The organism is Solicola agrisoli (assembly GCF_049059935.1).
Taxonomy (GTDB): Bacteria; Actinomycetota; Actinomycetes; order Propionibacteriales; family Nocardioidaceae; genus JAURVT01.
The window spans coordinates 1-55,901 of sequence record NZ_JBMGQR010000011.1; the positions used below are offsets into that span (position 1 = coordinate 1).

The following is a 55,901-nucleotide window of genomic DNA, read 5'->3' on the forward strand; positions in this document are numbered from 1 at the left end:
CGTCGCCGCCGGTGCGCGCGCCGTAGAGGACGACTTGGTTGCCGGCACCGGACGCGTGGGCGAGGTGGAGGTCCTCGTGACGGAGCACGCCCACGCAGAGGGCGTTAACGAGCGGGTTGCCGAGGTAGGTCTCGTCGAAGACGACCTCGCCGCCGATGTTGGGCAGGCCGAGGCAGTTGCCGTAGCCGCCGACGCCGGCCACGATGCCGGGCAGCACGCGCGCGGTGTCGGGGGCGTCGAGCGGGCCGAATCGGAGCGGGTCCATGACCGCCACCGGACGGGCGCCCATCGCGAGGATGTCACGGACGATGCCGCCGACGCCGGTGGCCGCGCCCTGGTAGGGCTCGACGTAGCTCGGGTGGTTGTGCGACTCGACCTTGAACGTGACGGCCCAGCCCTGGCCGACGTCGATCACGCCGGCGTTCTCGCCGATGCCGGCGAGGGTCTTGCCCAGCGGCGTCTCCTGCGGCAGCTGCCCGAACTTCTTCAGGTGCACCTTGGAGGACTTGTAGGAGCAGTGCTCGCTCCACATCACCGAGTACATCGCGAGCTCGGCACCCGTGGGGCGGCGACCGAGGATCTGGCGGATCTCCTCGTACTCGTCGGCCTTGAGGCCGAGCTCGGCCCAGGGCAGCTCGCGGTCGGGGGTCTGCGTGGCGTGCTCGACGGTGTCGAGGACGCGGGTCTGTTCCGGCGCGGCGGTCACGGTGCCCAGCCTATCGGCGGGCGCCGACGTCCCCGCGCGCCGTCCCAGCGCCTCCCCCGACACCCGCCCGTCCGCGATCCGACGGGTTGGCGGGGTTCCTGGTCGTCAGAACCCCGCGAAGCCATCGGATCGCGGACGGTGGGGACGCCTCAGGCGGCCCGGCGTGCGGCCTCACCGAGGGTGCGACCGTGCTCGGCCGCCTCGGCCTCGGCCGCGGTGCGCAGCTCGGCGGCCATCTCGGTGAAGTCGTCGAGCGCGGGGTTGACGCCGACGAGGGTGAACTCGCGCGTGACGACCTTGACGTCGAGCTGCCACACGTCGGCCAGGATGCGGCGGATCCAGCCGGTGGCGTGGTCCCAGTCCTCGCGCGGGGTGCCGGCGGCGTAGTTGCCGCCGTGCACCAGCACCAGCACGGCGGGCTTGCCCGCGAGCGCCGGCTCGGCCCCCGGCCCCATGCGCGGGTCGGTGATGATCAGGTCGACCCACGCCTTGAGGTGCTGCGAGACGCCGAAGTTGTAGAGCGGGACGGCGAGCAGGAGCGCGTCGGCGTCCACCAGCTCGTCGGTCAGGCGGGCCGCGAGCGCGACGGCGTCGGACTGCGCGTCGGTGCGCTCGTCCTCGGACACGCCGGCGGCCGAGACCGCCTCGCCCCACGCGGTGGCCGGCAGCGGGGCCGTGCCGACGTGACGCCGCGTCACCGGGGCGTCGGGGTGGCCGGCGCGCCACTCGGCCTCGACGATGTCGGCGATCTCGCGGCTGGCCGAGCCCTCGGTACGGATGCTCGCGTCGAGCCTGAACAGTGACATGGGAACCTCGCTCGTGTGGTCGATGTTGCTAGGAAAAAGATAGCAGCATCTCGCGAACGAGCACCGGGTAGGATCGAGATGTGACCCAGCAGACCCCGCACGAGCCGCGTGTGTGCGACGCGGCCCTGTCGAGCGCGTTCCGGCTGCTCGGCAAGCGGTGGAACGGGATGATCCTGAGCATCCTCACCGGTGGCCCGGCCACGTTCAGCGAGCTGCGGCGCGCCGTGGGCGGCATCAGCGACTCGGTGCTGTCCGACCGCCTCAGCGAGCTCGGCGAGGCCGGTCTCGTCGACCGCACCGTCGACCCCGGCCCGCCGGTGAGCGTCGGCTACCGCGTGACGCCCGCTGGCGCCGCGCTGCTGCCCGTCCTCGAGCAGCTCGCGTCGTGGGCCGCCGACCACCTGCCCCGCCCCTCGGACGACGGCGCCTGCTGAGCGACGCCGCCTAGGCTGGGGACGTGGCCCGACACGTCGCCGAGTTCCTCGCCCGGCCCCTGGACGCCGAGACCGACCAGCGGATGCCGCCGTGGGTCGCCGAGGCGACGACCGTCGTGCTCGGCGTCGCCGCCGTCGCCTTCGTCGCGGGCTCGGACCTCGTGGCCGGCACCGGCCTGGCGCTCGTCCTGCTCGTCGTGCTGTTCCCGCTCGCGCTCGGCACGCGCACCGACGTCCAGCCGCGCACCCCGCGGTTCCTGGTGTGGACGACGAACGTCGCGGTGGCCCTGCTGGTCGTGGCGGCGGGGCTGGCGCTCGGACTCGTCGTGCTGCCGCTCGCGGCGACGCTGCCGCTGCTGCTCGTCACGGCGCTGCCGCTGCTCGTCAGGGGCCTGCGCGCGCTGGTGCGCCCGGTCCGACACCGCAGGCGCTAGCGCCGGTCTGCGTCCGGGTGGACGATGCTGCGATGACGCAGGACGCCTACACCACCCGTCCGCTCGCGCCGGACACGTGGGACGACTTCGCGCGGCTCGTCGAGGACAACAACGGCGTGTGGGGCGGGTGCTGGTGCATCGGCTTCCACCCCGAGGCCTTCGCCCGGCAGGACGCCCCCGGCGGCAACCGCGCCGCCAAGCGCGAGCACGTCGACGCCGGCACCTGCCACCAGGAGCTGGTCTACGACGGCGACGTCTGTGTTGGGTGGTGCCAGTACGGCCCGCCGACGGAGGTCGCGTCGATCAAGAACGCGAAGGCCTACGAGCGCGAGCTCGACCGGCTGCCCGACTGGCGCATCGGCTGCATCTTCACCGGCAAGGGCCACCGGACGCAGGGGGTGGCGAGCACGGCCGTGCGCGCCGCGGTCGACGCGATCAGTGCCGCGGGCGGCGGCGTCGTCGAGGCGTACCCCGAGCAGTCGCAGGGACGCCCGCCGCAGCGCGGCGCGTACTTCCACACCGGTCCCGAGGAGCTCTACGAGCGGCTCGGCTTCACCCGGGTGCGCCGGATCGCGAAGTGGCGCTGGGTCATGCGGCTCGACGTCCGACCCTGAGCCGGGACGACGACGGGCCGGCCGCGGCGCCCCCGTGCGCCCGGCCGACCCTGTCGGTGACCGAGCACCCCCGCGGCCCGGTCGTCAGGTCAGACGCCGCGCGCGGCGGTTCGGTTCACCCGTCCGCCCCACTTTTTCTCCCGACCTGTCGGTGCGTGGTGATGCCCCGGCATCATGAGGCACCGACAGCTCGTCAGGACCAGGCGCCGCGGGCGTACTGGTCCGGGTAGCCGGCGTCGTGCCGGTCGACGCCCAGCTCGTGCGCGGCGCGCTGCGGCCACGCGGGCTCGCGCAGCGCCACGCGCCCGAGGAAGACGGCGTCCGCCGAGCCGTCGGCCAGCACCTGCTCGGCCTGCTGCGGGTCGGTGATCTGACCGACGGCCGCGACGGCCACGCCGGACGACTCGCGCACCTCGCGCGCGAACGGCACCTGGTACCCCGGGCCGACGACGATGTCGGCCTCGGCCACCGCGCCGCCGGACGAGATGTCGGCGAGGTCGACCCCGACCTCGCCCAGTGCCTTGACCACGCGGGCGGTCTCCTCGACGGTCCAGCCGTCGTCGCGCCAGTCGGTCGCCGACAGCCGCACGAACAGCGGCTTGTGGTCGGGCCAGACGGCGCGGACGGCCTCGGCGGTCTCCAGCAGCAGGCGGGTCCGGTTCTCGAACGAGCCGCCGTAGGCGTCGGTGCGCCGGTTCGACAGCGGCGACAGGAACTGGTGGAACAGGTACCCGTGCGCGGCGTGCAGCTCGACGACGTCGAAGCCGGCCTCGTCGGCTCGGCGTGCTGAGTCGGCGAACGCCCGGACGACGCCGGCGATCTCGTCGAGGCCGAGCTCGGTCGGGGTGGTGTAGCCGGTGAAGGCGGTGGCCGACGGGCCGACGGTCTCCCAGCCGCCCTCGGACTCGGGCACCGAGTCCTCGCCGCGCCACGGCGCGTAGGTCGACGCCTTGCGCCCGGCGTGCGCGAGCTGGACGCCGATCGGCACGCCCTGACCGTGCGAGAAGTCGGTGATGCGTCGCCAGGCGGCCACCTGCTCGTCGTTCCAGATGCCGGCGTCCTCGGGGCTGATCCGGCCCTCGGGCACCACCGCGCTCGCCTCGGTGAGCAGCAGCCCGAACCCGCCGACCGCCCGCGCACCCAGGTTCACCAGGTGCCAGTCGTTCGGGACGCCGTCCCGCTCGGTGACGCTGTACTGGCACATCGGCGCCAGCCAGACCCGGTTCTGCAGGGTGAGGCCGCGGAGGGTGAGGGGCTGGAACAGCAGCGGGACGTCGGTCATGTCGGTGCCAACGGTCCCGTGGCGACCGGTGTTCCGCCTCCCCCGGTCAGGTGAGCCGGTTCACCGCCTCAGGCGGGCACGAGCGCCCGGTACTGCAGGTCGAGCGTCGTGCTGCCGAGCCGGACGTTGGCGAACGGCGTCACGACCACCCGCCAGGCGAAGGTCTCACCGGCCGCGAGGTCGACGTCCGCCCACCGGCCGTCGACCGTGTACGGCGTCGTCGAGTCCGTCCGCGGGATCGGGGTGTCGGCGAAGGTGCGGCCCCCGCCGGCGGCCGGCACGCGGTACCCGTAGGAGACGTTGCCCTCCTCGAACCGCGCCGACCTGAGGTCGAGGCGGACGCGGGCCCGCACCGTGCCGACGTGCGCCGGCACCGCCGCCTGGTAGCCCGCGACGTCGGTGGACGGATCGGTCCCGTGCCCGAGGAAGATCGTGCCGTCCGCGTCGCCGTCGGTGAGCAGCCGGCTGAGCGCGGGCTCGAAGTCGGCCCCGCGCACCACGACCGACGACGTGCGGTCGGCGAGCCGCTGCTGCTGCAGGCGCACCGAGCGCACCTTGGAGGTGACGGTGCGGCGGCCGTCCTTGTACGCCTTGAACGACACCCGGTAGCTGCCGGTGGGCAGCAGCGCGCCACCTGCCGTGCGACCGTCCCACGTCGGGCGGTGCAGGCCGGCGTCGACGGTGCCGAGGTAGATCTTGCGGACGGTGGTGCCGTTCGCGTCCGCGACGAACAGCTTGAGCCGCGCCTTCCTCGACAGGCGGACGCGCAGCACGGCGCGGTCGGTGACGCCGTCGGCGTAGGGGGTGAAGGTGGAGGTCGACACCCCCACCGACACCTTCACCGGCGCCGACGCCGCGGACGCGCTCGTCGGGACGGCGGCGAGCGCCCCGGCGCCCAGGGCGACGGCCAGCGTCGCGGTGGTGATCGTGCGTGCTCTGCTCATGGTGGGCCTCCGACCTCGCATGGTGCTCCTGTTCGTGGTGAGACGCCAGGGACCGCCGGAAAGTTCACCGGACCTAGAGTCTGGCCGTGGCCGTCGTCCTGTCCCTGGTCTCCGCGCTCGCGTACGGGGTGTCGGACTTCCTCGGCGGGATCTTCGCCCGACGGGCGTCCGCGTGGCAGGTCGCGGTGGTCGGGCAGTCGTCGTCGGCGGTCTGCGCGGCGCTCCTCGGCCTGGTGCTCACCGGGACGCCGGTGACGGCCGACTGGGGCTGGGGTGCGCTCGCCGGGCTCGGCGGCGGCGTGGGCGCGGCGTTCCTGTACCGCGGCTTCGCCGGTGGCCGGATGAGCGTCATCGCACCGGTGTCGGCCGTCGGGGCCGCCGTCGTCCCGGTCGTCGTGGGCCTCGCGACCGGCGAGCGGCCGAGCGCGTGGGCGTGGATCGGCATCGTCGCCGCCTTCCCCGCGATCGTGCTGGTGTCGCGGACGCCCGGCGCCCGCGACGCGTCCGGCTCGACGACCGCGAGCGTGCTCGACGGCGTCGTGGCCGGGGTGGGCTTCGGGCTGCTGTTCGTCTTCCTCGACCGCATCGGCGAGGACGCCGGGATCATGCCGCTCGCCGTCAGCCAGGTGACGTCGGTGCTGGCAGTGGTGGCCACCGCGACGCTGCTGCGCCAGGCGTGGGTGCCGCGCGGCCAGGCGTGGTGGGCGCTGACGATGGGTCCGCTCGGCGCGAGCGCCACCGGTGCGTTCCTCTACGCCACGCACTCGGGCCTGCTGTCGATCGTCTCGGTGATCACCGCGCTCTACCCCGCGACCACGGTGCTCCTCGCCGCGGTGCTCCTGCGCGAGCAGGTCCACCGCCTGCAGGGCGTCGGGCTCGTGCTCGCGACGGCCGCGGTGACGCTGGTCGCGCTCGGCTGACGCCGCTCAGCCGGCGGTGACGGCGCGGCTGCGGCGGCCGGGGATGCGTCCCACGAGCTCGCCGAGCGGGACGACGGCGCGGCCGAGCGCGTCGACCGACTCGCTGAGCTCGGGCGCGACCTCGCTCAGCTCGACGAGCCGCGGGTGGATCCGCTCGAGGGTGGTGCCGAGCGCCACCAGCTGGTCGAGGGTGCCGCCCTCGGCGACGAGCTTCTCGACGAAGCCGTCGTCGACCAGCAAGCGGTCGACCAGCCCCTCCTCCCGGAGCAACCGCTCGAGCGCGCCGTTCTGGCGGGTGAGCCGGTCGAGCGCACCGTCGTCGGCCAGCAGCCGGTCGAGCGGGCCTCCGGCCACGAGCAGCTGCTCCAGCGGACCGCCGACCGCGAGCAGGCGGTCGAGCGCGCCGTCGTCGTCGAGCAGCCGCGTGAGGGGGCCGTCCGCGGCGAGAACCCGGTCGAGGACGCCGCCGGGTGCCAGCGCGCGTCCGAGCGGACGGTCGTCGGCGGCGGCGCGCGCGAGGACGCCGAGGCGACGCAGGGCGCTGTCGGGGTCGTCGGCCATCTGGTCGAGCCGGTCGATCAGGCCGCCGGGACCGAGCAGCGCGGCGAGCTGCTCGCCGTACCCGCCGGGGCGGCGGAGGGGACCGTCCGGCGCGACCAGCGTGCCGAGCGCGAGCGTCACCCGGACGCCGGCGACGCCGACCTCGAGGGGCAGGGCCAGGATCCCGGGAAGCCTCATGGGGCGAGGGTAGGTGCTGGAGGTCACAGCGGCGACCGGACGAACCACCCACTCCGTCGGCGGGCGTCGGCCCGGCTCCCTACGGTGGACCCGTGACGCAACCATCTCCCGCCGGCAACGCCCCGGCCGACTTCGAGCCCGACCCGGCACGGTGGGCGGCGCTCGCCGTCTGCCTGGTCGCCGGCGCCATGACGCTGCTCGACGTCAGCATCGTCAACGTCGCCCTGCCGTCGCTGAGCCAGGGCCTCGGCGCCGGCGACAGCGCCGTGCAGTGGATCGTCGCGGGCTACGCGCTCGCGTTCGGCGTCGTGCTCGTGCCCGCGGGACGGCTCGGCGACGCCCGCAGCCGGCGCACCGTGTTCATCGTCGGCGTCGCGCTGTTCACGCTGTCGAGCGCGGCCGCCGGTGCCGCGCCCAGCCCCTTCTGGATCTGCGTCGCCCGGGTGCTGCAGGGCATCGGCGGCGGCTTCATCGCGCCCCAGGTCTCGGGCTTCATCCAGAACCTGTTCCGCGGCCCCGAGCGCGGCCGCGCGTTCGGGCTTTTCGGCGCGTCCATCGGCATCTCGACGGCCATCGGCCCGCTGCTCGGCGGCGTGCTCGTCAACCTCGGCGGCCCGGACTTCGGCTGGCGCCTGGTGTTCTACGTCAACGTCCCGGTGGGCATCGTCCTGATCGCGCTGGCGCTCAAGTACCTGCCGAGCGTCCCGGCCGGTCCCAAGCAGTCGCTCGACCCGGTCGGCGTCCTGCTGTTCGGCGGCGCGATGATCTTCATCCTGCTGCCGGTCGTCACCGGCGGCCGCGACACGCCCCTGGCCGAGCGCCCGTGGTGGCTGCTCGCCTTCACCGCCGTGCTGCTCGTCGCGTTCTGGTTCTGGGAGAAGCGCTGGTCCGGCAGCGGCAAGGAGACCCTGGTCGACCTGTCGCTGGCCAAGGTGCGCTCGTTCGTGCTCGGCCTGGGGCTCGGCACGTTCTACTTCGCCGGGTTCACCTCGATCTTCCTGGTGATCACCCTCTACCTGCAGAACGGACTCGGCTACAGCGCGCTCGAGGCGGGTGCGACGCAGCTGCCGTTCGCCGTCGGATCGGCGGTGTCGGCCTTCCTGGGCGGTCGGCTGGTCGAGCGGTTCGGACGCGGCCTCGTCGTCACGGGCCTGGTGCTCGTGCTCGTCGGACTGATCTCCATCGACCTGCTCGTCCCCCACCTCGACGGCGACGTCGGCCTCAAGCTCGCGCCCTCGTTCCTGGTGGCCGGCTTCGGCGGCGGCCTGGTCATCTCGCCCAACATCACGCTCGCGCTGGCCGACGTCGACCCGGTCCGCGCGGGAGCCGGCGGCGGCATGCTGCAGACCGCGCAGCGCGTGGGCTCGGCGATCGGCGTCGCGGTCGTCCTCGCGCAGTTCTTCGACCGGCTCGCCACCTCCAAGGGCGACTTCGCCGAGGCGCTGTCGCACAGCCTGCGCACCACCATCGCGCTCATCGTCGTCGCGCTCGCGCTGGGCGTCCTCGACCTCGTGCGCCGGCAGGCCAAGCCCGCCGACGACGCCCCGCACGGTGGCGCCCACGCGGCGGGCACCCACCTGCCCTAGGGCTGGAGCAGCGCGGCCAGCCCGACGACCGCGGTCGACAGGCCGAGCGCCATCGACACCGTCACGAGCACGACGTGGACGGTGAGGAACCGCGTCGCCGAGCCGGACGCGTCACGCGAGCGGGGGTCCTTGAGCACGCGGCGCAGGAACGGCGGCCACACCACCAGGCTCCAGGCACCCGCCACGAGCAGGAGGACGGCGACCGCGGCGGGCACGTCCACGTCAGCCGACGAGCGCGCGCAGCGCCGAGGTGAAGAAGCCGAGGCCGTCGGTGCCCGGGCCGCAGAGGTCCTCCACCGCGTGCTCGGGGTGGGGCATCAGGCCGACGACGTTGCCGGCGGCGTTGCGGATGCCCGCGATGTCGCGCAGCGAGCCGTTGGGGTTGCCGCCGAGGTAGCGGGCCACCACGTGGCCCTCGCCCTCGAGGGCGTCGAGCGTGGCCTCGTCGGCGACGAAGCCGCCCTCGCCGTTCTTGAGCGGGACGACGATCTCCTGGCCGGTCTCGTACGAGCCGGTCCAGGCGCTGGTGGAGTCCTCGATGCGCAGGCGCTGGTCGCGGCAGACGAACTTCTGGTGGTCGTTGCGCACGAGCGCACCGGGCAGCAGGTGGCTCTCGCAGAGGATCTGGAAGCCGTTGCAGATGCCGAGCACGGGCAGGCCGCGATGGGCCGCGTCGACGACCTCGCTCATCACCGGCGCGAAGCGGGCGATCGCGCCGCAGCGCAGGTAGTCGCCGTACGAGAAGCCGCCGGGCAGCACCACGGCGTCGACGTCCTGCAGGTCGTGGTCGCCGTGCCACAGGGCGACGGGGTCGCCGCCGGCGAGGCGGACGGCGCGCTGCGCGTCGACGTCGTCGAGGGAGCCGGGGAACGTGACGACGCCGATCCTCACTGCTCGACCCTCACGGCGTAGTCCTCGATCACCGGGTTCGACAGCAGCGTCTCGGCGATCTGGCGCACCTCGGCCAGACGCTCCTCGGTGACCTCGCCGTCCACCTCGAGCTCGAAGCGCTTGCCCTGGCGGACGTCGCTGATGCCGCCGAACCCGAGCCGCGGGAGGGCGCCGTGGACGGCCTTGCCCTGCGGGTCGAGGATCTCGGGCTTGAGCATGACGTCGACGACGACGCGGGCCACGGGTCGCTCCTGGGATCGGCGGGGAACGGGCACCGCTGAGTCTAGGACCCCGAATTCGGTTGCCCGCCGCTGGCCCGGCGGCCAGGGTGGCCCGCGTGGAGATGCACGTCGACCAGCTCACGGTGACGGCCGACGTCGTGCGGCGGCTCGTCGACGAGCAGCACCCGCGGTGGCGCCACCTGCCGGTGCGCGCGGTGGCGTCGCAGGGCACGGTGAACGCGATCTTCCGGCTCGGCGACGACCTCGCCGTCCGGCTCCCGCTGCAGGGGGACGACCCGGACGCGACGCGCGCGTGGCTGGAGTCCGAGCGCGACGCCATGGCCGAGCTCGCGGCGTCCACCACCGTGCCGACGCCCGTCCCGGTGGCGCTCGGCGAGCCGGGCGCGGGGTACCCGCTCCCCTGGGCGGTGCAGACCTGGCTGCCCGGGACGGACGCCACCGCCGACGACCCCGCGTCCTCGGTGGTGTTCGCGCGCGACATGGCGCGGCTCGTCCTCGACCTGCGGGCCGTCGACACCCGCGGCCGGCGGTTCGCCGGCGCCGGCCGGGGTGGGCACCTGCCCGACCACGACGCCTGGATGCAGGAGTGCCTGCGACGCAGCGCCCGCCTGCTCGACGTCCACCGGCTCGGACTGCTCTGGGACGAGCTGCGCGTCCTGCCGCGTGAGGACCCCGACGGCATGACGCACGGCGACCTGGTCCCGGGCAACGTCCTCGTCGCGGGCGGACGGCTGACCGGTGTGCTCGACGGCGGCGGCTTCGGACCGGCCGACCCGGCGCTCGACCTCGTCAGCGCGTGGCACCTGCTCGACGCCGCCCCGCGGGAGGAGCTGCGACGCGCGCTGGGCCCGTCGGACCTGGAGTGGGCGCGCGGACGGGCGTGGGCGTTCCAGCAGGCGATGGGCCTGGTCTGGTACTACGAGCGGTCCAACCCGGGGATGAGCCGGCTGGGCCGCCGGACGCTCCGTCGACTGCTCGAGCGGGAGTGAGGGCTCAGGCGGCGACGGGGGCGTGGCCGTCGGCGAGCAGCCCGCCGAGGACGTCGCGGGCGCGGGCGCACCGGCTCTTGACGGTGCCCGCCGCGCACCCGAGCACCCGTGCGGTCTCCTCGACGCTGTAGCCCTGGAGGTAGACCATGACGACGGCCCGCTGCTGGGCGTCGGGCAGCGCGGCCACGGCGGCGCGGACGTCGAGCACGGTCTCGCGCTCGCTCGTCGGACCGGGCACCAGCTCGAGGTCGAGGCCGCGGACGGCGGGCCGCACGCGCTGGCGGCGGATGGCGTCGATGCAGGCGTTGACCACGATGCGGTGCAACCAGGTGGTGACGGCGGAGTCGCCGCGGTAGCGGTGGGCCGACCCGAACGCCTTGACCATGGCGTCCTGCAGCGCGTCGGCGGCGTCCTCGCGGTCGCGCATGGTCCGGACGGCGACGGCCCAGAGGCGGTCCTGGTGGCGGCCGACGAGGTCGCCGAACGCGTGCGGGTCGCCCGCGACGTGACGGGCGAGCAGCTCGGCGTCGGTGGGGGTGCTGGCGGCCGTCGTGGCCGGGTGCGTGCTCATGCCCCCACCCTCGCGGCGGCCGCGTGGCCGTCGCATGGGTGCGCGTACTCAGATCGTGCGCCCGTGCCTACTCACCAGACACGAGTCGACGAACCACGGCACTCGGTCGCGGACCACGGCATCTCTGCCGTGGTCCGCGACCGTCCACCAGGAGAACCTGGTGAACGAGCGGCCGCCGTCAGACGAGTTCTCTTTTGAGGATCTTGCCGGTGGAGGTCATGGGGAGCTCGTCGCGGAACTCGATGACGCGGGGGTACTTGTAGCCCGCCATCTGCTCCCGGCCCCAGGCACGGAGCTCGTCCTCGGTGGTGGGGTCGCCGTCGGTCTTGATGACGAACGCCTTGATCTCCTCGCCGTGGGACTCGTCGGGGACGCCGACGACGGCGCACAGCGAGACCGCGGGGTGGCTCATCAGCACCTCCTCGATCTCGCGGGGGTACACGTTGAAGCCACCGCGGATGATCATGTCCTTGGAGCGGTCGACGATGTAGTACCAGCCGTCGTCGTCGCGTCGGGCGAGGTCGCCGGAGCGGAACCAGCCGTCCTGGATGACGGCCTCGGTGGCCTCGGGCCGGTTGTAGTAGCCCTTCATCACGTTGGGGCCCTTGATCGCGATCTCGCCGACGGTGTCGGCGCCCTCGACCTCGTTCCAGTCGGTGTCGATCAGCTTCATCTCCACGCCGGGGATCGGCAGGCCGATCGACCCGGGGCGCGGGTCGGCGCCGTCGGGCGAGAAGCTCGCGACGGGCGACGTCTCGGACAGGCCGTAGCCCTCGCGGATGGTGACGCCGAAGCGCTCGCCGAACTCGCGGTGGATCTCGACGGGCAGCGCGGAGCCGCCAGCGGAGCTGACCCGCAGGTTGGCCGCGATGGCCTTGACGTCGACGGTGTCGTCGAGCGCGCCGAGCAGGCCCCAGTACATGGTGGGGACGCCCGCGAAGTAGGTGATGCCCTCGGAGACCATCAGCCCGAGCGCCGCCTTGGCCTCGAAGCGCGGCAGCATCACGACGGTGCCGCCGAACGCGAACGCCCCGTTCTGCACGACGGTCTGGCCGAAGGAGTGGAACAGGGGCAGCACGCACAGGTAGGTGTCGGGACGGTCGGCGCGCGCACCGAACAGCTCGTCGCCCACGAGCGCGTTGGAGCGCATGTTGGAGTGGCTCAGCTCGGCGCCCTTGGGCTGGCCGGTGGTGCCGGAGGTGTAGAGGATCACCGCGGTGTCGTCGTCGGCGACCTGGACGGTGTCGAACGTCGGCGGCTGCTGGGCCACCGCGGACCCGAAGGTCTCTGCGCCCTCGATGGGCGACGGGGCGGACGGGTCGACGGTGACGACGAAGAACTCGCGGCAGGACTCGACCTGCGTGAAGCCGTCGTGCCCGGCCTGGCCGATCGGCAGGTCGGCGGTGCCCTCGAACGCGAAGTACGCGACCGCGTCGGAGTCCTCGAGGTGGTAGGCGACCTCGCGGGCCTTGAGCAGGACGTTCAGCGGGACGACCGTCGCGCCGGCCTTGAGGATGCCGAAGTAGATGATCGTGAAGTGCGGGATGTTCGCGCACGACAGCGCCACCTTGTCGCCCGGCTGCACGCCGCGGGAGACCAGCAGGTTGGCCACCTGGGACGAGGCGGCGTCGACCTGGGCGTAGGTCAGGCGGGTGCCGCCGAGCACGATCGCGGTGCGATCGGCGTAGGCGGCGGCTGAGTCCTCGAGCAGCGCGGACAGGTTGGGCACGAAGGGCCTCCGGGTTGTCGTCACAGTGACACGGACGTGAGCGGGCTCACGCCTGTCATATTACCGACGCGTAGGAGACCCCCGACCACGGCTTGGGTGGCGCGTGGGACAGCCGTTCACGCGATCGACACACTACTACCTCAAATTGAGTAGATCGTCATCGTCGAGGTGCTTTCGCGAGACCTCCCGGACGCGGCGCGTCCCTAGATTTCGGGGCGTCAACGGCTCCTTCTCGGGAGGGGAGCCCGGCCCGGCTCCTCGCAGCCCCACACCCGCAACGGACCACTCCCGTGACCCTCATGGACGACCGCACGACGGTCACCGTCACCGACCAGGCGCCGCCCCGCCGGCCCGCCCGCCGCCTGCGTCGCCGCTCCGAGCCGATCACCCCCCGCGGCTTCCGTCCCGACATCGAGGGCCTGCGCGCGATCGCCGTCCTCGCCGTGGTGGTCTACCACGCCGGGCTCGGCCTGCCCGGCGGCTACGTGGGCGTCGACGTCTTCTTCGTCATCTCCGGCTTCCTCATCACGCGGCAGCTCACGCGGTCGGTCGGCGAGCGCGGCTTCCGCGCCATCCCCACGTTCTACGCCCACCGCGTCCGTCGCCTCCTGCCCGCCGCCGTGGCCGTGGTGCTCGCGACGGTGGCCGCCGCCCGCGTCTGGGCGCCGCCGCTGCAGGTGCGCGGCATCGCGATGGACGGCCTGTTCACCACCTTCTACGGACTCAACTACCGGCTCGCCGTGCAGGGCACCGACTACCAGCACCTCGGCGTCGACGCCTCGCCGCTGCAGCACTTCTGGTCGCTCGCGGTGGAGGAGCAGTTCTACGTCGTGTGGCCGCTGACGATCGCGCTGGTCGTCGTCCTCGGACGTCGTCTCGCGCCGGGGCTGCTCGTCGCGGTGACGGTGGCCGCGGTCGCGGTGTCGTCGTGGTTCTCGGTGACGGTCACCCAGACGTCCGCGCCGTGGGCCTACTTCTCGCTGCACACCCGCGCGTGGGAGCTCGGGCTCGGCGAGCTGGTCGCCCTCACCGCCGGGCTCTGGGCGACGCTGCCCCGCCGCCTCGCCGGCCTGCTCGCCTGGGTCGGCCTCGCGGCGGTCGTCGCGAGCGCGGTGCTCTACACCGACGCGACCCCGTTCCCCGGGCACGCCGCCTGGCTGCCCGTCGGCGGCGCGGCGCTCGTCGTGGCCGCCGGCTGCGGCGGGCGGGTCGGCGCCGAGCGGGTGCTCGGCGAGCCGCTCATGCAGTGCCTCGGCCGGATCTCCTACTCCTGGTACCTGTGGCACTGGCCGATGCTCGTGCTCGCGCCCCACGTGGTCGGTCACGACCTGTCCGTGCTCGAGCGCGGCGTCGTCGTCTGGACCTCGCTGGTCGTCGCGCTGCTCTCGTTCTTCCTCGTCGAGGAGCCCGCCCGTCGGGCCGTGATGCCCGACGTCCGCTGGGCCGGGTTCGCCGTCGGGATGGCGGCGGCCGTCACCGCGGTCGTCGTGCTGGTGGTGGCGGTGCTGCCCGTCGCCCTCACCGGACGCGGCGCCGACTCCCGACTGACCGCCCTCGGCGGCTCCGACACCGGCACCTCGGCCCTGACGACGGCGCTCGCCGCCGGTCTCGACACCCGCGAGGCGCCCGCCAACCTCACCCCGCGTCCCGACGTCGCCGCGCAGAGCCTGCCGCCGACGTCGCGCAACGGCTGCCACGCCGGTTTCACGAGCACCGAGCGCCCGGCGTGCGAGTACGGCGACACGACGTCGGCGCGCACCGTGGTGCTGTTCGGCGACAGTCACGCCGAGCAGTGGCTGCCCGCACTCGACGTCCTCGGCCGCCAGAACGGCTTCAAGGTCGTCAGCTGGACCAAGTCCGCGTGCCCCGTCGCCGACCTCACCGTCCGCGACCCGGCCCTCAACCGCGACTACACCGAGTGCGACACCTGGCGCGCCGAGACCGTCGCCGCGATCGCCGCGATGCAGCCGCGACGCGTGGTCGTCAGCCAGTCCGAGAACGTGGCGTCGAGCAGCGTCAGCCCGAAGGCGTTCGCCGCGGCGACCGTCCGGACCCTCGACGCGCTGAGGGAGCGCTCCGGCGCCCGGGTGGAGTACGTGCAGGACATCCCGATCCCGGGCTCGGACCTGCCGGGCTGCGTCGCGGCAAACCTCGACGACGTCCGCGCGTGCTCCTTCGACCGCGACGACGCCTACGCCTACCCCGCCCGCCACGCGGCCCTGCTCGACGCGGTGCCCGCCGCGGTCGAGAGCGCCGCCGACCCGGCCGACTGGTTCTGCACCGACGACGCCTGCCCGGCCGTCGTGGGCAACGTCCTGGTCTTCCGCAACGACTCCCACATGACCGTGCCCTACAGCCGCTGGCTCGCCCCCCAGCTGCAGGGCCTCGTCCCGCCGAAGGAGGGCTGAGCCGTGTTCATCGCGATCCTGCAGCTGCGCCACACGATCCAGCAGGACGGGCACCTGTACCTGTTCTGCGCGTTCGTGCTGCTCACCTGGCTGGTCTGGCTGGCCAAGGTGGTGCTCTCCCGGGGCTACCGGCCTTGGACCGAGCCGCACGAGACGACCACGTCGGTCGTCATCCCGGTGGTGGACGAGCCGCTCGACCTGTTCCGCGAGGTGCTGCAGCGCATCGTCGACCAGGAGCCCACCGAGACCATCGTGGTCATCAACGGGCGACGCAACCCCGACCTCGAGAGCGTCTGCGAGGAGTTCGCCCCCGCGGTCCAGTGGACGTGGACGCCCGTCGCCGGCAAGCGCAACGCCGTGATGGTGGGCACCGAGGCGTCCGTCGGCGACGTGGTGGTGCTGGTCGACAGCGACACGGTCTGGACCGACGGGACGCTGCCCGAGCTGGTCAAGCCGTTCAAGGACCCCACCGTCGGCGGCGTCACCACACGTCAGCGGATCCTCGACCCGACCCGCACCTTCCTCACCCGCTGGGCCGACTGGCTCGAGAACACCCGCGTCCTCTATGCCATGCCCGCGCAGAGCCGTCTCGGCGCCGTCGGGTGCCTGCCCGGGCGCACGATCGCGTTCCGCCGGGCGGTGCTGGTCGACTCGATGCGCGACTTCATGGAGCAGAAGTTCCTCGGCGTCTTCATGGAGGTCTCCGACGACCGGACGCTCACCAACCTCGCGCTCAAGCGCGGCTACAAGACCGTCTACCAGTCGACGAGCCTGGTCTACACCGACGCCCCGACGCGGCTGGGCAAGATGATGAAGCAACAGCTGCGGTGGTCGCGCGGGAGCCAGTACAACACCCTGCGGATGCTGCCCTGGATGCTCGGGCACACGCCGGTGCTGGCGTTCTTCTTCGTCTCCGACATCGTCATGCCGTTCCTGCTGCTGGCGGTCGTGACGGCGTGGGTCATCCGCTACGTCACGCACACCGGCGAGAACCTCTACGCGGGCCTGCTCGACCTCGGGCCCACCGAGCACGCCATCCCGGCGATCGTCGTGCTGACGATCGTCATGTCGACCCTCTCGATGTCGCTGCGCCAGCTGCGGCACATCGAGGAGCGGCCCGTCGACCTGCTCCTCATGCCGCTGTACATCCTGTTCAGCTCGCTGTTCCTCATGCCGCTGCGCATGTACGGCTTCCTGCGCCTCGGCCACGTCGGCGGCTGGGGCACCCGCGCCGACGCCTACTCGGCCGACACCGAGACCGAGACGCCGCTCGAGCCGCACGGCCTCTCCGGCTCCACCCAGGTGGCCGCGCGCGTCGAGACGGCCACCCTGCGCTCCCCCGTCAACACCACGGGCGACCCCCGTGCCCTCGTCCCGTACCTCGTGGCCTCGGCCGCCGTCCTCCTCGGAGTCCTCTATGACGCCCAGCTCCTCCCCTGACCCGGTCGGCGGCCCCACCGGCCCCCGCTCGTGGAGCAGGAAGGTCAACGCGACCGCCCTGTCCGTGACCCTCGTCGCCGCCTGCGCGGCACTGTGGGTCTCGCCCGTCGGCGGCCAGGTGGCCGATACCGTGGCCGGCAGGATCCCCGCCGCGCTCGGCGGCACGATGGGCCAGGAGCCCGACGCCGCCAGGCCTGCCGCAGCCCGGCCCTCGCCCTCACCGTCGTCGACGCCGGCAGCCTCACGTCCCTCGACGGCCGGGCCGTCCAACCCCACCATCGACCGCGGCGACGGCGCGGGCACCGGCGCCGGGGGCGGGTCCGGCTCGGGCTCCGGGTCCGGCGGCGAGGCCGACGTCCAGCAGGTCGGCGACGGCGACGGCGGCTCGTCCGGCGGCGACGGCGGGTCGGACGGCGGGTCGGACGGCGGGTCGACCGGTGGCTCGGACGGCTCGGGCGGCGGCACGTCCAGCGGCGCCCGCGTCGAGGGCTGCTGGAGCTTCGAGTGGCAGCAGGACGCGCAGGCGTACTACGTCGGCGACCTGTCCGACCCGCTCGGCCTCGACAGCGGCAAGGGCGGGTACGACGGCGACGGCGTCGCGTGCACCGACCTGCCCGTCGACCCGCGGAGGCCGGCGTCGGAGCCCGCCGGCGCCTACGTCGAGCCCACGCCGACACCCGCGTCCAAGCGCGAGCTGGTCTCGCCCGCCCGGGACTACTACGGCTTCTCGCAGGACGGGCTGCCCGGCGACACCAAGATGTTCGACCGCCTCGACGCCCAGGTGGGCAAGGCACCGAGCAGCGTCGGCTGGTTCAGCGGCTTCAACCAGGACTACCGGGGCGACCTGGTGACCAAGGCCTGGCGACGCGACGCGCTGCCCGTCCTCACCTGGATGTCGGTGGCCCAGGTCTCCGACCCCACCGCCGAGAAGCCCTCGTACTCGCTCACGTCGATCATCGACGGCCGGCACGACGCGTACCTCTACCGGTACGCCGAGGCGGTGAAGAGGACCGGCCTGCCCGTCGCGATCCGCTTCGACCACGAGATGAACGGCAGCTGGTACGGCTGGTCGTCCGGACGCAAGGACTACAACAACACCCCCGAGAAGTACGTCGCCGCGTGGCGGCACCTGTGGCAGGTGTTCGAGCAGGTCGGCGCCAACGACGACGTGATCTGGCTGTGGTCGCCCAGCCGCGTCGACGACCTCAGGCCGTCGGCCACCAACGGCATCACCGACCTCGAGGCCAGCTACCCCGGCGACCAGTACGTCGACTGGGTGGGCGCGTCGGTCTACATGCGCCGCGCCTCGCTCGGCAGCAGCTACGAGGCGTCGTTCGGCCGGACCGTCGACCGGCTCAAGGCGCTCACCGACAAGCCGTTGTTCTTCGCCGAGATCGGCGCCACGCAGTCCGCGAGCGGCACCGACCTCACCGCGCTCAAGGCGGCCTGGACGACCACCGTCATCCGGCGGCTCGCGCGGGACGAGGACGTCGTGGGCTTCCTGTGGTTCAACAACGCCGCCGAGCACGTCGTCGACGGCCTGCCGACCACGCTCGACTGGACCATCGACTCCTCCCCCGAGGCGCTCGCGGCCTTCCGCGAGGCGGTGTCGACCGACGACTACGCCGCCGGCACCCGTCCCTGACCCCCGTCCGCTCCGCCACCCAGACCCTGCACCGACCCAGACCCTCCACCGCCCCACAGAAGGAACCACCATGAAGCTGTCCGTCATCGGCACCGGGTACCTCGGCGCCACCCACGCCGCCGCCATGGTCGAGCTCGGCCACGAGGTCGTCGGCCTGGACGTCGACCCCGCCAAGATCGCCTCGCTGGACGCGGGCGTCGTGCCGTTCCACGAGCCGGGGCTGCCCGAGCTGCTGCAGCGGTCGCTCGACAGCGGGCGCCTGCGGTTCACCACCGACTACGCCGAGGTCGGCGCCCGCGCCGACGTGCACTTCGTCTGCGTGGGCACCCCGCAGAAGCCGGGCGAGTACGCCGCCGACCTGTCCTACGTCGACGCCGCCGTGGCGGCCCTGGCCGCGCACCTGTCGCCCGGCGACCTCGTCGTCGGCAAGTCGACGGTGCCCGTCGGGACCGCCGCGCGCCTGGCCGAGGTGGTCGAGGCCGCGGGCGCCGACCTGTGCTGGAACCCCGAGTTCCTGCGCGAGGGTTTCGCCGTCGACGACACGCTGCACCCCGACCGCGTCGTCATCGGGTCGTCCACCGAGCGGGCCACCAAGACGCTGTGCGACGTCTACGCCACGATCCTCGACGCCGGCACCCCGCTGGTGGTCACCGACCTCGCGACGGCCGAGCTCGTCAAGGTGGCGGCGAACAGCTTCCTGGCCACCAAGATCTCGTTCATCAACGCGATGGCCGAGATCTGCGAGGTCGTCGGCGCCGACGTGACCCGGCTGTCGGAGGCGATCGGCCACGACGCGCGCATCGGTCACCGGTTCCTCGGCCCGGGCCTCGGCTTCGGTGGCGGCTGCCTGCCCAAGGACATCCGCGCGTTCATGGCGCGGGCCGGCGAGCTGGGCGTCGACCAGGCGCTCGGGTTCCTCAAGCAGGTCGACGACATCAACGTCCGTCGCCGGGCGCGCACCGTCGACCTCGCCCGCGAGATGTGCGAGGGCTCGCTCGCCGGGCGTCGCGTCGCGGTGCTGGGCGCGGCGTTCAAGCCCGACTCCGACGACATCCGCGACTCGCCGGCGCTCGACGTCGCGCTCGCGATCCAGCGTCAGGGCGCGGCGGTGTGGGTCTACGACCCGCACGCGATGGAGCGGGCCCGCGAGGCGTTCCCGACCCTCGCCTACGCGCCGAGCGCGCTCGCGGCCTGCGCCGACGCCGACGTCGTCCTGCACCTCACCGAGTGGAGCGAGTTCCGCGAGATGGACCCCGCCGCGGTGGGCGAGGTGGTGCGCTCGCGCAACGTCGTCGACGGCCGCAACGCCCTCGACCGCGAGGCCTGGACCCGCGAGGGCTGGACGCACCGTGCGCTCGGGCGTCCGTCCCTGTGAACCGTCAGACGAAGTCGCGACCGGTGAGGCGCTCGAAGGCCTCGACGTAGCGGCTGCGGGTGCGCTCGACGACGTCGCCCGGGAGCTCGGGGGGCGTGTCGCCGGAGTCGCGGTCCCAGCCGCTGGCGGGCGACGTGAGCCAGTCGCGGACGAACTGCTTGTCGAACGACTGCTGGGGGTGGCCGGGCTCCCACAGGTCGGCGGGCCAGAAGCGCGACGAGTCGGGCGTCAGGACCTCGTCGGCGAGGACGAGCGTGCCGTCCACGCGGCGGCCGACCTCGATCTTGGTGTCGGCCAGGATGATGCCGCGCTCGCGGGCGATCTCCTCGCCGCGGGCGTAGACGGCCAGCGTCAGGTCGCGCAGGGCGGTGGCGACGTCGGCACCGACGAGCTCGACGACCTGGTCGAACGAGATCGGCTCGTCGTGCTCGCCCGCCGGCGCCTTGGTGCTGGGCGTGAAGATCGGCTCGGGCAGGCGGCTGCCGTCCACGAGGCCGTCGGGGAGCGCGATGCCGCTGACGGCACCGGAGCGTCGGTACTCCTCGAGCCCGCCGCCGGTGAGGTATCCACGGGCCACGCACTCCACGGGCACCATGTCGAGGCGCTCGCAGACGACCGCGCGTCCGGCCACCTGCTCGGGCACGTCGGTGGACGCGACGTGGTGCGGCGCGAGATCGGTGAGCTGGTCGAACCACCACAGCGACAGCTGCGTGAGCACCCGCCCCTTGTCGGGGATGCCGGGCTGCAGCGCGTGGTCGTAGGCCGAGATGCGGTCGGAGGCGACCATGAGGATGCGGTCGTCGTCGAGCGACCACAGCTCGCGGACCTTGCCGGTGTGGATCAGGGTCGCGCCGGGCACGTCGTAGTCGGTCACGGGCACCAGCCTAGGAGGGCGCGACGATGCGCTGGAACAGGTGGTGGTCCTGCCAGCGACCGTCGATGCGCAGGTACTCCGGCGCGGTGCCGATCCAGCTGAAGTCGCTGCGGGCGAGCACCTTCTGCGACGGCCCGTTCTCCAGCAGCGTCGCGGCCTGCACCCGGTGCAGCCCCATGTCGTACGCGGCCTCGCAGGCGTGCGCGACGGCCCACGTCGCCAGGCCTTTGCGCAGGTGGTGCACGTCGACCCAGTACCCGAGGTTGCCGTTGTCGAACGCGCCGCGGACGACGTCGTTGAGGTTGACCCGCCCCACGACGTCGTCGCCGTGCACGAGCACCCACGACGCCGACCGTCCCGCCGCGTCGTTCTCGAGCGCGGTGCGGATCGTCGCCGCCTGGCGCTCGGGCGTCGCGAAGTCCTCGCCGCGTCGCGGCTCCCACCGCTCCAGGTGCCGCCGGCTGCGGGCGTACGACGCGGCCAGCGCCTCGGCGTGGTCCTCGCGCAGCGGCTCGATCGCGTACCCGGCCGGTCCCTTGGTGGTCATGGGACGAGCCTAGGGCCCGGCGCTCGGTCAGCAGCCGCCGCAGTTGTTGTAGAGGACGTCCCAGTGGTTGCCCTCCTTGGCGTACACGTTGCCCGAGCCCGACCGGTACTGCGCGGCGCCGTCGCTGCGGGTGCCGATGTAGGTGAAGGTGCCGGTGACGTAGCTGTTCAGGCAGGTGCTGAGCGAGAAGTCGAGCTTGTAGCCGTTGGCGTGGCTGTAGGTGCCGCCGGCGTGGCCCGTCTCGGTGCCGCCGGTGATGTTGAGGGCGCAGCCGCTGGCGTTGCGCAGCGTGACGGCGCCGTCCACGGTGGCCTGGCGCAGGCCCTCGAAGGCGGTGCAGGTGCTGTTGGCCGGGTTGGAGCAGCCGCCCGACGACGACCAGGTGATGCCGGCGGAGCGGAACGTCGACTCGGCGGCAGCCTGGGAGACCGCCGACGCGGGCGTCGCGAGCGCGATAAGCCCGCCGAGGGCGAGCACGAGGGCGGCGACGGCGCCGGCGGCGCGACGCGTCAGGGAGCGGGGTGCGGTGAGGTCCATGCCCCGGGAGTACCCGCGGCGTCCACGGGTCAAACCCGTTCGATGTTCACAGCGTCAGAGGATGTCGCCAGGCGAGTACGCGGCGGCCCGGGGGTGCGCGGCGAGGACGGGTGCGGCGCGGTCGACCACCTGCTGCACCTGCGAGACCGCGGCCCCGGTGAACGTCAGCGGCTCGGCCACGAGGGCGGCGAGGTCGGCGGACGTCAGGCCGAGGCGGTCGTCGGCGGCGAGACGGGCCAGCAGGTCGTTGTCGGCGGCGCCCTTCTCGCGCATCTCGAGCGCGACGTGCACCGCGTGCTCCTTGATCGCCTCGTGCGCCACCTCGCGTCCGACGCCGGCGCGCACCGCGGCCATCAGCACCTTGGTGGTGGCCAGGAACGGCAGGTACCGGTCGAGCTCGCGCTGGACGACGGCCGGGAACGCCCCGAAGTCGTCGAGCACCGTCAGGAACGTCTCGAACAGGCCGTCGGCGGCGTAGAACGCGTCGGGCAGCGCGACGCGTCGCACCACCGAGCACGACACGTCGCCCTCGTTCCACTGGTCGCCGGCCAGCTCGCCGACCATCGAGACGTAGCCGCGGACGATCACCGCGAGGCCGTTGACGCGCTCGCACGAGCGGGTGTTCATCTTGTGCGGCATCGCGCTGGAGCCGACCTGCCCGGGCTTGAACCCCTCGGTGACCAGCTCGTGGCCGGCCATCAGGCGGACGGTGGTGGCGAGGTTGGACGGGCCCGCCGTCAGCTGGGCGAGCGCGGTGACGGTGTCGTAGTCGAGCGAGCGCGGGTAGACCTGGCCGACGCTGGCGAGCACGCCGTCGAACCCGAGGTGCGCGGCGACGCGGCTCTCTAGCTCGGCGAGGCGGGACTCGTCGCCGTCGAGGAGGTCGAGCATGTCCTGAGCGGTGCCCATGGGGCCCTTGATGCCGCGCAGCGGGTAGCGCGCGAGGAGGTCCTCGAGTCGTCCGATGCCGAGCAGCAGCTCGTCGGCGACGGTGGCGAAGCGCTTGCCGAGGGTGGTGGCCTGCGCGGCGACGTTGTGGCTGCGGCCGGCCATGACGAGCGACTCGTGCTCGGCGGCGAGACGCGTCACGCGGGCCAGCGCGGCGACGGCGCGGTCGCGGACGATTCGCAGCGACGCGACCACCTGCAGCTGCTCGACGTTCTCGGTGAGGTCGCGCGACGTCATGCCCTTGTGGACGTGCTCGTGACCGGCCAGCGCGCTGAACTCCTCGATGCGCGCCTTGACGTCGTGCTTGGTGACGCGCTCGCGGGCGGCGATCGAGGCGAGGTCGACCTGGTCGACGACGGCCTCGTAGGCCTCGATCACGCCGTCGGGGGTCTCGACGCCGAGGTCGCGCTGGGCGCGCAGGACGGCGATCCACAGCTGCCGCTCGAGCACGATCTTGTGCTCGGGCGACCACACGGCCGCGAGGTCGGCCGAGGCGTAGCGGGAGGCGAGCACGTTGGGGGTCGTCGTCACGTGCCCCAGTGTCCCGCAGCCGCGCCCGCCCCTCCAAACCTGCCGACCTGTCGGTGCCTGGTGATGCCCCGACATCACCACGCACCGACAGGTCCACGGTCAGCCGGACGCGCGGCGCGAGCGGAAGGCGGCGACGTGGGTGCGGTTGGCGCAGGTGGTGCTGCAGAAGCGGCGCGAGCGGTTGCGCGAGAGGTCGACCAGGACTCCCCCGCACCCCTCGGCCTCGCAGCGGCGCAGCCGGTCGAGGTCGTCGGCGCGCACCAGGTCGGCCAGGCCCATCGCCGCCTCGGCGCCGATCCGGTCGGCCAGCGGCTGGTCGCCGGCCGCGACGTGCAGGTGCCAGTCCCACTCGTCGTGGCGGAACAGGTACGGACGCGCGTCGGTGCGCGCGAACAGGTCGTTGACGAGCGCCACCAGGTCGTCGCGGTGCGCGACGTCCCACGCGCCGGCGATCGCAGCGCGCATCTCGCGGACGCCCGCCACCTCGTCGGCCGAGCGCGCCCGCGTCCCCGAGATCGGGTGGGCGGCCAGGAACGCGTCGAGGTCGGCGACGGTGCGCAACGTCTCGCCGCCGTCCTGCGCGGTGTTCACCAGCGACGCCGTCATCTGCAGCATCTCCTGGGTGTCATGGGTGAAATCCACATTGACTCCTGACACGTCTCGCTCCTAGTGTCATCACCGTACCGTCCTCACACTCCTGACAGGAGAGGCTCGTGGCCTCCGAGCGTTCCTACGCCCTCGCCGCCCTCGGCGGGGCGTCGTTCATCGCCTTCTCCGGCCCGCTCGTGCGCCTCGCCGAGGCCACCCCGACGGCGTCCGCGCTGATGCGCGTCGGGCTGGCCCTCCCGGTGCTCTGGCTGATGGTCCGCCTGGAGGAGCGCCGTCCGCGCTCGCTCCCCGGCACCCGTCAGCGCTGGCTGATGCGGCTCGGCGGCGCGTTCCTCGCCGTTGACCTCGTGCTCTGGGTGCACGCGATCGAGGCGGTCGGCGCGGGCCTGGCCACGGTGCTCGCGAACCTGCAGGTGCTCTTCGTCGGCGTGCTCGGCTGGTGGCTGCTCGCCGAGAAGCCCGCCCGGACGCTCGTCCTCGCGCTGCCGGTGATGCTCGGCGGCGTCGTGCTCGTCAGCGGCGTGGTGGGCGACGGCGCCTACGGGTCCGACCCCGTCGCGGGCGTGGTCTTCGGCCTCGCGACGTCGCTGATGTACGCCGGCTACATCCTGCTCATGCGCCTCGCCACGCGCACCGCCGTGCCCACCGGGGCGGCCCGCGCGGCGCTCGTCCGCCCGCTCTACGAGGCGACGCTCGGCGCCACCGCCGCGGCGCTCGTGATGGCCGTGGCGCTGCCCGGGTTCGACGTCAACGGCGCGCAGGGGTTCGGCTGGACGCTCGTCATCGCGCTGTCGTCGCAGGTGGTGGGGTGGATGCTCATCTCGATGGGCATGCCGCACCTGCCCGCCGCCGTCACCAGCGCGCTGCTGCTCGTCCAGCCCGTGCTGTCGGTCGTGATCGCGCGGCTGCTGTTCGACGAGACGCCGTCGCCGTCGCAGCTCCTGGGCGTGCTGCTCGTCCTGGCCGGCGTCATGCTGACGACGCTCGGCACCCGGACGCGTCGCGCCGCCGCGGCCGATCCGGTGCCCGCCCCCGCCTGATCCCCCGAGTTGTCGGTGCCTCAGGGGGCCATGGCCCTGTGAGGCACCGACAGCTCCTCAGGAACCGGCGGCGGCCTGCGCGGCGATGTCGGTGCGGTGGTGCGAGCCGTCGAGGCCGATCAGCGCGACGCCGGCGTAGGCACGCTCGCGGGCCTGGGCGAGGTCGTCGCCCCGCGCCGTCACCGACAGCACCCGACCACCGGACGAGACCAGCCGGCCGTCGTCGAGGCTCGTGCCGGCGTGGATGACGTCGACGCCCTCGAGCGCGTCGGCCGCCTCGACGCCGGTGATCCCGTCGCCCTTGCGGGGCGACGCCGGGTAGTCCTTCGCCGCGACGACGACGGTGACCGCCGCGCCCCTGTGCCAGCGCGGCAGGCCCACCTGGTCGAGCGAACCGGTGGCGGCACCGTGCAGCAGCGTCGCGACCGAGCTGTCGACGAGCGCCATCAGCACCTGCGTCTCGGGATCGCCGAAGCGGGCGTTGAACTCGATGACGCGGGTGCCGCGCGACGTCAGCGCGAGGCCCGCGTAGAGCAGGCCCTGGAACGGCGTGCCGCGCCGCGCCATCTCGTCGACGGTGGGCTGCAGGACGCGACGGGTGGCGTCGGCGACGAGGTCGTCGGGCGCCCACGGCAGCGGCGTGTACGCACCCATGCCGCCGGTGTTGGGGCCCTCGTCGGCGTCGAGCGCGCGCTTGAAGTCCTGCGCCGGCTGCAGCGGCAGGACGGTGGTGCCGTCGGTGACCGCGAACAGCGACACCTCGGGCCCGTCCAGGTACTCCTCGACGACGACGCGTCCGCACGCGGCGGCGTGGGCCACCGCCTCGTCGCGGTCGGACGTGACGACGACGCCCTTGCCCGCGGCCAGGCCGTCGTCCTTGACGACGTACGGCGGGCCGAACGCGTCGAGGGCGGAGGCGACCTCGTCTGCGGTCTCGCACACGTGCGCCATCGCGGTGGGCACCTCGGCGGCAGCCATCACCTGCTTGGCGAACGCCTTGGAGCCCTCGAGCTCGGCGGCCTCCCGCGACGGACCGAAGCACGCGACGCCGCGGTCGCGCACGGCGTCGGCCACCCCCGCGACGAGCGGCGCCTCGGGGCCCACGACGACGAGGTCGACGCCGAGCGACACCGCGAGGTCGGCGACGGCCGCGCCGTCCATCGGGTCGACGTCGTGCAGCGTGGCGACCGCCGCGATGCCCGGGTTGCCCGGCGCGGCGTGCACCTCGGTGACGACCGGGTCGCGCGAGAGGGCGAGCGCGAGGGCGTGCTCACGTCCGCCGGTGCCGATGACGAGGGTCTTCATGCAGGTCCTAGAGGAGGTCGTGACGCACGATGGTCGCCGCGCGATCGGGGCCGACGCCGACGGCGGAGATGCGGGCGCCGGACATCGCCTCGACGGCCTCGACGTAGGCGCGGGCGTTGGCGGGGAGGTCCTCGAAGGTGCGGGCCTCGCTGATGTCCTCCCACCAGCCGGGGAGGTACTCGTAGATCGGCACCGCGTGGTGGAAGTCGCTCTGGTTGACCGGCATCTCGTCGTGGCGCACGCCGTCGACGTCGTACGCGACGCAGACGGGCACCTGCTCGAGGCCGGTGAGCACGTCGAGCTTGGTGAGCACGAGGTCGGTGACGCCGTTGACGCGCGAGGCGTACCGGGCGATCACCGCGTCGTACCAGCCGCAGCGGCGCGGGCGTCCGGTCGTGGTGCCGTACTCGGCGCCGACCTTGCGCAGGTGCTCGCCGGCGTCGTCGTTCAGCTCGGTGGGGAACGGGCCCTCGCCGACGCGCGTCGTGTAGGCCTTGACGATGCCGATGACGCGGTCGATGCGCATGGGCGGCACGCCCGAGCCGGTGCAGGCGCCGCCGGCGGTGGCCGACGACGACGTGACGAACGGGTAGGTGCCGTGGTCGACGTCGAGCAGCGTGGCCTGGCCGGCCTCCAGCAGCACGGTCTCGCCGCGGTCGAGCGCCTGGTTGAGCAGCAGCCCGGTGTCGGCCACCATCGGCGCGAGCCGCTCGGTGAACGAGGTGAGGTCGTCGACGATCTCGTCGACGTCGACCGCGCGCCGGTTGTAGATCTTGGTGAGCACCTGGTTCTTCTGCTCGAGGGCCCCCTCGACCTTCTGGCGCAGGATCTTGGTGTCGAACAGGTCCTGGACGCGGATGCCGACGCGATTCATCTTGTCGGCGTAGGTCGGTCCGATGCCGCGGCCGGTGGTGCCGATGCGGCGCGAGCCGAGGAAGCGCTCGGTGACCTTGTCGAGGCTGCGGTTGTAGTCGGCGATGACGTGGGCGTTGGCGCTGATGCGCAGCCGACTGACGTCGACGCCGCGTGCCGAGAGCGCGTCGAGCTCCTCGAACAGCACCGACAGGTCGACGACGACGCCGTTGCCGATCACGGGCGTGCAGCCGGGCGTCAGGATGCCGCTGGGCAGCAGGTGCAGGGCGTACTTCTGGTCGCCGACGACCACGGTGTGGCCGGCGTTGTTGCCGCCGTTGAACTTGACGACGTAGTCGACCCGGCTGCCGAGGACGTCGGTGGCCTTGCCCTTGCCCTCGTCACCCCACTGCGCGCCGACGATGACGACTGCGGGCATGGGTGGTCCCCCTCAGGACGGACGAGAAGCCCCGGACGGCGGTTGACGGGTGGGCCGGGGCTCTGACGCAGGGAGTCTAACGGTGCACGGCCGCCGGGACGCCAACGGAGACGTGCGTAGGGTGACGTGGGTGGACGACATCCTCCTGATCAGCAACGCCAAGGCCGGCACAGCGGCGGACGACGCCGTCGAGGCCGCCGTCGGCGTGCTGCGCGGCGAGCACTCCATCCAGGTGGTCGCCACCGAGTCGCTGGAGGACCTCGGCGACGTGCTGGCCAAGCGCGCCGCCGACGGCGGGCCCGGCACCGTCGTCGTGGTCGGCGGCGACGGCAGCCTGCACGCCGTCGTCCAGGTGCTACACGACCGCGACGAGACCCGCGACGTCGTCCTCGGCCTGGTGCCGCTCGGCACCGGCAACGACTTCGCGCGCACCGTCGGCGTCGTCCCCGACCCCGAGGCCGCGGCCCAGCAGCTGCTCGCCGCCGAGGAGCGCGACGTCGACCTGATCGTCGACGACGCGGGCGGCGTCGTCGTCAACGCCGTGCACCTCGGTCTCGGCGCCGAGGCTGGCGTCGCGGCCAAGCCCTGGAAGGCGCGGCTCGGCCCGCTCGGCTACGTGGTGGGCGCCTTCATCTCCGGCTTCACCAAGCCCGGCAAGGACGTCGCGGTGCGCGTCGACGGCGAGCCCGTCCGCGGCCGCGGCCGCACGCTGCAGGTGGCGCTCGGCAACGGACGCTACGTCGGTGGCGGTACCGCGCTCGTGCCCCACGCCGACCCGTCGGACGGCAAGATCGACGTCGAGGTGTCGTTCGCCGACCCCCTGATGCGGCGCCTGTCCTACGCGATCTCGCTTCGCTTCGGCGTCCAGGACAAGCGCGACGACGTCTCCCACGCCCGCGGCGCCGAGGTGCACGTGCGCGGCGAGGAGTTCCGCTGCAACGCCGACGGCGAGATCGGCGACCCCGTCACCGAGCGCACCTGGCACGTCGAGCCCGCCGCCCTGCGGATGCTCCTGCCTCCCCCGCCGTCCCTGTGACGGGGCGGTCGTTCACCAGGTTCTCCTGGTGAACGGTCGCGAACCACGGCGGACTCGCCATGGTTCGCGACCGTCCACCGTGGTTCGTCTGCGTCAGAGCAGCTCGTCGTGCGCCTCGCGCGACGACTCGAGGAGGAACTCGCGCGTGCGGTGGGCCTCCTCCTCGTCGCCGATGCGGGTGCTCGCGATCGACAGCGCGGCGAGCGCGCGGAGGAACCCGCGGTTGGGCTCGTGCGACCACGGGACGGGCCCGAAGCCCTTCCAGCCGTTGCGACGCAGGGCGTCCAGTCCGCGGTGGTAGCCGGTGCGCGCGAACGCGTACGCCTCGATGTCCTGGTCGCCGGCGGCCAGCGCCTTCTCGGCGAGGACGGCCCAGGCGTGGCTGGACGACGGGTGCGACGCCGCGACGGTGCGCGGGTCGGCGTCGGACGACTCGGACTCGGCGGGGTCGTCGGGCAGGCGGGTCTCGGGCGGCTCTCCCAGGAGGTTGGTCATGCGTCCATCCTGCCGTGCGCACGGTCGGCGCCGCCGCCCGCGGGGGTGGCGAGCGACAGCGCGAAGTCGCCGGGCTCGTCGGTCCACCAGTGGACGAGGTCGAGGCCGGCCGCCGCGAGCTCGCGCTCCACGCCGTCGCGCCGGAACTTCGACGACACCTCGGTGCGGACGTCCTCGCCGGCCTCGAACGGCACCTCGAGGTCGGCGCCCGGCACCCGCACCGCCTGCGCGACGGACGACCGCAGCCGCATCTCGATGCGCTCCTCGTCGGCGTCCCAGAGCGCGACGTGCTCGAACGAGTCGGGGTCGACGTCGGCGTCCAGCTCGGCCGCGAGCACCCGCAGGACGTTGCGGTTGAACGCCGCGGTGACCCCGGCAGCGTCGTCGTACGCCGCGACGAGGCGGTCGGCGTCCTTGACCAGGTCGGTGCCGAGCAGCAGGTGGTCGCCGGGCTGCAGCGCCGCGGCGATGCGGCTCAGGAACGCCGCGCGCGGACCGGGCTCGTAGTTGCCGATCGTGGAGCCGAGGAACGCCACCAGCCGTGAGCCGCCGGCTGGCGTCGGGATGGACTCGTCGAAGTCGGCCACCTGCGGCTCGACGGCCAGCCCCGGGTACTCGGCGACGAGCGCCGTGCGCGCCTGCTCGAGCACGACGGGGTCGACGTCGAGCGGCACGAACGTCTCGAGGGTGCCGTGGGCTCGCAGCGCGTCGAGGAGCAGCCGGGTCTTGTCGGATGTGCCGCTGCCGAGCTCGACCAGCGTCGTGGCCTCGGTGAGCTTGGCGATCGACGGCGCCTGCTCGTCGAGGATGGCCCGCTCGGCGCGCGTCGGGTAGTACTCGGGCAGCCGGGTGATCTGGTCGAACAGGTCGCTGCCGCGGCCGTCGTAGAAGTACTTGGGCGGCAGCGTGTACGGACGCGACCCGAGCCCGGCGCGGACGTCGGCGATCATCTGGGTGCGGCGGTCGGTCACGGGGTCTCCAGGGGGGTCGCGCACACGCCGTCGGCGGTGACGGTGAGCAGGTGCCGGTCGGGGACGGACGTCCAGCCGGGGGTGTCGTCGGGCTCGCTGGCGACGAGGACGCCGTCGGGCCGCTGCTGCCAGCTGAGCGTGTCGCCCCAGGTGGTGGCGAGCAGCCGGTCGCGCGACAGCAGCAGCAGGTTCATCCGCGCGTCGGGGTCGTCGGCCGCGATCGTCGCGAGCGTGCGGCCGACGTCGTCGACGCCGTCGCGCACCACCCGGGCGGCGAGCAGGGCGGCGTCGCACGCCGACTCGGCTTCGATGGACGGGCCGACGGCGTCGCGGTCGACCCGGCCGTTGTGCGACACCAGCCAGCCGTCGTGCAGGAAGGGCGCGGCGGCGGTGGCGTCGGCGGGCATGCCGACGCTGGCCGAGCGGACGGCGGCGACCACGCGTCCCGAGCTCAGGTGCGGGGCCATCGCGGCGAACGACACGTCGCCCCACAGCGGCTTGTCCGACCGCCACCGCGCGGGCTCACCGGGCTCGCCCGGGTGGAACCCGACGCCCCACCCGTCGGCGTTGACGGTGCCGTGCGCCTGGTGGCGCGGCGCGTACGACTGCGCGAGCAGACCGTGCGACGGCTCGAGGACGAGCGACGCGACCGTGCGCGGCGCACCGAACCACGCGAGGTGGCGGCACACCTCAGAGGTCCCAGGCGAGCCGGAGGCCGGTGAAGATCTGACGACGGTACGGGTGGTCCCAGTTGCGGAACGACGGACGGACGGTGGCCGTCGCCGCGGCCCACGAGCCGCCGCGGAGGATCTTGTAGTCGCCGCCGAAGAACGGCGCGGTGTAGTCGGCGTAGAGCATCGGGGTGAAGCCGGGCCAGGGCGTGAGGTCCGAGCTCGTCCACTCCCAGACGTCGCCGATCATCTGCTCGACGCCGTACGCCGACGCGCCGCCGGGGTAGGCGCCGACCTCGGCGGGACGCAGCGCGCCACCGCCGAGGTTGGCGGTGCTCTCGGACGGACGCTCCTCGCCCCACGGCCAGCGGCGTCGTCGCCCGAGGGCGGGGTCCCAGACGCAGGCCTTCTCCCACTCCAGCTCGGTGGGCAGGCGCGCACCGGCCCAGGCGGCGTAGGCCTCGGCCTCGAAGTGGGTGACGTGCTGGACGGGCTCGTCGGCAGGCAGGTCCTCGACGATCCCGAAGCGGGTGCGGGTGCCGTCGGCGTGCCACGACATGGGCCGCTCCAGCCCGGCCTCGATGCGGTGCTGCCAGCCGCGCGTGGTCCACCAGCGCGGCTGGTCGTAGCCGCCGTCGGCGACGAAGCCGGCCCACTCGGCGTTGGTGACGGGCACGCGCCCGATGCGGAAGCCGGGCACGTCGACCACGTGGGCGGGCCGCTCGTTGTCGAGCGAGCCGGGCTCGGCGGCGGCGTCGACTCCGATGACGACCTCGCCGCCGGGCACCGTGACGGCGTCGTGCGGCACCCGGCGTCCGGCGGGAAGCGGCGCGCGGGGCGTGAGCAGCGCGGCCCCGGTGCGCAGGTGCAGCGTGGCGAGCATCGTCTCGTCGTGCTGCTCCTCGTGCTGGGCGACCATCGCGAACGGGAACACGTCGTCGGCGCGCTCGAGCAGGTCGAGCACGCGTCCACGCACCTCGCGTCCGTACCGGCGGGCCTCGACCGGCGGCATCAGCGGCAGCGACGGGCGGTCGGCGCGCGCGTGCTGGAACGCGTCGTACAGCGACTCGACGTGCGGCGGGAGCAGGCCGGGGCGGTCGGCCACGCCCTCGCGCAGCAGCCACAGCTCCTCCTGCTGGGCGACGTGCGCGAGGTCCCACACGAGCGGGCTCATGATCGGGCTGTGCTGGGCGCGCAGCTCGGACTCGTCGAGGTCGGTGAGCCAGGACGTGCGGGCGCGGGCGGACTCGAGGTCGCGCGCCACCTGGTCGGCGTCGGGCAGGGTCATCGGGAGAGCTCCTCCAGGACGGGACCGGCGCCGCGGGTGCGCAGGTCGTCGGCGATCAGCGCGCCCACCGAGGTGCCGCGCGCGGCGAGGCGGCGCAGCTCGGTGAGGGCGGCGAGGTCGGGATCGGGCAGGTCGACGACGGCGAGGGCCGCGTCGAGGCAGGTGACGGCGGCCGCGGCGAGGTCGGGGTCGGCCAGGCCGCGGGTGGTGGCCTGCGTCCAGTGGGCGGCGACGGGCGCGATCGCGACGTCGACGACCGGGTGCACGCGCTCGTCGTCGAGCCACGCGACGACGGCCGCGACGACCGCGGGCCACCAGGGCTCGGGCAGCGCGTCGAGGCAGCGCAGCTCGAGGAACCCGCGCAGCCGCAGCGGCGGGAACACCGTCGTCAGGTGGCGACGCAGGTCGGCGACGGTGGGCGCCGGCCAGCCGCCGGGGCGATCCACCCACTGCGCGAAGCTGCGGGTGTCGTCGGCGCACCGCAGGGCGCCGGCATCGTCGGGCAGGTGCATGACGGGCGCGGCGAGGGCGCGCTCGGTCCAGGTGGCGACGGGGTCGTCGGTGTCGGCGAGCGGGCCCGAGACCAGCGGCGGCATGCCCGACCACGCGCGCTGGCGGGCCGACGCGACGCCGGTGTCGACGCCCGCGAGGTGGGCCGAGGTGCCCGTCAGCGCGGTGAGCAGGGGGCCGAGCCGGGACGCGCGACGGACGCGGCTCGCCCACTCGTGCGGACGGCCGGCCTCGACGTTGACCTGGAGCGCGGCCGTCGAGCACATCATCGTGCGGCCGTCGGCGGCGCCGGTGGCCTGGGCGTCGAACCAGCCCTCCATGCACGCGTAGCGCGGCGCGGGGTTGAGCCGGCGCGACGGACGCACGGGGTCGGCGCCGAGGAACACCCAGGCCAGACCCTCCTCGCGCAGGCGCGCGCGCACGAGCGCGACCTCGGCGCGCGTGGCGGCGATGGCCGTCGCAGCGTCGCGGTGGACCCCCGACGACACCTCCACCTGGCCGCCGGGCTCGACGGTCGTCCGTCCGCCGTGGGGCAGGTCGGCGAGCTCGTCGACAAGGGCCGCGATCACGCCGAAGTCGGGATGGACGTCGGGACGTCCGAGCGGGTGGACGTGGCCCTCCACCTCGATCCCGACCGGCCCGGGGGCGCGGTCGACGAGCGCGGCGTCCGCCACGAGCGTGCGCGCGGACGCGGCGTCGAGGACGCGGGCACCGTCGGCGGTGGAGAGCGTCGGCTGGCTGGCTGTGCTGGTGTGGTGCGTCGTCGTCACCGTGTCACCCCTCGCGGTCCGGACCGGATCTGCGAGCAGATCCGCGGGTCATCGGGGCCGGGTATCGCGCACTCGGCCTTCGATGTCCACTATGCGCCACCCCTCCGACAGATGCACGTCCCGGGCCGGGTCGAATACCACGGTCTCCTGGTAAACGGTCGCGAACCATGGCACGTTCGCCGTGGTTCGCGACCGAGTGCCATGGTTCGTCAGGAGGCCAGACGGCGGGTGCCGTACAGCCGGGCCGACCGCTCCAGGTCGGCGGCAAGACCCTGGGCAGTCAGCCTCCGGCGGTCAGGCGCGAGGTCGGCCCAGACCAGCCGCGTCATCCCCCAACCGAGGCTTCGCATCGCGTCCTCTCGTGCTTTCTCGGCCACGACCACGTCCGAAGGCGTCTGACCCTCTCGGAGCAGCCGCCCGTACTTGATCCGGCCGTCGAACTCGGCCAGGTGTCGGTGGGCCTCCCACCCCAGGTCGGACCGGCCGACGAACAACCCGTCCGGCCGCTCGAGGACGAGCTGGCACCGCGGTGCCGGGAGCAGGAACTCGTAGCAGAGGTAGCGGCTCCGGGTCTCCCCAGCGCTCTCAGCCAGTGGATCGGCGAGCCGGAGAGTGATGCCGGCAGTGCGCGCACCTCGATGGTGAGCTGCCATCTCGGCGACAACGTGAAGGCGTTCCTCCTCGGCCACGCCGAGGTGGAGCGCTGAGTCCACCATGACGAGCCCGGGCTCGACACGGACCGCGCACATCGCCTGCCACAAGCTGGTCTCGGAATCGACCAGCAGGACACCGTTGACCACCTCGAGGCCGCCGGGATCGATCACACCGACGTGGTGCCTCACCCCGGCCTCACGCCGTCCGCTACCGGAGTCGAGCCTCTGCACGTCGACGATCGAGAGGTCGACACCCCACACCTCGACACCTCGCTCCACGAGGGCGGAGACTCCGCACAGAGCGACTCGGCCGCCGTGCCGTGCGAGCACGGCGCGTCCCCTCACGCGGAACCGCTGGACGGAGCTCAGCGACGCCCAGACGGTGGGCAGCGCGTAGGCGCCCTGCCGGAACCGATGCAGCACGTCACGGTCGACGAGCTTGGTGATCCCGTAGCTGGTGAGACCCAGCCCCAGCAGATCACCGGTGGTGATGAAGCCACCGCGGGTGGTCGAGATCGTCGCGAGTTCGTCGTCCATGGGACGAGGTTCGGGCCGCGTCGTCGATGCGCGCCAGGGCGCTGATCCGATCAGTGGACGAACCACGTCGGAGACTCACCCTGTGGACACGAGGCGGGCTCGACAGACCACGGTGAACAGTCGCGAACCACGGCATTCTTGCCGTGGTTCGCGACCGATTACCAGGAGAACCTGGTAATCGACACCAGTGTCAGACGCGGGTGCCGGCGGAGCGGAGGTTGGCGCAGGCCTCGGCGACGCGGGCGGCCATGCCGGCCTCGGCGAGCTTGCCCCAGGCGCGGGGGTCGTACTGCTTCTTGTTGCCGACCTCGCCGTCGATCTTCAGGACGCCGTCGAAGTTGCGGAGCATGTGCTCGGCCACGGGGCGGGTGAAGGCGTACTGGGTGTCGGTGTCGATGTTCATCTTGACGACGCCGTAGTCGACGGCCGCCGAGATCTCCTCGGGCAGCGAGCCCGAGCCGCCGTGGAACACCAGGTCGAACGGCTCGTCCTTGCCGTACTTCTCCGCGACCGCCTTCTGTGCGGCCTGCAGCACCTCGGGACGCAGCTTGACGTTGCCCGGCTTGTAGACGCCGTGCACGTTGCCGAACGTCAGCGCGGTCAGGTAGCGGCCCTTCTCGCCGGTACCGAGCGCGGCGGCGGTGGCCAGCGCGTCCTCGGGGGTCGAGTAGAGCTGCTCGTTGATCTCGGCCTCGACGCCGTCCTCCTCGCCGCCGACGACGCCGATCTCGACCTCGAGGATGATGTGCGCGGCCGCGGCGCGGGCCAGCAGCTCCTGCGCGATCTCGAGGTTCTCCTCGAGCGGCACGGCCGAGCCGTCCCACATGTGCGACTGGAACCACGGCAGGCCGCCGCTCTTGACGCGCTCCTCGCTCGCCGCGAGCAGCGGGCGGACGAAGCCGTCGAGCTTGTCCTTGGGGCAGTGGTCGGTGTGCAGCGCGACGTTGATCGGGTAGGCCTTGGCGGCCTCCTCGGCGAACGCGGCGAACGCGAGCGAGCCCGCGGCCATGTTCTTGACGGTGGGGCCGGACCAGTACTCGGCGCCGCCGGTGGAGACCTGGACGATGCCGTCGCTCTCGGCCTCGGCGAAGCCGGCGAGGGCCGCGTGCAGGGTCTGCGAGGAGCTGACGTTGACGGCCGGGTACGCGTACGACTCGCGCTTGGCCTTGTCGAGCATCTCGGCGTAGACCTCGGGTGTGGCGACGGGCATGGTGTCTCCTTGCAGACGGGCGATCGGGGCGGCTCGGGCTCAGTATCCCAACTGACCGGCCAGAGCACGAGCGGCCACCTGCACCGGGTCCCAGGTGGGCGAGAACGGCGGCGCGTACGCGAGGTCGCTCAGCATCACGTCGTCGACGCTCAGCCCGGCCCACAGCGCGGTGGCGACGGTGTCGATCCGCAGCGCCGAACCCTCGCGTCCGACGATCTGCGCGCCCAGCACCCGACGCGTCGCGGCGTCGGCCACCATCTTGACGGTCATCGGCTCGGCGCCCGGGTAGTAGCCGGCCCGCGTGGTCGCCTCGATCGTCGCGCTGACGGCGTCGAGCCCGGCGTCCAGCGCCGCGCGCTCGGTGAGCCCGGTGATGCCGATCTCGAGGTCGCACACCTTGGTGACGGCCGTGCCGAGGACGCCAGGGAAGGACGCGAGGTCGCCCGAGGCGCCGACGTTGCGCCCGACCACCCACCCCTGCTTGTTGGCGTGGGTGCCGAGCGGGACGTGCACCGCCGCGCCGGTCAGCCGGTGCCGCGACTCGACGCAGTCGCCGGCGGCCCACACGTGACGGTCGACGTCCACGCGCTGGTGCTCGTCGACGACGTACCCGCCCAGGTCGCCGACGGGCAGGCCGGCGTCGGCGGCGAGCGTCGCGCGCGGCCTGACGCCGAGCCCGAGGACCACCAGGTCGGCGTCGAGCGTGCCGGCGGACGTCTCGACCGACCGGACGTGCCCCTGCGCGTCCACGCCGAAGCCCTCCACGGCGGTGCCCATGTGCGTGGTGATGCCGAGGCCGTCCATCGCGACGTGCACCTGCGCGCCGAGCTCGGGATCGAGCAGCGTCATCGGCGCCTCGGCCTGGTCGACGACGGTGACCTCGAGACCGCGCAGCAGGCACGCCTCGGCCATCTCGATGCCGATGTACCCGCTGCCGACGACGACCACGCGCCGCACGTCGGCCAGCGCGTCGACGAGGCGACACCCGTCGTCGAGCGACTGGACGCCGTGGATGCCAGCGGCGTCGATGCCGGGCAGCGGCGGGCGGACGGGCTCCGCACCTGTGGCGATCAGGAGGTCGTCGTACTCGAGCCGGTCGGTGCCGCCGTCGGCGTCGCGGACGTCGACCGAGCGCGAGTCGGGGTGGATCGCGACGGCCTCGACACCGGTGCGCACGTCGATGCCGCGCTCGCGGTGCTGCTCGGGGCTGCGCGCGACGAGCCCGTCGGGGCCGTCGACCTCGCCGGCCACCCAGTAGGGGATGCCGCAGGCCGAGTACGACGTCCAGGTGGTCCGCTCGACGACCACCACCTCGACGTCGTCGCCCAGCCGACGCTTGGTGCCCGACGCCGCGCTCATGCCGGCCGCGTCGCCCCCGATCACGAGCAGTCGCTTCGTCATGCCCACGACCCTAGGACGCGGGCGGCGGCCCCGCGTGCTGACGGACCCAGGCGTGCATGACGACGGCCGCGGCGGCGCCGGCGTTGATCGAGCGGGTGGAGCCGTACTGGGCGATGGCCAGCGTGGTGCCGCAGGCGGCGCGCATCTGCTCGCTCAGGCCCGGGCCCTCCTGGCCGAGCACCAGGACGCACGCCCGCGGCAGCGACGCGGTCTCGAGCGGCACCGACCCGGGCACGTTGTCGACGCCCAGCACCGGCAGCCCCTCCCCCGCCGCCCACGCGGCGAACGCGTCGACGTCCGGGTGGTGCTGCAGGTGCAGGTAGCGGTCGGTGACCATCGCCCCGCGACGGTTCCAGCGGCGACGTCCGACCAGGTGCACGGCCGCCACGTTGAAGGCGTTGGCGGTGCGCACGACCGAGCCGATGTTGGAGTCGTGCTGCCAGTTCTCGATCGCGACGTGCAGCCGGTGACGACGGGTGTCGAGGTCGGCGACGATCGCCTCGACGCTCCAGTAGCGGTAGGCGTCGACGACGTTGCGACGGTCGCCGTGCTCGAGCAGCTCGGGGTCGAGCCGCGCGTCGTCGGGCCACGGCCCCTCCCAGGGGCCGACGCCGACCTCGGGGGGCTCGGTCACGCCAGTCCGAGCTCGTCCTTGCCGACGGCCCAGCGGTACTCGTGGCCCGCCTCGGCGATCCGCTCGGCGGCGCCCGTGGCGCGGTCGACGACCACGGCGACGCCGACGACGATCGCGCCCGCCTCGACCAGCGCGTCGACGGCGGTGAGCACCGAGCCCCCGGTGGTGTTGGTGTCCTCGACGGCGAGCACCCGCCGCCCGGCGACGTCGGGGCCCTCGATCAGGCGCTGCATGCCGTGCTGCTTCTCGGCCTTGCGGACGACGAACGCGTCGAGCGCGCGACCCTGCGCGGCGGCCTGGTGCATCATCGCGCTGGCGACGGGGTCGGCGCCCAGCGTGAGGCCGCCCACGGCGTCGTACTCCAGGTCGTCGGTGAGCTCGAGCATGACGCGGCCGATGGCGGGCGCGGCCGCGGCGTCGAGCGTCACGCGGCGCATGTCGACGTAGTAGTCGGCCTCGCGGCCCGACGACAGCGTGACGCGCCCGTGCACGACGGCCTTGGTCTTGATCTGCTCGATGACGGTCGCGCGGTCGCTCATGCCCCGAACCCTAGAGGAGCCGGCGGACGGTCCGGCCAGGACCGAGCGTCAGGTCTGGGGCGGCTTGGGCTCGGCGGTCCTCAGGTCGCCGAACACCACCTGGCGGTCGTCGGTGTGGAACAGCTCGGAGCAGGTGACCAGCGTGATCATCCGGTCGACCGGGGTGGTGCCGGCCGGCTTGCCCGGCACGGGGTCGGTGACCCAGGTGTCGGTGAAGTCGACGGTGCGGTCGGTGCCGGCGTCGCGCAGCACGTAGGTGTAGACGTCGGTGCGCGTCTCGACCACGACGGTGTCGCCCTTGCGCAGCTTCAGGAAGTCGCGGAACGGCTCCCCGTGCGTGACGCGGTGGCCCGCGATCGCGAAGTTGCCGATGGCGCCGGGCTCGGCCGACCTCGGGAACCAGCCGATGCCGCGCGCGAGCGACTTCTGGTCGACGCCCTTGACCAGCGGCACCTCGTAGGTCTTGCCGAACCGCGGGATGCGCACGAGGGCGATCGCGTCGCCGCGCACCGGGTTCTTCTGCTCGGCCGACGCCCACTGCGCGTCCAGGCCCTCGCTCAGCGACGCCTGCGCCCGCTTGGAGACGATGTTGGTGCCGTAGTACTCCCAGCCCACGTACCCGAGCATCGAGACGCCGACGGCCATCAGCACGACACCGACCAGCGTCGCGGTGCCCCAGCGTCGGCGCTTGCCGGGGGCAGGTGGGGTCGTCGACTCCCGAGTCGTGGCGCTCACCTGCCCAGTGTCTCACCTCACAGCCACGGCTAGCCTCGGAGCCGTGAAGACCGACAGCGAACGCACCCGTGGCCTCGGCACCACCGTCTTCGCCGAGATGTCGGCCCTGGCCCTGCGCACCGGCGCGGTCAACCTCGGCCAGGGGTTCCCCGACACCGACGGTCCCGCGTCCGTCGTCGACGCCGCCGTGGCCGCGATGCGCGGCGGTCGCAACCAGTACGCCCCCGGCCCCGGCGTGCCCGAGCTGCGCCACGCGGTCGCCGCCCACCAGCGCCGCTTCTACGGCATCGACCTCGACCCCGACACCGAGGTCGCCGTGACGACGGGCGCCACCGAGGCCGTCGCCGCCGCGCTGCTGGGCCTGGTCGACCCGGGCGACGAGGTCGTCGTCCTCGAGCCGTACTACGACTCGTACGTCGCCGGCATCCAGATGGCCGGCGGCGTCCGGCGGCCGGTGACGCTGCACTGGCCCGACTTCCGCCTGGACGTCGACGCCCTGCGCGCCGCGGTCACCGACCGCACCCGCGTGCTCCTGCTCAACACCCCGCACAACCCGACCGGCACCGTCCTGACGCCCGACGAGCTCGCCGCGGTGGCGCGGGTCGCCGTCGAGCACGACCTCACCGTGGTCAGCGACGAGGTCTACGAGCACCTCACGTTCGACGGACGGGTGCACGTCCCGATCTGCACGCTGCCCGGGATGGCCGAGCGGACCCTGACGATCTCCAGCGGCGGCAAGACGTTCTCGTTCACCGGCTGGAAGGTCGGCTGGGCGAGCGGACCGGCGCCGCTGGTGCGCGCGATGCTCGCCGCCAAGCAGTTCCTCACGTTCACCTCGGGCGCGCCGCTGCAGCCCGCCATCGCCGAGGCGCTGGGATCGGACGACGCCTACTTCGCGGGCGTCCGCGACGAGCTGCAGCGACGCCGCGACCAGCTCTGCGAGGGGCTGGACGCGCTCGGGCTCGACGTCCACGTGCCCGACGGCACCTACTTCGCCACCACCGACATCCGCCCCCTCGGCTTCGACGACGGCCTCGAGTTCTGCCTGTCGCTGCCCGAGCGCGCCGGTGTGGTCGCGGTGCCCCACCAGGTGTTCTACGACCACGTCGACGTCGGCCGACCGCTCGTCCGGTGGGCGTTCTGCAAGCGCGAGGAGGTGCTCACCGAGGCCCTCGGCCGCCTCGAGGCCCTCCGTCGCGGCGGCCGCGCCTGATCGGTGCGCCGGACCTCCGCGTTCGGTCTGGCACGGAGGCGATCCGGGGGTACATTTGGAGCAAGGACGGCGGGACCCGAGACCCCCCGTCCGCAGCCGCCCCGCCGTTCACCCCCCGAGAGTGGCGGGGCGGCGTTCTTCTCCCCCGGTCACGTCCGACGGTGTCGCTACGGTGGTCGCGTCCCGTGACCGACCCGAGGAGACGCCGTGAAGCCCTGGTCCACCGAGCCCGCCGGACGTCTGGACGAGCGCGAGATCGACAGCGTCCTGCTGCGCGACAACCCCCTCGGCGACCCGTCCGTCCGCCCGCTGTGGGTGCAGGTGCCGCCGGGGTACGACGACTCCGACCGCCGCTACCCCACGATCTACCTGATCCAGGGGTACACCGGCCACGTCGCGATGTGGCACAACCGGCGCGCCTACCGGCCCACCACCCCCGAGGCCGTCGACGCGCTGCAGGCCGACCCCGACGTCCCCGACTTCCTCGCGGTCTACGTCGACGCGTGGACGCTCTACGGCGGCAGCCAGTTCGTCGACTCCTCCGGCACGGGCCGCTACCACTCCTACCTGTGCGACGAGGTCGTCCCGTGGGTCGACGACCGCTACCGCACGCTCGCCGACCGCGACCACCGCGCCATCACCGGCAAGAGCTCGGGCGGGTTCGGCGCGATGATCACGCCCATGCTGCGTCCCGACCTGTTCGGGGCGCTGGCGACCCACGCCGGCGACGCGCTCTACGAGTACCTGTACCTGCCGGAGTTCTCCCGGAGCGTCCGCGCCCTGCGCGACTACGACGGCGACATCTGGGCGTGGTGGCGCGACTTCAGCAGCCGGGTGGCCGGCACCAAGCCCGCCGACGACGTGCTGCTCATGGAGCTCGGCGTGGCGGCCTGCTTCTCCGCCGACGAGGACGGCACGGTGCGGCTGCCGTTCGACACCCGCACCGGCGTGCTCGACGAGGGGCTGTGGCAGCGCTGGCTGGAGTGGGACCCCGTCCGGATGCTGCAGCGGCCCGACCTCGCCGAGGCCATGCGCTCGCTGCGCGGCGCCTGGGTCGACGGCGGCACCAGCGACGAGTGGAACCTCGACCTCGGGGCGCAGGCGTTCGCCGACGGCCTGCTCGACGTCGGCCTCCCGGCCGACCGGCTCGCGTTCGAGCACTTCGAGGGCGGCCACGGAGGCATCGAGTACCGCTACCCCCTCGCGCTCTCCTGGCTGGCGCACCAGATGACGCCCTGAGCCTCCCGGGCGGGCCGTGAAACCGCGGTGAGTGCGCGGTGAAACCGGCGGACCGCAGAGTCCTCGGTGTCACCCCACCCACCGAGGAGGAACCATGAGCGACCACCCCGCCGTCCTGGCCGAGGGCCTGGTCAAGACCTTCGGCACCCACCGCGCCGTCGACGGCATCGACCTCGACGTCCGCCGCGGCGAGGTCTACGGCGTCCTCGGCCCCAACGGGGCCGGCAAGACCACCATGCTGTCGATGCTCGCCACGCTGCTGAGGATCGACGGCGGCCACGCCGAGGTCTTCGGCGTCGACGTCGCCTCGCGGGCCCACGAGGTCCGCCAGCTCGTCGGCGTCACCGGCCAGTACGCGTCCGTCGACGAGGGCCTCACCGCCCGGGAGAACCTCGTGCTGTTCGGCCGGCTGCTCGGCCTGCGCCGGCCCGAGGCCCGCAGCACCGCCGCCGACCTGCTGGAGACGTTCGGCCTCGAGGAGGCCGCCGACCGTCCGATCTCGCAGTTCTCCGGCGGCATGCGGCGCCGTCTCGACCTCGCCGCCAGCCTGATCCGGCGCCCGCCGCTGATCTTCCTGGACGAGCCCACCACCGGTCTCGACCCGCGCACCCGCGGGCAGATGTGGGACACCATCCGCACCCTGGTCGCGGGCGGCTCCACCGTGCTGCTCACCACGCAGTACCTCGACGAGGCCGACCAGCTCGCCGACCGCGTCGCGGTCATCGACGGCGGCCGCAAGGTCGCCGAGGGCACCCCCGACCAGCTCAAGTCGCAGGTCGGCGCGTCCAGCCTGCAGCTCCGCCTGGCCGACGACGCCCGGCTCGCCGACGCCGTCCGCGCCGTCGAGCGCGCCGTCGGCGAGGTGCCCACCGTCAGCCCCGAGCGCAGCGAGCTGAGCGTCGCGCTCGACGACGCCGACCGCGCCGCCGACGTCATCGTCGCCCTGCGCGACGCCGGCGTGGCCGTCGCGCAGCTGAGCGTCCGCAAGCCGAGCCTGGACGAGGTCTTCCTCGCCCTGACCGGCCAGCCCACCACCGACGGGGCCGACGCCCCGGCCCAGCACCTCCTGGAGACGGCCTCATGACCACCCTCGCCCCCGCCCCGCACCCCACCGCCACGCTCGACCCGAGCACCGTCCGCCCGCACCTGACGCCCGTCGAGGTGGTGAGCCAGACGCTCTCGATGGCGTGGCGCTCGACGATCAAGATGCGACGCAACCCCGAGCAGTTCTTCGACGTGACCATCCAGCCGCTGCTCTTCACGGCGATGTTCGCGTTCATCTTCGGCGGCGCGATCAGCGGCGACGTCGCCAGCTACCTGCCGATCATCATCCCCGGCATCCTGGCGCAGACCGCCCTGACCGCCTGCATGGCGACGGGCGTCCAGCTGCGCGAGGACATGGACAAGGGCGTGTTCGACCGGTTCCGGTCGCTGCCCATCGCCCGCATCTCCCCGCTCGCCGGCCCGACGGTGGCCGACCTGCTGCGCTACACCACGGCCGCCGTCCTCACCCTGACGATGGGCCTGCTGCTCGGGTACCGCCCCGGCGGCGGACCGGTCGGCGTGGTCGCCGGCATCCTGCTGGTCGTCGTCGCCGGCTGGTCGCTGGCCTGGGTCTTCACCTGGGTGGGCACCAAGGCGCGCTCGGCGCAGAGCGTCCAGGGCATCTCGATGATGATCATGTTCCCGCTGACGTTCCTGTCCAACGCGTTCGTGCCCGTAAACACGCTGCCGGGCTGGCTGGCCGCGTTCGTCAAGGTCAACCCGGTCTCGCACGTGGTCTCGGCGGTGCGCGACCTGATGAACGGCGGACAGGTGACCGGCCAGGTCGGGCTCGCGCTGCTGGGCTGCGCGGTCGTCGTCGCGGTGTTCGCGCCGCTGGCGGTGCGCAGCTACGCGACCAAGGTCTGACGGCTCAGAGCTCGGCCAGGACGTCGAGGACGTCCCGGCGGAGCTCGGGCGCGCGGCGCCCGGCGACGTCGGCGCGCAGGCGGTCGAGCAAGCCCGGCTCGGCCGCCTCGACCGGACCGGTGATCCGTGACCAGCTCATCGACGGCGACGAGCGGTTGGCGCCGAACACCTCGGCGTGGACGAGCAGCCGGGCCGCGGTGGCCGGTCCGGCGCCGCCGGGCTTGAGCTGCCAGACGGCCAGCGCGTACAGGACCAGCCCGACGATCGGGTAGTCGAGCCGTCCTGCGCGTCCCTCCACCAGCCGGGCCGCCTTGGGCACGAGGGCCGCGGCCAGCTCGCGGCCGACGGGGTCGTCGTCCAGCAGGGCGCGCGCCGACGCCGAGGACGCCTCGCCGAACACCGTCCACGGCTCGTAGCCGCGCTCGTCGGTGGCGCGCCGGCCGAGCGGACGCACGCCCCGCAGGCGGGTCATCGCCTCGTCGTACCGGCGCACCCCCTCCTCGACATCGCCCCGGGCGAGGGACAGCTCGGCCCGGCTCGCGGCCACCACGAGGGTGCTGCCGATGCCGCCCGCCACCGCGACGTCGTGCTCGAGCTCCGCGATCGCGGCCGCGGCGTCGTCCAGGCGCCCGCGGTGCAGGTCGACCAGCGCGAGCAGCGCCCGCACCTCCAGCTCGTCCTCGACGGCCCCGACCTCGCGCAGGGGCACCAGGGCGGCGCGCGCGTGACGCTCGGCCGCCTCGAGGTCGCCCACCTGCATCCAGATCGACGCGAGCTGGGCGCGCAGGCCCGCCGCCGCCGACGGCCCGTCCTCCTCGCGCCACAGCGTGAGTGCCAGCTCGAGCGACCGCGCCGCCGCCTGCGGGTCGCCCTCGTTCTCCTGGAAGTGGCCGGCCCAGCCGAGCGCCTGGAGCCGCACCAGCCGGTCGGGGTCGTCGACGAGGGCCGTCAGCGCGGCGAGGGTGTCGCGGTGCCCGGCCAGGGCGAGCACCACCCGCACCTGCGCCGAGACACGGTCGTCGGCCCCCACGGCACCGAGCTGCGCCAGCCGGTCGACCGACACCGAGCTCTCGGCGGCACCGAACAGCACGGCGTGGGTGGAGAGCGTGGCGAGCACCTCGCGCGTCGGGTCGAGCAGGTGGGGCGGCGGCTCCCAGTCGGCCAGCACGCCCTCGACCGCGGCGACCACGGAGATGACACGCTGGTGGTCGCCGACGATCGTCCAGTAGCGGCCGAGCGCCCCCACGAGCACCACGGCCGACGCGGCGTCGCCGGCGGCGAGCACCTGGCGGAGCACGTCGGCGAGGTTGGCGTCCTCCGGCCGCACCAGGCGGACGCCGTCGGCCTCGTGCGGACCGCGCAGCAGGCTCGACGCCCGCGTCGCGAGGTCGACCGCCCACCGGCGCTGGGCGTCCTCGGTCTCGGCGCTCTCGCCGGCGGCGGCGAGCTGCACGCGCCCGAACTCGCGGACCGTCTCGAGCATCCGGTAGCGCAGGCCGTCCGGGCCCTCCGCGACGTCGAGGAGGGACTGGTCGACGAGCTGCGCGACGGCGTCCAGCGGGTCGTCGACGGTGCCCGTGACCGCCTCGGCGCCGTCGAGGCCGAACCCGTCGTGGAAGACCGACAGCCGGCGCAGCGCACGCCGCTCGGGCTCGGCGAGGAGGTTCCAGGACCAGTCGATGACCGCGAGCAGCGTCTGGTGCCGGTCGGGTGCGCCGCGGTCGCCACCGCGGAGCAGGGCGAACCGGTCGCCGAGGCGTCGCAGCACCTCCTCGACCGACATCGCCCGCACGCGCGCGGCGGCCAGCTCGACGGCCAGCGGCAGTCCGTCCAGGTGCCCGACGAGCTCGGCGACGACCGCGTCGTCGAGCCGCACCGACGGACGCGCGGCGCGGGCGCGCTGCACGAACAGCGCCGCCGCGTCGTGGGGGGCGAGCGCACCGAGGGGGTAGACGCGCTCGGCGGCGATGCCGAGCGGCGCGCGGGTGGTGGTGAGGACGCGCAGGTCGCGGGTGGACGCCACGAGCGAGGCCACCAGGTCGGCCACCGCCTCCACGAGGTGCTCGCAGTTGTCGAGCACGAGCAGCGACGGCGCGGTGTCGAGCTGGTGGGCGATCCGGGTGCGGACGTCGGCGCGCTGCTCGGGCGTCAGCCGCGACCGTCCGCCGACGGACTCGCGGACGCCGAGCGCCGAGCCCACCTCGGCGACGACGTCGTCGGGCGAGGTGACGCCCACGAGCTCGACGACGTGCACCACCGGCTGCTCCGCGGTGCGCGCGAGCAGCTGCGCGAGGCGGGTCTTGCCCAGGCCGCCCGCGCCGACCACGGAGGTCACGCGCGAGCGGCGGACCAGCTCGCGGAGCGCGGCCACGTCGTCGTCGCGGCCCACGAGGTCGGTGGCGTCGTAGCGCAGGCCCGAGCGCACGGGGGCGTCCTGGGCGAGCAGCTCGCCGTACGTGCGCTGCAGCGCCGCGCCGGGACTGGCACCGAGCCGCTCGAGCAGCCGGGTGCGGTGCCCGTCGTAGCGCGCGAGCGCCGCGGCGTGACCGCGGACGACGGCCTCGCTGCGCAGCAGGCAGTCGAGCAGCTCCTCGTCGTCCGGACGCTGGGCGGCGGCCCGCTCGAGCACGGCGAGGGCGGCGGCGTGGTCGCCCGCACGGCTCGCGGCCATCGCGCCGACGAGCGACGCCTCGGCGCGCAGCGACTCCGACCGGCGACGCACCGACGCCAGCGCCCCGTCGGCGCCCGGTGCGCCGGGACCACCCAGCGCGAGGGCGGCGTCGGCGGCGCGCACGGCGTCGTCGTGACGCCCCGCGGCGTAGGCGGCACGCGCGTCGGCGACGAGGTCGGCCTGCGCGAGCGCGTCCACGTCCGCCCGGGCGACGCCGAGGCGGTAGCCGGTCGGGGTGCGCTCGACGACGTCGGCGGCGGTGGCGGCACGCACCCGCGACACGAGCACCTGCAGCGCCTTGGTGGGGTGCGCGGGTCGGTCGTCGGCCCACACCTCCTCGACCAGGCGCTCCACCGACGGGCCCCGCGGCTCCTCGGCGAGAGCGGCGAGCAGGGCCTGCGGACGTTCGCCGACGACCACCTCACCCTGCCAGCGCACCCCGTCGAGGAGCGTCAGGGCGGCGGGCACCCGGCCAGCATAGGAGCGGTCGCCGTCGGCGCAGGGAATCGGTGTCGGGGGGCGGTGGTTGTCACCAGGTGAAGGCACACCGACCGCACCGGAAGGACTCCCCGTGAGCACCACCACCCTGACCGCCGACCGCTTCATGGAGACCATCGAGGGCGACGGCATCGTGCTCGTGGACTTCTGGGCCGAGTGGTGCGGACCGTGCCGCCAGTTCGGCCCGGTGTTCGAGGCCGCCTCGGAGCAGCACGCCGACATCACCTTCGCCAAGGTCGACACCGAGGCCGAGCAGCAGCTCGCCGGCAGCCTCGGCATCTCCTCGATCCCCACGCTGATGGCGTTCCGCGACGGCGTCTGCCTGTTCAACGAGGCGGGCGCGCTGCCGGCCCCGTCGCTCGAGCAGCTGATCGGCGCCGTGCGCGAGGTCGACATGGTCGACGTCCACCGCCAGGTCGAGGCGCAGAAGGCCGCCGAGGGCGACGACGCCGCTCAGGCCTGACGCCGGTCCGCTCCTGCGGGCAGACTGGTCCCATGGACCCGGTGGCGGCACTGCGCGAGATCGGCTTCTGGATGGAGCGCGCCCGCGCCGACACCCACCGGGTCCAGGCCTACCGGCGCGCGGCCGACGTCGTCGAGGCGCTGGACGCCGACGAGCGGTCCGCGCTGGAGACGTCGCGGCAGTGGAAGGACCTGCCGGGCATCGGCCCGAGCACGGCCAAGGCGATCAGCCAGGCCGTCGCGGGCCGCGTGCCCGACAAGCTGGCGACCGTCCGCGACGAGGCCGAGCCCATCGGGCCCGAGGGCGCCGACCTGCGCGCGGCCCTCAAGGGCGACCTGCACACGCACTCGGACTGGTCCGACGGCGGCAGCCCGATCGCCGAGATGATGCGCACCGCCGCGTCCCTCGGCCACGAGTACTGCGCGCTCACCGACCACTCCCCCCGCCTGACCGTCGCCAACGGCCTGTCGCCGGAGCGGCTGCGCCGTCAGCTGGACGTGGTGGCCGGGCTGAACGCCGAGCTCGCGCCGTTCCGCGTGCTCACCGGCATCGAGGTCGACATCCTCGACGACGGCTCGCTCGACCAGGAGGCCGAGCTGCTCGAGCGGCTCGACGTCGTGGTGGCGAGCGTCCACTCCAAGCTCAAGGCCGACTCCGACACGATGACCCGCCGGATGGTGACCGCCGCGGCCAACCCGCACGTCGACGTCCTCGGGCACTGCACCGGGCGGCTCGTGGAGGGCGGACGCGGCACCCGTCCGGAGTCGGCGTTCGACGCCGAGATGGTGTTCGAGGCGTGCGCCCGCTTCGACACCGCCGTCGAGATCAACAGCCGTCCGGAGCGTCGCGACCCCCCGATGCGCCTGATCGAGCTGGCCCGCGACACCGGCTGCCTGTTCTCGATCGACACCGACGCCCACGCCCCCGGCCAGCTGGACTTCCTCGGCTACGGCTGCGCCCGCGCCACGCAGGCCGGCCTCGGCCCCGACCGCGTCGTCAACGCGTGGTCCGCCGACGACCTGCTCGCCTGGACCGCCGAGCACCGCACCGCCCTCTGACCCCGGGGCGAGTGCTCGTCGAGTTCCGCCTCAGCTACCTGTCGGGGTCGCCGACAGGTAACTGAGCCGGAAGTCAACGCCGGACGGCGGGGACTCAGAGGCCGAGGTGGCGGCGGGTGAAGTCGTTGACGAAGACGCCGTCGGGGTCGCTCTTGCGGACGAGGGCGACGAGGTCGTCCATGCGCGGGTAGGAGGCGGCGACGTCGGCGGGGTCGAGGGAGAAGACCTTGCCCCAGTGGGGACGCGGCGAGAACGGCGCGATGGCCTCCTCGACGGCGGCGACGACGGGCATGACGCGGGCGGCGTCGTCGGTCCAGGTGAAGTGCAGGGCGACGGCGTCGCGCTGGTGGGTCGGGCTGATCCACAGGTCGTCGGCGGCGACGGTGCGGATCTCGTGCACGAGCAGCACCCCGGGGAACAGGTGCGCCACGGCGCGCAGCGCCCGGACGGCCTCGGGCCCGTGCTCGCGGGGCACCAGGTACTCGGACTGGATCTCGTCGCCGCTGCTCGGCGTGAACGCGAGGCGGAAGTGCGGCAGCCGCTCGTTCCACGGCCCGGGGACGCCGAGCTGCTGGGTGGCCGCGCTGGGGTCGATGCCGGTGATCGCGTGCTGGGCGGTGGTGGCCAGCGTGCCGCCCCACCGCTCGGGCTCGGCGGGGCCGTCGCCGACGACGTCCACGCGCGACTTCACCCAGACCTTCTCGAGCACGTCCGGGCGCGACCAGTCGGTGAACGCGCTGACGCTGTAGCCGGCGGCCATCACCTCGGCCATCTGCTCGACGTAGGTCTCGAGCGGGACGTCGAGCCAGACGTCCTGACGCACGTCGAACGCGGGCTGGGTGCGCACCGTCAGGCGCGTCATGACGCCCAGCGAGCCGAGCGCGAGCACGGCTCCGCCGAAGACGTCGGGGTCGTCGGCCCGGGTGAGCGTGACGAGCTCGCCGTCGGCGGTGACCAGCTCGACGCCCTCGACGGCCGTCGAGAGGTTGCCCAGGGCGTCGCCCGACCCGTGGGTGCCCGTGGCGACGGCGCCGGCCAGCGAGATGTGGGGCAGCGAGCCCAGGTTGTGCAGGGCGCGCCCCCAGGACGTCAGCTCGGCCGCGACCTCCCCGAAGTGCCGTCCGGCGGCGACGGTGACCAGCTCGCCGCCGGGCTCGACGACGCTGGGCAGGTCCAGCCCGCGGACGGTGACGAGCGCGGCGTCGGAGTCGGCCACCGTCGAGAAGGAGTGGCCGGAGCCGAGGACGCGCAGCCGGCGGGCGTCGGCCACGACCTGTTGCAGCTGCTCGACCGTCGTCGGCCGGTGCAGGACGTCGGTGGAGAACGTGACGTTCCCCGCCCAGTTGGTGAGCATGTGAGACCCCTCCGCGTCGGCCCGTCCCAGACGGGTGGGGCGACGCAATCCTAGGGGTCGGACCAAGCCCCTGACCCACCTGGAGGAGGTCGCCGGAGGTGGTGGTGAAGATCACGATCACCGATGGAGCCAAAGCGGTCGTCGTGTCGTTCACTGGGGTGACGACACCGCACCGTGCACCCCACCTGAGGACTTGATGAACCGACTGTTCGCGCGCGCCGACCACGACGATCCCGCGTCCCTGCAGACGGGCTACCTGCTGACGCTGACGTCGACCGCCGCGATCATCCTCGCCTCGTTCTTCCGCCCGTCGCACGTGCTGTCGATCCTCGCCCTGGTCCTCGCCACCGTGGGCATCGCGGCCGGTCTGGTCTGCCACGTGACGGTGCGTCGGGCCCACGTGCACCGCAACGCCCGGCACCGCGCCTGGGCCGACTCGGAGAGGACGGGGCTGACCGAGTTCCGCGCCGACCTGCTGTCGCGCGAGCACGCCGTCGACGAGCTCGACCGCTCGTGGGGCCTGCCGCTCGGCGTGAGCTTCGCGCTCGTGCTGTCGGCGATGATCGTCCCGTGGGAGATGCTCGCCCCGCTCGCCCCGGCGTCGGACGTCGACCTGCTCACCACGTGCTGGCTCGTCGTGTCGCTCAGCGGCGCCCTGGTCGCCGCCGTGCTGTCCGCCGTCGCCGGCGTCCGGTCCGAGACGACCTCCCTGCCCCAGCTGGAGCACGAGGACGCCTGACGCCGCGCGTCAGCGGGCAGGGCCCGCCGGCGGGTAGGGCGTCACCAGCTGGTCGACCGGCGCGAAGTCGTCGGTGAGCACGCGGGCGTCGCCGGCGAAGTCGGCGACCTCGGCGCCCGTGCGCACCGTGTAGGGGGTGCTGCGTCCGTCGAGGCGCGCCTGCAGCGCGTCGGCGTCGAGCTCGCGGTCCGAGGCCAGCACCACCACGTTGCCGCCGCGGTCGCCGTCGAGGGTGTCGGGGTTCGCCGTGACGACCACGTGGTCGAACACCGAGGCCAGCGTGGCCACCTCGGCGCGGGCGAAGTCCATCGGCCCGTAGTCGATCAGGTTGACCGCGTAGACGCCGTCGTCCACCAGGACGCGGTGCACCGCGCGGGCCGTCTCCTGCGTGGTGAGGTGCCAGGGCACGGCGACGCCGCCGAACGCGTCGCCGACGACGAGGTCGCGGCTCGTGTCGGTGAGCCGCTCGATGCCGCGGCGGCCGTCCTCGACGCGGACGTCGATGCCTTCGCCCGTCGTCAGCCCGAGGCGGTCGCGGTCGATCCCGACGACGCCGGCGTCGATCTCCGAGACCAGGCTGCGGGTGCCGGGGCGCACCTCGTCGAGGTAGCGCGGCAGCGTCAGCCCGCCGCCGCCCACGTGGTAAGCCCGCAGCGCCTGCCCGGACGGCCACGCGGTGTCGGTGAGCGAGGCCACCGCCTGCACGTAGTCGAAGTCGAGGAACGTCGGGTCCTCGAGGTCGACGTAGGAGTGCCGCAGGGTGTCGAGCTCGAGGATGCGCCCGCTGGGACGCTCGGGGTCGGCGACCACCCGCGCGCAGTGGTAGGTGGTCTCGACGTCGCAGTCGCCGGGGGCCAGGGCCGACGCCGTCGCGCCGATCAGCGTCACGACCACCGGCGCCACCGCACCGCGCCAGCCGCGCGTCCCGATGCCGACGGCGACCGCCCCCACCAGCAGGACGATGCCGAGCGCCACCAGGATCGCGGTGACGGGCACCGCGGCGACGAACACGAACCCGGTGAGGACCGTGCCGACGATGGCACCGGTGGTCCCGACGCCGGACAGGCGTCCGACGACCGAGCCCGTCTCGTCGAGCGTGGTCAGCCGCAGCTTGGTGACCATCGGCGTCACGGCCGACAGCAGCGCGCCGGGCACCAGGATGGTCAGCGCCGCGACCCCCAGCACCGAGGTCTGGTCGCCGCCCCGGGCCAGCTCACCGGTGGTGCGGACGAGGAACGGGGTCGCGACGACCACGGCGCCGGAGACCGCCAGGAGCGGCGCGAGCGTGCGGCGCGGCGGGACGAGGTCGGCGAACCGTCCCCCGGCCCACGAGCCGAAGGCGATCGCGGCCAGCGCGATGCCGATCACCAGGGTGTTGGTCTGCAGCGTGAGCCCGAGGTACGGGGCGAGCAGCCGCAGGGCCACCAGCTCGACGACGAGGACGGCCGCCGACGAGCCGAAGACGAGCGCGTGGGCGGCGACGGGTCCGAGCGACTCGGCAGGGCGGGGTGGGTCCTGGCTCACCCGGTGATCCTGCCACCGGGTGGGTGGGCACCCGACGCGGGCGTCTCAGGGGCAGGGCAGGAAGGGACGGAGCGGGTCGAACGCGCGCCCGACCTCCTCGGCGACGACGTTGCGGCCCTGGCGTGCGACGTCCACGAGCGAGGGGTTCGCGACCTGCCCGAAGACCGCCCTCCCCAGCAGCTGCAGGAAGATCTCCAGGCAGTCCGCGACGTCGTCGACCGAGCGGGGGTCGTCGCCCACGTCCACCCGGAGCTCCACCAGACCGCTGCGGTCGCGCTCGGCGAGCAGGTCGCACGGCAGGGAGCGGGAGGACAGGAGCTGCCTGAACCCGGACGCCTGGCCGGCCGACAGCGTCAGCACCACCTGCGTCGACGGCCCCTGCAGCGGGTGCACCAGCACGATCGCCGGATCGCCGTCGGGCTCGTCGTGGGAGCGCGACGGTCGGCCGTCGGGCTCGACTGTCCGGGACATCGGCGAACTCGTTTCTCGCAGCTCAAGTTCTCGGTGGATCGTGGCGCACGGGTCCGACGCCGAGAGGTCCGAGCCGCTCCGACGGCCCGAGGCGAGATCCTACGTCGTCGCGGGCGCGGAGACCATGGCCGACGTCACCACGGCGGTGCGGTCCGGGCGCAGGTCGACCCGCTGCGGCCGCAGACCGGCCCGTGCCGCCGCGTCGGTCGCGGCCCGCACCTGCGTGCGGCCCATCTCCAGGAGCAGGACCCCCCGGGGCGAGAGCCAGCCCGGAGCGAGGTCGAGAAGGCGTCGGACGACGTCGAGCCCGTCGTCGCCCGCCGCGAGCGCCGCGCCGGGCTCGTGGTCGCGCGCCTCGGCGGGCAGCAGGCCCACGTCGCCCGCCGGCACGTACGGCGGCACCGCGGCGACGACGTCGAGACGGCCCCGCAGGGTCGGGGGCACCGCGTCGAACAGGTCACCCGACGCCACCAGCGTGGTGCGCAGGTTCGAGGACGCGACCGGCACGCACCGCGGGTCGACGTCGGTGGCGACGACCACGGCGGCGACGTCGGCGCGCTCGACCGACGCGGCGACGGGCGCCGCACCGCAGCACAGCTCGACGAAGACCGCCTGCGGGCGGGCCCGGCACGCGGCGACGGCGAGCGAGGCCAGCAGCGCGGTGCGCTGGCGGGGGACGAACAACCCCGGCCCGACGTGGAGGTCGAGGCCTCCCAGGGTGACGCTCCGCAGGATCTGCTCGAGCGGCTCCCCGGCCGCCCGGCGACCGACCACCTCGGCGGGCTCGACCTCCGGGTGCCGCAGCACCTGGTCGGCCTCCTCCTCGGCGAACGCGCAGCCGACCTCGCGAAGGGCGAGCACGAGGTCGTCCCGCGTCATGGGACCAGGATGGGTCAGGAGACCTCGCGCTGCTGCAGGAGGTCCTGGCGCTCGTGGGTGGTCAGACCGCCCCAGACGCCGAACGGCTCCTGGACCGACAGGGCGTGCTCGCGGCACGCGTCGACGACGGGGCAGCGCGCGCAGAACGACTTGGCGGCGCTCTCACGTGCACGGCGACGCGGGCCGCGCTCGAACTCGGGCGAGAAGAAGGTCTCGGGGTCGGCGTCGTTGCAGGCGCCCTCATACTGCCACTCGTAGCTGTCCTGGATGGGGGACGGGAGTCGCGTGAGGTTCGCCATGGTGGTCCTTGTCGCCGGGGTGAAGTTCGTCGAAATCTATTCAGAACCTACTCAGAACTTGTTCGTCTGGCAAGACCGTGAACAGGTTTCGTCCCAACGACCGGTCGTGGGACGCGCCGACGCCCCCACCAACCGGGGTCGATGAGGCCGTCGGCGAGGGTCGGGGCGGACCGCTCAGGCACCGTCGCGGGGCGTCGTCCGCGCGGTCCCGTCCTCCTGGAGCTGCATCGCACCGGTCATGATGGCGACCGCCTCGGACATCGTGTGCGACGACGGCGTGATGACGCCGGCGCAGCGCCCGAGCCGCTGGATGTGGATGCGGTCGGCCACCTCGAACACGTGCGGCATGTTGTGGCTGATCAGGATGACCGGCAGCCCGCGGTCGCGCAGACCCTTGATCATCGCCAGCACCTGGTTGCCCTCCTTCACGCCCAGGGCCGCGGTCGGCTCGTCGAGGACGACGACCTTGCTCCCGAACGCCGCCGCTCGCGCGACGGCCACCGCCTGTCGCTGGCCGCCCGAGAGGCTCTCGACCGCCTCGGTCATGTTCTGGATGGTCTGGATGCCGAGCTCGGCGACGTTGCGACCCGCGGCCTCGCGCATCTCCTTCTTGTCGAGCATCCGCAGCACGCTGCCGAGGAAGCCCTTGCGCCGGATCTCCTGCCCCAGGTACAGGTTGCTGGCGATGTCGAGCGCCGGCGCGAGGGCCAGGGTCTGGTAGACGGTCTCGATGCCGGCGTCGCGCGCGTCCTGCGGGCGCTTGAACGACACCTCCTGCCCGTCGAGCCTGATCGTGCCGGTGTCGGGGACGTCGGCGCCCGTCAGGCACTTGATCAGGGTCGACTTGCCGGCGCCGTTGTCGCCGATGATCCCGAGCACCTCGCCCGGGTAGAGGTCGACGTCGACGCCGTCCAGGCCGACGACGCGGCCGAAGGTCTTGACCAGGCCGCGCGCGCTGAGGATGGGCTCCCCGGCACCCTTGCCCGACCCCGCCTCACGGGGACGCTCGATGGTGTCGCTCATGCCTTCACCTTCCTGATCCACTGGTCGATCGAGACGGCGGAGATCACCAGGAAGCCGATCGCCAGGACCCGCCACTGGTCGTCCACGCCCGCGAGCGAGAGCCCGCTCTGGAACACGCCGACGATGAGCGCACCGATCGCCGTGCCGACGACGGCACCACGGCCGCCGAACAGGCTGGTGCCGCCGATGACGACGGCGGTGATGCTCTGCAGGTTCGCGTCGACGATGGCGTTGGTCGACGCCGTGCCCGCGCGACCGATCAGCGCCCACGCGGTGATGCCGTACAGCAGGCCGGCGAACACGTACACGCTCATCAGCACCGCCCGGACCCGGATGCCGGCCAGACGGGCGCCCTCGCGGTCGTCGCCGACGGCGTAGACGTGGCGACCCCAGGCGGTCTGGCTCAGCAGGTAGTGGACCACCAGGTAGAGCACCACGACGAGCACGACGCCCGTCGTGATCCGGAACGCGCCGACCGCGAAGGTCGTGCCCGTCCAGCTCATCGTGCCGGGCATGTCGGTGGCGAGGATGGCGCGACCGCGGCTGTAGAGCAGCGCCAGCGCCGTGAAGATGCTCAGCGTGCCGAGCGTGACGATGAACGGCGGCAGCGACAGCCGCGTCACGAGGGCACCGTTGACCGCGCCGGCGGCCGTGCCCACGGCGATGCCGAGGAGGATCGCGAGCACGGGCGGGACGCCCTGGTCGGCGGTCAGCTTGGCCATGACCATCATCGACAGGATGCAGATCGCTCCCACCGACAGGTCGATGCCCGCGGTGAGGATGACCATGGTCTGGCCGACCGCGAGGGCCGCGATGATGGCGACCTGCTGCAGGACCAGCGACAGCGTCACCGGGTTGGTGAAGCGCTCGTTGAGCAGGGAGAAGACCACCGCGGAGACCACCAGGACGGCGGCGGGGCTGATGGCGGGGTGCTGGTGCAGGACGTGCTGCAGGCGCTGCAGCGGTGACTGGCGGCGCTGGGCGAACTGCTCGGCGGCGCTGGGGGGTGAGGTGGTGGTGCCGGTCGACATGGGCGTGCGCTCCTTCGTGGTGCCCGGGGGTGGTGGCGGTGGCGCGGGGGCCCGGCGGACCGGACCCCCGCGCACCGGGGTCAGCCCCAGCAGATCTTGGCGGCCTCGTCGGTGGTGATGCTCTCGACGCCGTCGGCGGGCTTGTCCGTCACGAGCTTCACGCCGGTGTCGAAGAAGTCCTTGCCCTCGGTGACCGCGGGCTTCTCGCCGCCCCGGGCGATCTTGGCGATCGCCTCGACGCCGAGCTTGGCCATCTCGAGCGGGTACTGCTGGGCGGTGGCGCCGATGACGCCGTCCTTGACCTGCTGGACGCCCTCGCAGCCGCCGTCGACCGAGACCACGATGGCGTCGGTGACGCCCGCGGCCTTCAGCGCGGAGTCCGCACCACCTGCTGCGGGCTCGTTGATGGTGTAGACGACGTTGATGTCGCCGTTCTTCTGCAGGCAGTTCTCCATCGCCGTCTTGCCCTGCTCGGCGGTGCCGTTGGTCGGCTCGTTGCAGACGATCTCGTAGTCGCCGCCGGAGTACGACCCGGTCTTGGCCTCGTCGCCGTTGACCTTGGCGTCCTTGGTGTCGATGCCCATGCCGTCCAGGAAGCCCTGGTCGCGGTTGTAGTCGACCGAGACGACCTTGTCGTTGAAC

Annotated in this window: 56 protein-coding genes (1 of these 56 running past the window's edge); 19 read left to right on the plus strand and 37 right to left on the minus strand. The window is 73.5% G+C overall.

Going from position 1 to position 55,901, the window contains the following annotated elements; all coding sequences use genetic code 11:
* Both ACI6PP_RS06050 and ACI6PP_RS06055 read right to left on the minus strand, forming a co-directional pair.
* A partial coding sequence (locus ACI6PP_RS06050) for an AIR synthase related protein (RefSeq protein ID WP_421109978.1) occupies positions 1–706 on the minus strand: 706 nt, incomplete at its 3' end.
* Positions 707–855: 149 nt separating this feature from the next.
* A complete protein-coding gene (locus tag ACI6PP_RS06055; protein ID WP_421109980.1) occupies positions 856–1,512 on the minus strand; it encodes an FMN-dependent NADH-azoreductase in 657 nt (218 codons plus the stop codon).
* 80 nt (positions 1,513–1,592) lie between these two features.
* On the opposite strand from ACI6PP_RS06055, the gene ACI6PP_RS06060 reads away from it, so the two are divergent.
* From ACI6PP_RS06060 to ACI6PP_RS06070, 3 genes are read left to right on the plus strand one after another with little or no spacing between them, the layout of a single operon-like run.
* Entirely contained in the window at positions 1,593–1,946 is a 354-nt protein-coding gene (locus tag ACI6PP_RS06060; RefSeq protein WP_421109981.1) for a winged helix-turn-helix transcriptional regulator, read from the plus strand.
* 23 nt (positions 1,947–1,969) lie between these two features.
* Positions 1,970–2,380: a hypothetical protein gene (locus ACI6PP_RS06065; RefSeq protein ID WP_421109982.1), complete on the plus strand. Its 411-nt coding sequence runs from the start codon at positions 1,970–1,972 to the stop codon at positions 2,378–2,380.
* A gap of 32 nt (positions 2,381–2,412) precedes the next feature.
* Positions 2,413–2,994, plus strand: coding sequence for a GNAT family N-acetyltransferase (locus ACI6PP_RS06070; RefSeq protein WP_421109984.1), 582 nt, complete (start codon positions 2,413–2,415; stop codon positions 2,992–2,994).
* Between the two features lie 193 nt (positions 2,995–3,187).
* Here the strand turns inward: ACI6PP_RS06070 and ACI6PP_RS06075 are convergent, their stop codons facing one another.
* Entirely contained in the window at positions 3,188–4,276 is a 1,089-nt protein-coding gene (locus ACI6PP_RS06075) for an NADH:flavin oxidoreductase/NADH oxidase (protein WP_421109985.1), read from the minus strand.
* A 68-nt stretch (positions 4,277–4,344) separates the two neighbouring features.
* The gene (locus tag ACI6PP_RS06080) at positions 4,345–5,220 is read right to left on the minus strand and encodes a FlgD immunoglobulin-like domain containing protein (protein WP_421109987.1); all 876 of its coding nucleotides are present in this window, start codon (positions 5,218–5,220) and stop codon (positions 4,345–4,347) included.
* Between the two features lie 86 nt (positions 5,221–5,306).
* On the opposite strand from ACI6PP_RS06080, the gene ACI6PP_RS06085 reads away from it, so the two are divergent.
* Complete coding sequence (locus tag ACI6PP_RS06085; RefSeq protein WP_421109988.1) at positions 5,307–6,140, plus strand: EamA family transporter; 834 nt, start codon at positions 5,307–5,309, stop codon at positions 6,138–6,140.
* Positions 6,141–6,146: 6 nt separating this feature from the next.
* Here ACI6PP_RS06085 and ACI6PP_RS06090 read toward each other — a convergent pair whose 3' ends face one another.
* Positions 6,147–6,878 carry a hypothetical protein gene (locus ACI6PP_RS06090; protein WP_421109990.1) on the minus strand — a complete coding sequence of 244 codons (732 nt, stop codon included), beginning with the start codon at positions 6,876–6,878 and terminating at the stop codon, positions 6,147–6,149.
* 92 nt (positions 6,879–6,970) lie between these two features.
* Here ACI6PP_RS06090 and ACI6PP_RS06095 point away from each other — a divergent pair, with 92 nt between their 5' ends.
* Positions 6,971–8,464 (plus strand): MFS transporter, encoded by a 1,494-nt coding sequence (locus ACI6PP_RS06095; protein ID WP_421109992.1) that lies wholly within the window; start codon positions 6,971–6,973, stop codon positions 8,462–8,464.
* Here the strand turns inward: ACI6PP_RS06095 and ACI6PP_RS06100 are convergent.
* The 3 genes from ACI6PP_RS06100 to purS are packed head-to-tail and all read right to left on the minus strand — an operon-like array spanning position 8,461 to position 9,597.
* The gene (locus tag ACI6PP_RS06100; protein WP_421109994.1) at positions 8,461–8,685 is read right to left on the minus strand and encodes an SCO4848 family membrane protein; all 225 of its coding nucleotides are present in this window, start codon (positions 8,683–8,685) and stop codon (positions 8,461–8,463) included. The genes ACI6PP_RS06095 and ACI6PP_RS06100 overlap by 4 nt on opposite strands.
* A gap of 1 nt (position 8,686) precedes the next feature.
* On the minus strand, positions 8,687–9,355 hold the full coding sequence (purQ, locus tag ACI6PP_RS06105) for a phosphoribosylformylglycinamidine synthase subunit PurQ (protein WP_421109995.1): 669 nt from the start codon (positions 9,353–9,355) through the stop codon (positions 8,687–8,689).
* The gene (gene purS / locus ACI6PP_RS06110; RefSeq protein ID WP_421109996.1) at positions 9,352–9,597 is read right to left on the minus strand and encodes a phosphoribosylformylglycinamidine synthase subunit PurS; all 246 of its coding nucleotides are present in this window, start codon (positions 9,595–9,597) and stop codon (positions 9,352–9,354) included. The genes purQ and purS overlap by 4 nt, the downstream gene beginning before the upstream one ends.
* 101 nt (positions 9,598–9,698) lie before the next feature.
* Here purS and ACI6PP_RS06115 point away from each other — a divergent pair, with 101 nt between their 5' ends.
* The gene (locus ACI6PP_RS06115; RefSeq protein WP_421110101.1) at positions 9,699–10,586 is read left to right on the plus strand and encodes an aminoglycoside phosphotransferase family protein; all 888 of its coding nucleotides are present in this window, start codon (positions 9,699–9,701) and stop codon (positions 10,584–10,586) included.
* A 4-nt stretch (positions 10,587–10,590) separates the two neighbouring features.
* On the opposite strand, the gene sigM is transcribed toward ACI6PP_RS06115, so the two are convergent.
* Both sigM and ACI6PP_RS06125 read right to left on the minus strand, forming a co-directional pair.
* On the minus strand, positions 10,591–11,157 hold the full coding sequence (gene sigM / locus ACI6PP_RS06120) for an RNA polymerase sigma factor SigM (RefSeq protein ID WP_421109997.1): 567 nt from the start codon (positions 11,155–11,157) through the stop codon (positions 10,591–10,593).
* 178 nt (positions 11,158–11,335) lie between these two features.
* The gene (locus ACI6PP_RS06125; RefSeq protein WP_421109998.1) at positions 11,336–12,886 is read right to left on the minus strand and encodes a long-chain-fatty-acid--CoA ligase; all 1,551 of its coding nucleotides are present in this window, start codon (positions 12,884–12,886) and stop codon (positions 11,336–11,338) included.
* 299 nt (positions 12,887–13,185) lie between these two features.
* Between ACI6PP_RS06125 and ACI6PP_RS06130 the strand changes: the two genes are divergently transcribed.
* The 4 genes from ACI6PP_RS06130 to ACI6PP_RS06145 all read left to right on the plus strand — a co-directional run bounded on the left by ACI6PP_RS06130 (position 13,186) and on the right by ACI6PP_RS06145 (position 19,754).
* Positions 13,186–15,294, plus strand: coding sequence for an acyltransferase family protein (locus tag ACI6PP_RS06130; protein ID WP_421109999.1), 2,109 nt, complete (start codon positions 13,186–13,188; stop codon positions 15,292–15,294).
* Between the two features lie 3 nt (positions 15,295–15,297).
* Entirely contained in the window at positions 15,298–16,734 is a 1,437-nt protein-coding gene (locus tag ACI6PP_RS06135) for a glycosyltransferase family 2 protein (protein WP_421110000.1), read from the plus strand.
* Positions 16,712–18,379 carry a glycoside hydrolase family 26 protein gene (locus ACI6PP_RS06140; RefSeq protein ID WP_421110001.1) on the plus strand — a complete coding sequence of 556 codons (1,668 nt, stop codon included), beginning with the start codon at positions 16,712–16,714 and terminating at the stop codon, positions 18,377–18,379. The genes ACI6PP_RS06135 and ACI6PP_RS06140 overlap by 23 nt, the downstream gene beginning before the upstream one ends.
* A 70-nt stretch (positions 18,380–18,449) precedes the next feature.
* Positions 18,450–19,754, plus strand: a complete 1,305-nt coding sequence (locus ACI6PP_RS06145; RefSeq protein ID WP_421110002.1) for a UDP-glucose dehydrogenase family protein — start codon at positions 18,450–18,452, stop codon at positions 19,752–19,754.
* Positions 19,755–19,758: 4 nt separating this feature from the next.
* Here ACI6PP_RS06145 and ACI6PP_RS06150 read toward each other — a convergent pair whose 3' ends face one another.
* From ACI6PP_RS06150 to ACI6PP_RS06170, 5 genes are all read right to left on the minus strand, one after another.
* The gene (locus tag ACI6PP_RS06150) at positions 19,759–20,628 is read right to left on the minus strand and encodes a phosphoribosylaminoimidazolesuccinocarboxamide synthase (protein ID WP_421110003.1); all 870 of its coding nucleotides are present in this window, start codon (positions 20,626–20,628) and stop codon (positions 19,759–19,761) included.
* Positions 20,629–20,638: 10 nt separating this feature from the next.
* Positions 20,639–21,175, minus strand: coding sequence for a GNAT family N-acetyltransferase (locus ACI6PP_RS06155; RefSeq protein WP_421110004.1), 537 nt, complete (start codon positions 21,173–21,175; stop codon positions 20,639–20,641).
* Positions 21,176–21,202: 27 nt separating this feature from the next.
* Positions 21,203–21,712 (minus strand): hypothetical protein, encoded by a 510-nt coding sequence (locus tag ACI6PP_RS06160; RefSeq protein WP_421110005.1) that lies wholly within the window; start codon positions 21,710–21,712, stop codon positions 21,203–21,205.
* Positions 21,713–21,766: 54 nt separating this feature from the next.
* Positions 21,767–23,191 (minus strand): adenylosuccinate lyase, encoded by a 1,425-nt coding sequence (gene purB / locus ACI6PP_RS06165; protein ID WP_421110006.1) that lies wholly within the window; start codon positions 23,189–23,191, stop codon positions 21,767–21,769.
* A gap of 99 nt (positions 23,192–23,290) precedes the next feature.
* Positions 23,291–23,833, minus strand: coding sequence for a CGNR zinc finger domain-containing protein (locus tag ACI6PP_RS06170; protein ID WP_421110007.1), 543 nt, complete (start codon positions 23,831–23,833; stop codon positions 23,291–23,293).
* A gap of 71 nt (positions 23,834–23,904) precedes the next feature.
* On the opposite strand from ACI6PP_RS06170, the gene ACI6PP_RS06175 reads away from it, so the two are divergent.
* Positions 23,905–24,840, plus strand: coding sequence for a DMT family transporter (locus ACI6PP_RS06175; RefSeq protein WP_421110008.1), 936 nt, complete (start codon positions 23,905–23,907; stop codon positions 24,838–24,840).
* 57 nt (positions 24,841–24,897) lie between these two features.
* Here ACI6PP_RS06175 and purD read toward each other — a convergent pair whose 3' ends face one another.
* Entirely contained in the window at positions 24,898–26,145 is a 1,248-nt protein-coding gene (gene purD / locus ACI6PP_RS06180; protein WP_421110009.1) for a phosphoribosylamine--glycine ligase, read from the minus strand.
* Between the two features lie 7 nt (positions 26,146–26,152).
* Entirely contained in the window at positions 26,153–27,436 is a 1,284-nt protein-coding gene (locus tag ACI6PP_RS06185; protein WP_421110010.1) for an adenylosuccinate synthase, read from the minus strand.
* Positions 27,437–27,566: 130 nt separating this feature from the next.
* Here ACI6PP_RS06185 and ACI6PP_RS06190 point away from each other — a divergent pair, with 130 nt between their 5' ends.
* The gene (locus ACI6PP_RS06190) at positions 27,567–28,472 is read left to right on the plus strand and encodes a diacylglycerol/lipid kinase family protein (protein WP_421110011.1); all 906 of its coding nucleotides are present in this window, start codon (positions 27,567–27,569) and stop codon (positions 28,470–28,472) included.
* Positions 28,473–28,565: 93 nt separating this feature from the next.
* On the opposite strand, the gene ACI6PP_RS06195 is transcribed toward ACI6PP_RS06190, so the two are convergent.
* From ACI6PP_RS06195 to ACI6PP_RS06245, 11 genes are all read right to left on the minus strand, one after another.
* A complete protein-coding gene (locus ACI6PP_RS06195; protein ID WP_421110012.1) occupies positions 28,566–28,967 on the minus strand; it encodes a DUF3151 domain-containing protein in 402 nt (133 codons plus the stop codon).
* Positions 28,964–29,938: an L-histidine N(alpha)-methyltransferase gene (gene egtD / locus ACI6PP_RS06200; protein WP_421110013.1), complete on the minus strand. Its 975-nt coding sequence runs from the start codon at positions 29,936–29,938 to the stop codon at positions 28,964–28,966. Before egtD ends, ACI6PP_RS06195 begins: the two co-directional genes overlap by 4 nt.
* A complete protein-coding gene (gene egtC, locus ACI6PP_RS06205; RefSeq protein WP_421110014.1) occupies positions 29,935–30,627 on the minus strand; it encodes an ergothioneine biosynthesis protein EgtC in 693 nt (230 codons plus the stop codon). The genes egtD and egtC overlap by 4 nt, the downstream gene beginning before the upstream one ends.
* A gap of 1 nt (position 30,628) precedes the next feature.
* The gene (gene egtB, locus ACI6PP_RS06210; protein ID WP_421110015.1) at positions 30,629–31,897 is read right to left on the minus strand and encodes an ergothioneine biosynthesis protein EgtB; all 1,269 of its coding nucleotides are present in this window, start codon (positions 31,895–31,897) and stop codon (positions 30,629–30,631) included.
* Complete coding sequence (locus ACI6PP_RS06215; protein ID WP_421110016.1) at positions 31,894–33,177, minus strand: glutamate-cysteine ligase family protein; 1,284 nt, start codon at positions 33,175–33,177, stop codon at positions 31,894–31,896. The genes egtB and ACI6PP_RS06215 overlap by 4 nt, the downstream gene beginning before the upstream one ends.
* A 209-nt stretch (positions 33,178–33,386) precedes the next feature.
* Positions 33,387–34,367: a type IV toxin-antitoxin system AbiEi family antitoxin domain-containing protein gene (locus ACI6PP_RS06220; RefSeq protein WP_421110017.1), complete on the minus strand. Its 981-nt coding sequence runs from the start codon at positions 34,365–34,367 to the stop codon at positions 33,387–33,389.
* Between the two features lie 190 nt (positions 34,368–34,557).
* Positions 34,558–35,577 (minus strand): class II fructose-bisphosphate aldolase, encoded by a 1,020-nt coding sequence (gene fbaA / locus ACI6PP_RS06225; RefSeq protein ID WP_421110018.1) that lies wholly within the window; start codon positions 35,575–35,577, stop codon positions 34,558–34,560.
* A gap of 39 nt (positions 35,578–35,616) precedes the next feature.
* Positions 35,617–36,978, minus strand: coding sequence for an FAD-dependent oxidoreductase (locus tag ACI6PP_RS06230; protein ID WP_421110019.1), 1,362 nt, complete (start codon positions 36,976–36,978; stop codon positions 35,617–35,619).
* A 10-nt stretch (positions 36,979–36,988) separates the two neighbouring features.
* On the minus strand, positions 36,989–37,612 hold the full coding sequence (locus tag ACI6PP_RS06235) for a TrmH family RNA methyltransferase (RefSeq protein ID WP_421110020.1): 624 nt from the start codon (positions 37,610–37,612) through the stop codon (positions 36,989–36,991).
* Positions 37,609–38,151 carry an orotate phosphoribosyltransferase gene (gene pyrE / locus ACI6PP_RS06240; protein WP_421110021.1) on the minus strand — a complete coding sequence of 181 codons (543 nt, stop codon included), beginning with the start codon at positions 38,149–38,151 and terminating at the stop codon, positions 37,609–37,611. Before pyrE ends, ACI6PP_RS06235 begins: the two co-directional genes overlap by 4 nt.
* 48 nt (positions 38,152–38,199) lie before the next feature.
* Positions 38,200–38,886, minus strand: a complete 687-nt coding sequence (locus tag ACI6PP_RS06245; protein ID WP_421110022.1) for a class E sortase — start codon at positions 38,884–38,886, stop codon at positions 38,200–38,202.
* A 43-nt stretch (positions 38,887–38,929) separates the two neighbouring features.
* On the opposite strand from ACI6PP_RS06245, the gene ACI6PP_RS06250 reads away from it, so the two are divergent.
* The 4 genes from ACI6PP_RS06250 (at position 38,930) to ACI6PP_RS06265 (ending at position 43,249) form a co-directional block, all read left to right on the plus strand.
* Positions 38,930–40,099: a pyridoxal phosphate-dependent aminotransferase gene (locus tag ACI6PP_RS06250; protein WP_421110023.1), complete on the plus strand. Its 1,170-nt coding sequence runs from the start codon at positions 38,930–38,932 to the stop codon at positions 40,097–40,099.
* Between the two features lie 207 nt (positions 40,100–40,306).
* Positions 40,307–41,338, plus strand: coding sequence for an alpha/beta hydrolase-fold protein (locus ACI6PP_RS06255; protein ID WP_421110024.1), 1,032 nt, complete (start codon positions 40,307–40,309; stop codon positions 41,336–41,338).
* 94 nt (positions 41,339–41,432) lie between these two features.
* Positions 41,433–42,422: an ATP-binding cassette domain-containing protein gene (locus ACI6PP_RS06260; RefSeq protein ID WP_421110025.1), complete on the plus strand. Its 990-nt coding sequence runs from the start codon at positions 41,433–41,435 to the stop codon at positions 42,420–42,422.
* Positions 42,419–43,249: an ABC transporter permease gene (locus ACI6PP_RS06265; protein WP_421110026.1), complete on the plus strand. Its 831-nt coding sequence runs from the start codon at positions 42,419–42,421 to the stop codon at positions 43,247–43,249. The genes ACI6PP_RS06260 and ACI6PP_RS06265 overlap by 4 nt, the downstream gene beginning before the upstream one ends.
* A 4-nt stretch (positions 43,250–43,253) precedes the next feature.
* Here ACI6PP_RS06265 and ACI6PP_RS06270 read toward each other — a convergent pair whose 3' ends face one another.
* A complete protein-coding gene (locus ACI6PP_RS06270) occupies positions 43,254–46,388 on the minus strand; it encodes an ATP-binding protein (protein ID WP_421110027.1) in 3,135 nt (1,044 codons plus the stop codon).
* Between the two features lie 103 nt (positions 46,389–46,491).
* Here ACI6PP_RS06270 and trxA point away from each other — a divergent pair, with 103 nt between their 5' ends.
* A complete protein-coding gene (trxA, locus tag ACI6PP_RS06275) occupies positions 46,492–46,881 on the plus strand; it encodes a thioredoxin (RefSeq protein ID WP_421110029.1) in 390 nt (129 codons plus the stop codon).
* A gap of 32 nt (positions 46,882–46,913) precedes the next feature.
* Positions 46,914–47,939 carry a PHP domain-containing protein gene (locus ACI6PP_RS06280; protein WP_421110031.1) on the plus strand — a complete coding sequence of 342 codons (1,026 nt, stop codon included), beginning with the start codon at positions 46,914–46,916 and terminating at the stop codon, positions 47,937–47,939.
* Positions 47,940–48,033: 94 nt separating this feature from the next.
* Here ACI6PP_RS06280 and ACI6PP_RS06285 read toward each other — a convergent pair whose 3' ends face one another.
* Complete coding sequence (locus ACI6PP_RS06285; RefSeq protein ID WP_421110032.1) at positions 48,034–49,293, minus strand: D-arabinono-1,4-lactone oxidase; 1,260 nt, start codon at positions 49,291–49,293, stop codon at positions 48,034–48,036.
* 196 nt (positions 49,294–49,489) lie between these two features.
* On the opposite strand from ACI6PP_RS06285, the gene ACI6PP_RS06290 reads away from it, so the two are divergent.
* On the plus strand, positions 49,490–50,032 hold the full coding sequence (locus tag ACI6PP_RS06290) for a hypothetical protein (protein ID WP_421110033.1): 543 nt from the start codon (positions 49,490–49,492) through the stop codon (positions 50,030–50,032).
* A gap of 9 nt (positions 50,033–50,041) precedes the next feature.
* Here the strand turns inward: ACI6PP_RS06290 and ACI6PP_RS06295 are convergent, their stop codons facing one another.
* The 7 genes from ACI6PP_RS06295 to ACI6PP_RS06325 form a co-directional block, all read right to left on the minus strand.
* Entirely contained in the window at positions 50,042–51,556 is a 1,515-nt protein-coding gene (locus ACI6PP_RS06295) for a fused MFS/spermidine synthase (RefSeq protein WP_421110035.1), read from the minus strand.
* Positions 51,557–51,601: 45 nt separating this feature from the next.
* A complete protein-coding gene (locus tag ACI6PP_RS06300; protein WP_421110036.1) occupies positions 51,602–52,027 on the minus strand; it encodes a hypothetical protein in 426 nt (141 codons plus the stop codon).
* Between the two features lie 99 nt (positions 52,028–52,126).
* The gene (locus ACI6PP_RS06305; protein WP_421110038.1) at positions 52,127–52,906 is read right to left on the minus strand and encodes a class I SAM-dependent methyltransferase; all 780 of its coding nucleotides are present in this window, start codon (positions 52,904–52,906) and stop codon (positions 52,127–52,129) included.
* A 14-nt stretch (positions 52,907–52,920) separates the two neighbouring features.
* Complete coding sequence (locus tag ACI6PP_RS06310; protein WP_421110040.1) at positions 52,921–53,205, minus strand: WhiB family transcriptional regulator; 285 nt, start codon at positions 53,203–53,205, stop codon at positions 52,921–52,923.
* A gap of 174 nt (positions 53,206–53,379) precedes the next feature.
* Complete coding sequence (locus ACI6PP_RS06315; RefSeq protein ID WP_421110042.1) at positions 53,380–54,228, minus strand: ATP-binding cassette domain-containing protein; 849 nt, start codon at positions 54,226–54,228, stop codon at positions 53,380–53,382.
* A complete protein-coding gene (locus tag ACI6PP_RS06320) occupies positions 54,225–55,259 on the minus strand; it encodes an ABC transporter permease (RefSeq protein WP_421110043.1) in 1,035 nt (344 codons plus the stop codon). The genes ACI6PP_RS06315 and ACI6PP_RS06320 overlap by 4 nt, the downstream gene beginning before the upstream one ends.
* Positions 55,260–55,339: 80 nt before the next feature.
* Positions 55,340–55,901: the 3' portion of a substrate-binding domain-containing protein gene (locus tag ACI6PP_RS06325; protein WP_421110045.1), read on the minus strand. It continues 527 nt past the right edge of the window; only the last 562 of its 1,089 coding nucleotides appear in the window; the start codon falls outside the window, past its right edge; its stop codon occupies positions 55,340–55,342.

Bases quoted from the DNA above. Each gene is read 5' to 3' on its own strand.
- ACI6PP_RS06055 (WP_421109980.1), bottom strand. From the start codon at position 1,512: ATGTCACTGTTCAGGCTCGACGCGAGCATCCGTACCGAGGGCTCGGCC.
- ACI6PP_RS06070 (WP_421109984.1), top strand. From the start codon at position 2,413: ATGACGCAGGACGCCTACACCACCCGTCCGCTCGCGCCGGACACGTGG.
- ACI6PP_RS06075 (WP_421109985.1), bottom strand. From the start codon at position 4,276: ATGACCGACGTCCCGCTGCTGTTCCAGCCCCTCACCCTCCGCGGCCTC.
- ACI6PP_RS06080 (WP_421109987.1), bottom strand. From the start codon at position 5,220: ATGAGCAGAGCACGCACGATCACCACCGCGACGCTGGCCGTCGCCCTG.
- ACI6PP_RS06090 (WP_421109990.1), bottom strand. From the start codon at position 6,878: ATGAGGCTTCCCGGGATCCTGGCCCTGCCCCTCGAGGTCGGCGTCGCC.
- ACI6PP_RS06115 (WP_421110101.1), top strand. From the start codon at position 9,699: ATGCACGTCGACCAGCTCACGGTGACGGCCGACGTCGTGCGGCGGCTC.
- sigM (WP_421109997.1), bottom strand. From the start codon at position 11,157: ATGAGCACGCACCCGGCCACGACGGCCGCCAGCACCCCCACCGACGCC.
- ACI6PP_RS06130 (WP_421109999.1), top strand. From the start codon at position 13,186: ATGGACGACCGCACGACGGTCACCGTCACCGACCAGGCGCCGCCCCGC.
- ACI6PP_RS06140 (WP_421110001.1), top strand. From the start codon at position 16,712: ATGACGCCCAGCTCCTCCCCTGACCCGGTCGGCGGCCCCACCGGCCCC.
- ACI6PP_RS06145 (WP_421110002.1), top strand. From the start codon at position 18,450: ATGAAGCTGTCCGTCATCGGCACCGGGTACCTCGGCGCCACCCACGCC.
- ACI6PP_RS06155 (WP_421110004.1), bottom strand. From the start codon at position 21,175: ATGACCACCAAGGGACCGGCCGGGTACGCGATCGAGCCGCTGCGCGAG.
- ACI6PP_RS06160 (WP_421110005.1), bottom strand. From the start codon at position 21,712: ATGGACCTCACCGCACCCCGCTCCCTGACGCGTCGCGCCGCCGGCGCC.
- purD (WP_421110009.1), bottom strand. From the start codon at position 26,145: ATGAAGACCCTCGTCATCGGCACCGGCGGACGTGAGCACGCCCTCGCG.
- ACI6PP_RS06185 (WP_421110010.1), bottom strand. From the start codon at position 27,436: ATGCCCGCAGTCGTCATCGTCGGCGCGCAGTGGGGTGACGAGGGCAAG.
- ACI6PP_RS06195 (WP_421110012.1), bottom strand. From the start codon at position 28,967: ATGACCAACCTCCTGGGAGAGCCGCCCGAGACCCGCCTGCCCGACGAC.
- egtB (WP_421110015.1), bottom strand. From the start codon at position 31,897: ATGACCCTGCCCGACGCCGACCAGGTGGCGCGCGACCTCGAGTCCGCC.
- ACI6PP_RS06220 (WP_421110017.1), bottom strand. From the start codon at position 34,367: ATGGACGACGAACTCGCGACGATCTCGACCACCCGCGGTGGCTTCATC.
- fbaA (WP_421110018.1), bottom strand. From the start codon at position 35,577: ATGCCCGTCGCCACACCCGAGGTCTACGCCGAGATGCTCGACAAGGCC.
- ACI6PP_RS06230 (WP_421110019.1), bottom strand. From the start codon at position 36,978: ATGACGAAGCGACTGCTCGTGATCGGGGGCGACGCGGCCGGCATGAGC.
- pyrE (WP_421110021.1), bottom strand. From the start codon at position 38,151: ATGAGCGACCGCGCGACCGTCATCGAGCAGATCAAGACCAAGGCCGTC.
- ACI6PP_RS06260 (WP_421110025.1), top strand. From the start codon at position 41,433: ATGAGCGACCACCCCGCCGTCCTGGCCGAGGGCCTGGTCAAGACCTTC.
- ACI6PP_RS06265 (WP_421110026.1), top strand. From the start codon at position 42,419: ATGACCACCCTCGCCCCCGCCCCGCACCCCACCGCCACGCTCGACCCG.
- ACI6PP_RS06280 (WP_421110031.1), top strand. From the start codon at position 46,914: ATGGACCCGGTGGCGGCACTGCGCGAGATCGGCTTCTGGATGGAGCGC.
- ACI6PP_RS06285 (WP_421110032.1), bottom strand. From the start codon at position 49,293: ATGCTCACCAACTGGGCGGGGAACGTCACGTTCTCCACCGACGTCCTG.
- ACI6PP_RS06290 (WP_421110033.1), top strand. From the start codon at position 49,490: ATGAACCGACTGTTCGCGCGCGCCGACCACGACGATCCCGCGTCCCTG.
- ACI6PP_RS06300 (WP_421110036.1), bottom strand. From the start codon at position 52,027: ATGTCCCGGACAGTCGAGCCCGACGGCCGACCGTCGCGCTCCCACGAC.
- ACI6PP_RS06305 (WP_421110038.1), bottom strand. From the start codon at position 52,906: ATGACGCGGGACGACCTCGTGCTCGCCCTTCGCGAGGTCGGCTGCGCG.
- ACI6PP_RS06310 (WP_421110040.1), bottom strand. From the start codon at position 53,205: ATGGCGAACCTCACGCGACTCCCGTCCCCCATCCAGGACAGCTACGAG.
- ACI6PP_RS06315 (WP_421110042.1), bottom strand. From the start codon at position 54,228: ATGAGCGACACCATCGAGCGTCCCCGTGAGGCGGGGTCGGGCAAGGGT.
- ACI6PP_RS06320 (WP_421110043.1), bottom strand. From the start codon at position 55,259: ATGTCGACCGGCACCACCACCTCACCCCCCAGCGCCGCCGAGCAGTTC.